This is a genomic window from Enterobacter cloacae complex sp. I2 (assembly GCF_014896205.1).
GTDB classification, from domain to species: domain Bacteria; phylum Pseudomonadota; class Gammaproteobacteria; order Enterobacterales; family Enterobacteriaceae; genus Enterobacter; species Enterobacter quasihormaechei.
In genome coordinates this window covers 57,055-114,725 of sequence record NZ_JADBRA010000004.1, presented here as the reverse complement: position 1 = coordinate 114,725, position 57,671 = coordinate 57,055, and the positions used below count along the sequence as shown (strand labels likewise).

Below are 57,671 nucleotides of genomic sequence, written 5' to 3'. Positions count from 1 at the left end.
GCGGCGATGAAGTGGGTTAAGCCGCAGTCGCTTTACCTGCAACTTTTGCTCTTTCTGGGGTTGCCGCTGCTGCTGTTATGGGGGCTGTCGGCCTTTAACAGCTACGTTAGCGCGCTACAGGCGGCAACGCAGGCCTATGACCGTACGCTGTTATCCTCGGCGCGCACGGTGTCAGAGCGGCTGGTGGTGCACAACGGCAAGCTCCAGGTAAACGTGCCCTGGGTGGTGCTCGACAGCTTTGAGCTGAACATGAACGATCGCCTCTATTACAAGGTTGTTGATCCTGATGGGCGGACGATCTCCGGCTATGACGATCTGCCGAAAATGCCACCCTCCACGTCGCGCACCACCCACTATCCTGCGCTGGCCTGGTTTTATCATACCGAGTATCGCGGGCAGGCGATCCGCGTGGCGAAGCTGCTCCAGCCGGTTAACGAAGACAGCGTGTTCGGCATGGCGGAGATATACGTTGCCGAAACCTTGCAGTCGCGGCGCTATCTCGCCACTCAGCTGCTGTTTTCCTCGCTTGTGTCGCAGGGGCTGCTGGTGCTGCTGACGCTGATTTTAACCGCCTGGCTGCTTCGCCGCGTGCTGCGCCCGATGCGCCAGCTCTCCTCGCTGATGGTGCGCCGCGAGCCAGGGCTGCTGGCCCCGCTGCCGGAGCTGTTGCCCTGGTCGGAAACGCGGCTGCTGATTGTGGCATTTAACCGCTATATCGACAGGTTGCGCGGCGTACTTTCGCGGCAGGCGCGCTTCAATGCCGATGCCTCACACCAGCTCAAAACGCCGCTGGCGGTGCTGAAAACCCAGGTGTCCGTTGCCCTGACGCGTAACGATCCGGCGCTGTGGCAGGAAAGTTTACGGGCAATGAACGTGACGCTGGATAACACCATCGTGCTGACCGAAAGGCTGCTACAGCTTTCAGCGGTGAAGCGAAAAGAGCAGGGTGAGCGACAGTTTGCCCCTGTCGATCTGGTTCAGGTGGTGCAAAACAGCTGCTTTTCCCGGCTGGCGCAGGCGCGCAGCAAGGCTATTGACCTCGGTTATGACGGCGTACAGCAGCCGGTAATGATTGAGGGAGATGACGTGCTGCTGGGCGAACTCTGTGCCAACCTGCTGGAGAACGCGATCAAATACACGCCGGAGCAGGGCATCGTCACGGTGTACCTGCGCATGGATAACGATGCCGTTGAGCTGAGCGTGGAGGACAGCGGACCGGGGATTGCCGAAGATCAGATCGCCCAGGCCATGCTGCCGTTTCATCGGCTGGACAACGTGGGCGATGCCGCCGGGTCCGGCATTGGTCTGGCGCTGGCCAACGATATTGCCCGCCTGCACCGCAGCCATCTCCAGCTGATGCCCAGTCAAAATCTGGGCGGGCTGTGCGTGAAAATGCGCTTTTTGTTGATGATGTAAATGTCGATATTATCAAATCGTTACAAACTAATTGCCCGACGCACGCAGAGTCCATTGATCCCCCTGAAAGTCAGGTTAAAATCTCGCGGTTTTTGGACATCTCTGAATAAATTGTGCGGGATCACGACAATGAAAAAAGTGGCATTAATGGGCTTAGGCCTGATGTGTGTATCGGCGGCGGCCAACGCTATTTCCTTCAACGGCTCGGCGGGCGAGGACTATACCCACCTGGGCTTCGGTCTTGGCACGGACAGCGCAGGTCTGGCAATGACCGGCGGCTGGACGCATAACGACGACGACGGCGATGCGGCAAGCCTGGGCCTCGGCTTCAACGTTCCTCTCGGCCCGTTCCTGGCGACCGTTGGCGGTAAAGGGATCTACACCAACCCGAACGACGGTGACGAAGGTTACGCGGCGGCAGTGGGCGGCGGCTTGCAGTGGAAAATTGGCGACAGCTTTGGCCTGTTCGGTGAGTACTACTACTCTCCGGATTCCCTCTCCAGCGGTATCGACAGCTATCAGGAAGCTAACGCCGGCGCGCGCTGGACCATCATGCGTCCGATCACCATCGAAGCGGGCTATCGCTATCTGAACCTGGCCGGTAAAGACGGCAACCGCGACAACGCCCTGGCAGACGGCCCGTACGTTGGCGTTAGCGCAGGTTTCTGATCCTCTCGGCGCGGCGTTTTGTCGCGCCAGTTTCTCTCTTCCCCCGGTCTTCGATTGCGCTATAGTGTTTTGACCATTGAAATGGGAGAACACAATGATAAACGTGGAAATGTTATCCACTGGCGACGAAGTGCTGCATGGGCAAATCATTGATACCAATGCCGCCTGGCTCGCCGATCTCTTCTTTGAGCAAGGATTACCGTTAACGCGCCGCAACACCGTGGGTGACAATCTTGAGTCGCTGGTCAACGTTCTGCGCGAGCGCAGCGAACGCTGCGACGTGCTGATTGTGAACGGCGGGCTGGGACCGACCAGCGACGATCTCAGCGCGCTGGCTGCCGCCACCGCCAAAGGCGAAGGCCTGGTTCTCCACGACGCGTGGCTGACGCAGATGGAGCGTTTCTTCTCCGATCGTGGCCGCGTGATGGCCCCCAGCAACCGCAAGCAGGCTGAGATCCCCGCCAGCGCGGAGCTGATTGATAACCCGGTCGGCACCGCCTGTGGGTTTGCCGTTCAGCTGAACCGCTGCCTGATGTTCTTCACCCCGGGCGTGCCGTCGGAATTCAAGGTGATGGTCGAGCAGCAGATCCTGCCGCGCCTGCGCGACCGTTTTACCCTGCCGGAACCGCCGCTGTGCCTGCGTCTGACCACGTTTGGCCGCTCGGAGAGCGATCTGGCCCAGAGCCTCGAACATCTGCAATTGCCTCCCGGCGTGTCGATGGGCTATCGCTCCTCCATGCCGATTATTGAACTGAAGCTGACCGGACCGGCGTCTGAGAAAGCCGCCATGCTGGCGCTGTGGCCCGAAGTGCAGCGCGTCGCCGGGGAAAGCCTGATTTTCGAAGGCACGGAAGGGCTGCCGGCGCAGATCGCCCGCCATTTGCAGTCTCGTCAGCTGAGCGTGACGCTAAGCGAGCAGTTTACCGGCGGGCTGCTGGCGCTCCAGCTGACCCGGGCGGGTGCACCGCTGCTGGCCAGCGAAGTGGTGCCGTTCCAGCAGGAGACGCTCGCGCAGACCGCGCGCTGGGCGTCCGAGCGCAGAGTGAAGCATTTCGCGGGGCTGGCGCTGTTTGTTGGCGGGCTGGATGAAGAGCATCTCAACTTCGCCCTGGCAACCCCGGAAGGAACGCACGCCCTGCGGGTGAAGATGAGTATTACCCGCCACAGTCTGGCCGTGCGTCAGGAGGTGTGCGCGATGATGGCCCTGAACATGCTGCGCCGCTGGCTGAACGGCAAAGAGGTCGCCAGCGAGCACGGCTGGATCAACGTCGTCGAGTCGCTGTTCGTGGAGTGAGAATCTGCCGGGGCGGTGGCCCCGGCAACGGTTACGCCAGCGCGTTTGCCAGCAGGGTAATAGGATGTTCGCAGCGTTTGCTGGTGGACATCTCAATCTGCCATTTACAGGTTTCACAGTCGGTCACGACGATATCCGCGCCGCTCTCTTCAATTTGCCGGAACAGCGGCGCGCCAATTGCCTGTGACGTTGGGTAGTTTTCGCGCTTGAAGCCGTAGGTGCCTGCGATGCCGCAGCAGCGTGAATCCAGCACCGTCAGCTCCAGCCCCGGGATCAGCCGCAGCAGCTCAAGCGTATAGAGCGACCAGCCCATCTTTTCCATATGACATGGCGTGTGATACACCACTTTCAGCGGCAATTTGCCCAGCGGTAACGTCTGCCCGCCGTCCAGTTTGCGCCAGAGAAAACGGGTCGCCAGCTCGATGTGCTCGCGCAGGCCGGTGTTATCCACATCCAGCAGATGCGGATATTCATCGCGCAACGTGAAGGTACAGGTTGACGAAGTTGCCAGTACCGGTATGCCTTTGTCGACGATCGCTTCACGTAAAGCGGTGACGTTGCTTTTCGCCTGCCTCCGCGCTTTGTCGGTAAAACCGTTGGCAATTAGCGGAACGCCGCAGCACTTCTCTTTGCTCAGCAGCTGAACGCCCGTTCCCATGGCGTTCAGCACTTTCAGCAGGTCTTTCCCCAGCTGCGGATGGTTGTAGTTCACGTAGCAGCCGTGGAAGAAGGCGACCTGCTCGGCGAACCGCGCCTGTTCTGCCGCCACGGATTTATACCAGCCGCGGAAGGTGCCGTGTGAATATTTCGGCAGGCTGCGGTGATGGTCGATTTTGAGCGTTGCATCCAGCAGCCTGCGCACCGGCTTCAGGACGGTGGCGGCATTGACGACCGGCGCGAAAGGCGTCGAGATGCTGCCCATCAGATCGGTATGGCTCAGTATCGCGTCACGTAGCGTCGGTTTCTGCGTGCTGTAGCGCGCGCGGGCGCGCTGGATGATATCGCCAATTTTCACGTCCGACGGGCAGGCAACTTCGCAGCGCTTGCAGTTGATACAGTATTTCAGCGCCTCGTCGTAAAGCGCTCCGTCCTTCAGGCGCAGACGTTCTCCGTCGGGACCGGCCTGCTTCGGGCCGGGATAGCGCGGATCGACGCCACTGACCGGGCAAACCGTGGTACAGACCGTGCATTTGATGCAGTTTTCAAACCGGGTGTCGTTCATTGTGCTGCCTCCCTGCGCTGAATAATCTGCTCCGCAACGTGCAGCGCGGTGACGGCGCAGACGCCGCCGCCGCAGCCCTGCGCCACGGGATCGTACCCGCCCAGAACCGAGCCGATGGCGTACAGGTTTTCAACCGGTTGCCCGTCCAGCCGCGGGCGCAGCTGGGCGTCGACAATCACCCCGAACTGCTGCCAGGGCTGCGGAGTGAAAAAATCGCTCTGATACCAGTCCGCGCGGGAGGCGCTTTGCCGGACGTCCAGCCCGAGGATCGCCTCGCGCACGCCCTCCCGACTGCTCAGCAGACCGTTACTGAAGAAGCTGCCGCTTGCCAGCACCGTATAGCGTGCGCGAAGCGGGATGTCGCCGTGGTTGCGGGTCCAGATTTCGCTTGCCGCGCCTTCTGCCAGGGTGATTTTTTTCACCTCGTCGCCCGCCATCCAGACGCCACCCTGGGCGACAAACTGACGCTGAAGCTGGGTATGCAGACGGATGCCGGGCACGGAAGGGGGGAGCGTCGGCAGTAAACCGAGCGTACAGGGCAGACGCGCCGAGAGCCAGCGCCAGAGCCGGTTATCCGTTAAGCCAAAGCAGGCGGGCATAAACAGGGCGTCGCAGGTCTCGCCGAGCGGTCGAAGCGCCGCATACAGCTGCGGCCAGTAACGTTCATTATCCAGCAGGCGGGCAATGTTCACCGCCCGAAACTCACTGGGGTTTTCGTGCAGCACGTCGAGTTCAGGGAGGTCAATCTCTGCGGTATCTGTCTGAACACCCTGCTGCCTGAGAGACGCGGCGGCCAGATGCGGCTGAAAGTCGAGGAATCCGCTGATCCCCACCACCAGCACGCGTTCCGCAGTGATGGGGGCGACAGGCACCTCTTCCGGGCTAAGCCAGGCGGCGCGCATGGTGCCGAGCGGTGTGACGCGCTGATGGTTAAGCTCCGCGTCACCCTGCATGCGTGCGCCGCAGGTGGTGAGCAGATATTCGGTTTCACAGGCAAAGCGGGCCATATTCTCTGCGCCCGTCAGCCGGTAGGGATGTTCAGGCGGCAGATCTTCGAACGACAGCGCGCCCAGTAAATCCAGCGATCCGGAGGAGAAGTGCAGGGCGCTCTGACCACGAGTCACAATGGCGCAGCGCAGACCGCGCTGCGTCAGCTTAAGGCCGCACAGCAGGCCCGCCAGCCCGCCGCCGACAATCACGGTATCAAATTTCATGGGGGTGCTCCTTCTCCAGACCGCAAAGCCCCAGATAGACCCAGCGGGTAAACTCGCTTTCGCGCAGGGCATCGCCCCAGGCGACGGGCTGAATGCCTTTCCAGCGCTCGTTTAAAAAATCGCTGAGCTGGGCAAGCGACTGGGTTGACGTGGTGGCGTGAAAACGTTGCAGCAGCCCGGCGGCACGGCAGGCGCACAGCTCCCCCTGACAGGTGCCCATCCCGACGCGCGTGCGGCGGCGTAAATCAAGCAGGCTGTTCACCGTCAGGTTTTCCACGGCATATTGCACCTCGCCTGCGGTCACGGCTTCGCATTCGCACACCAGGCTTCGGCTGAGTCGCCCTTCGCCAAGCCAGGTCGGAGTGCGGTCGCCGTGGCGGTAAATCGCCGAGCCGCGAAGCGGTGCGGGGAGCGAGATGATTTTATGCAGCGTTTTTTCTGTCGAGTGCTGCGAGCCGGGCAGGGCCCGCTCCGCCGTCACGCACGGCGTGCTATTGCCGAGCTTACGGCAGACGGCATCCGTGGCCCACTGCGCCATCAGCCGGTAGGTCATCAGCTTGCCGCCGGTAATGGTGATAAACCCGTCCATGCCGTCACGTTCGGCGTGATCGAGCAGCACGATGCCGCGGCTGACGTTACGCCCGCTCGGATCGTTATCGCTGGCGACGAGGGGACGCACGCCCGCGTAGGCACGCAGAATACGGGTCTGCGCCATCACCGGGGCCAGCTTTTCCCCTTCGCGCAGCAGAATATCCACCTCTTCGGCGGTAACCCGGTTGACGTCAATGTCGCTGTAGTCGACGTGCGTTGACGTCGTACCGATGAGCGAAATGGTGTCGCCCGGCACCAGAATGTCGGCATCGGACGGCTTGCGGCAGCGGTTGATGACGTGGTTATTGATGCGGTGATCGAGGATCAGCAGCGAACCTTTGGCCGGGAACATGCGGATGGATAAATCGGCGTATTCCGCGATGCGCTGGCCCCATATACCCGCCGCGTTAACCACCACGGCGGCATACAGCTCGCGGTGTTCGTTGTACTGCGCATCAAACACGCGCACGCCGCGCACGGTATTGCCTTCACGAATAAGCCCGGTAACGTGGTGCCCGGTCAGGATATGCGCCCCGTGTTCCCGCGCGTCGAGCATATTGGCGGCGGTCAGGCGGAAGGGATCAACGGTTCCGTCAGGCACCTTTACCGCGCCAAGTAACGCCGGGTTCACCGAGGGTTCAATACGGCGCGCCTGCGCCGGATCGATCGCCTCAGCCTGAATGCCTGCCGCCGTGCAGGCGGTAATAAAGGTTTGCTGAAAGTCGAGGTCGTCTTCGGGAAGGGTGATAAAAAGGCCGCTGGTGGGTTCAACGCAGTGGCGGGCGATGCGCCTGAGGATTTGGTTTTCAGCGATACATTCGCGCGCGGATTCAGCATCAGTGACCGCATAGCGGGCGCCGCTGTGCAGCAGGCCGTGGTTACGCCCCGTCGCGCCGGTGGCGATATCGTGGCGTTCCAGAAGCGTGACGCTCAACCCCCGCAGGGCGCAGTCGCGTGCGATGCCGGCACCCGTCGCGCCACCGCCAATGATAATCACATCGCTTAAGCGTGGATCGTGAATTGTCATTGCCTTTCCTCTATGTTCGTTTTTTAGCATTTAGCCACAGTGATCGTGTGGTTTGTTTGATTTCGAACATAAACGCGCGAAATTCGAAAGTGAAACGTGATTTCATGCGCTTTTTTGCGCATCCTGTCATATTTCTGTAACAATCTGTGCGTTGATTCACAGTAACATTCACCGTGATTTCTTAACATCGCCGCCTCTGTAGCCGGGCGCGAGATGCCCGGTCATTATTTGAAAGGCCACGGAGGCTGTTATGCTCAGTATCTTTAAACCTGCGCCACACCGGGCGCGACTGCCAGAGGCAGAGATCGATCCTCTCTACCGCCGTCTGCGTTGGCAAATCTTCCTCGGGATCTTCTTCGGGTATGCGGCGTACTATCTGGTACGTAAAAACTTTGCGCTTGCCATGCCGTATCTGGTGGAGCAGGGCTTCTCTCGCGGCGACCTGGGGTTCGCGCTGTCGGGGATCTCCATCGCGTACGGTTTTTCGAAATTCATTATGGGGTCAGTGTCGGATCGTTCGAATCCGCGCGTATTCCTGCCTGCCGGGCTGATCCTCGCGGCAGCGGTCATGCTGTTCATGGGCTTCGTGCCATGGGCGACCTCCAGCATTGCCATCATGTTCGTGCTGCTGTTCCTCTGCGGCTGGTTCCAGGGGATGGGGTGGCCGCCGTGCGGACGCACCATGGTTCACTGGTGGTCACAAAAGGAGCGTGGTGGCATTGTGTCGGTGTGGAACTGCGCGCATAACGTTGGGGGCGGGCTTCCGCCGCTGCTGTTCCTGTTGGGGATGGCCTGGTTCAACGACTGGCATGCCGCGCTCTATATGCCAGCCTTTGGGGCGATCCTGGTGGCGATTATCGCCTTTGCGCTGATGCGCGACACGCCGCAGTCCTGCGGCCTGCCGCCAATCGAAGAGTACAAAAACGACTACCCGGATGATTACAGCGAGAAGCACGAAGAAGAGCTGACGGCAAAGCAGATCTTCATGAAGTACGTGCTGCCAAACAAGCTGCTGTGGTACATCGCGGTGGCGAACGTCTTCGTTTACCTGCTGCGCTACGGCATCCTCGACTGGTCGCCAACCTACCTGAAAGAGGTGAAGCACTTCGCGCTGGATAAGTCCTCCTGGGCCTACTTCCTGTATGAATACGCGGGCATTCCCGGCACGCTGATCTGCGGCTGGATGTCGGATAAAGTGTTCAAAGGTAACCGTGGCGCGACGGGCGTGTTCTTTATGACCCTGGTGACCATCGCGACGGTTGTTTACTGGCTGAACCCGCCGGGTAATCCATCAGTAGACATGGCCTGTATGATCGTTATCGGCTTCCTGATTTACGGTCCGGTGATGCTGATTGGCCTGCACGCGCTGGAGCTGGCGCCGAAGAAAGCGGCAGGCACGGCGGCGGGCTTTACCGGTCTGTTTGGCTACCTCGGCGGTTCAGTGGCGGCAAGTGCCATCGTCGGTTACACCGTCGACTTCTTCGGCTGGGACGGTGGCTTTATGGTGATGATTGGCGGCAGCGTGCTGGCGGTTCTGCTGTTGATCGTCGTGATGATCGGTGAAAAACGTCACCACGCTGAAGTGCTGGCGCGTCGTCAATAAGGAGCCTTGTCATGAAATTCACTCAACTTGCAGCCGGCCTGCTGCTGGCCGGTTTGATGACCGGCTCCGCGCTGGCGGCGGATAAAATCGTGATTGCCCATCGCGGCGCCAGCGGTTATCTGCCGGAGCATACGCTGCCGGCGAAGGCGATGGCCTATGCGCAGGGCGCGGATTATCTGGAGCAGGATTTGGTGATGACGAAGGACGATCGGCTGGTCGTTCTGCATGACCACTATCTTGACCGCGTCACGGACGTGGCGGAACGCTTCCCGGATCGCGCCCGTAAAGACGGTCGCTATTACGCCATCGACTTCACGCTGGCGGAGATCCGCTCGCTGACGTTTACCGAGGGCTTCGAGATTGAAAACGGCAGGAAGGTGCAGGTCTATCCGGGACGTTTCCCGATGGGCAAATCTGACTTCCGTATTCACACCTTCGAAGAGGAGATCGAGTTTGTTCAGGGGCTGAACCACTCGACCGGGAAAAACATCGGTATCTATCCGGAAATCAAAGCGCCGTGGTTCCACCATCAGGAAGGAAAAGACATTGCCGCTACGACGCTGGAGGTGCTGAAAAAGTACGGCTACACCAGCAAGCAGGATAAGGTTTTCCTGCAATGTTTCGATGCCGCGGAGCTGAAGCGCATCAAAACCGAGCTGGAGCCGAAGATGGGGATGGATCTCAATCTGGTGCAGCTGATTGCCTATACCGACTGGAACGAAACCCAGGAAAAACAGCCGGACGGGAAGTGGGTGAACTACAACTACGACTGGATGTTTAAGCCGGGCGCGATGAAGCAGATTGCGCAGTACGCCGACGGCATTGGGCCGGATTACCACATGCTGGTGGCGGAAGGCTCAACGCCGGGTCACGTGAAGCTGACGGCGATGGTGAAAGAGGCGCACACGAGCAACATGCAGGTGCATCCGTATACCGTGCGTGCAGACCAGCTGCCGGACTATGCGACGGACGTGAATCAGCTTTACGGCGTGCTGTATAACCAGGCGGACGTGGACGGGCTGTTTACGGATTTTCCGGATAGAGCGGTGAGTTTTTTGAAGGATAAACGCTGAAATTGCCGGGTGGCGGCTTCGCCTTACCCGGCCTACGAACTGCGGTTTTGTAGGTCGGGTAAGCGTAGCGCCACCCGACACTGTTACATCTCGATCTCTATATCGCCTTTTGCCCGGCAGCAGCAGGGCAAAATTTCCCCTTCACTGATAAAGGCCAGCGGTTCGGTCAGCCAGTCCACCTGGCCTGCGACCAGACGGCAGCGGCAGGAACCGCAATAGCCTTCACGACACTGGTACTCTACCTCTACCTGATGCGCTTCCAGCGCCACCAGCAGGGAAGGGTGCTCTTCCTGGCACAGCACCTCTGTACCCGAAAGGCGTAGCGTTACGCGGGTCATCAGAGCTGGAAATCGCTCAGATCGTCGGTGTTGACTTCAGAGTCAATCTGACCGACCAAATACGAACTCACTTCCACTTCCTGCGGCGCCACCTGCACGTTATCGGACACCAGCCAGGTGTTGATCCACGGAATCGGGTTAGAACGCGTCTGGAATGGCAGATCGAGGCCAACCGCCTGCATGCGGATGTTGGTGATGTACTCAACGTACTGGCAGAGAATATCTTTGTTCAGGCCAATCATGGAGCCGTCGCGGAACAGGTAGTCTGCCCACTCTTTCTCCTGCTGGGCGGCCTGCACGAACAGGTCGTAGCACTCCTGTTTGCACTCTTCCGCAATTTCCGCCATCTCCGGATCGTCCGTTCCGCTGCGCAGCAGGTTCAGCATATGCTGGGTGCCGGTCAGGTGCAGGGCTTCATCGCGGGCGATCAGACGGATAATTTTGGCGTTGCCTTCCATCAGCTTGCGCTCGGCAAAGGCGAAGGAGCAGGCGAAGCTCACGTAGAAGCGGATTGCTTCCAGCGCGTTGACGCTCATCAGGCACAGATAGAGCTGTTTTTTCAGCGCCCGCAGGTTCACGGTGACGGTTTTGCCGTTCACGGTGTGCGTGCCTTCGCCCAGCAGATGCCAGTAGCTGGTCATCTCGATCAGCTCGTCGTAGTAGTGCGCAATGCCTTCGGCGCGCTTCTGGATCTGCTCGTTGGTAACGATATCGTCAAACACCACCGCCGGATCGTTCACGATGTTGCGGATGATGTGGGTATAAGAGCGGGAGTGGATCGTTTCAGAAAACGCCCAGGTTTCTACCCAGGTTTCCAGCTCAGGAATCGAGATCAGCGGCAGCAGCGCCACGTTCGGACTACGACCCTGAATGGAGTCCAGCAGCGTCTGGTACTTCAGGTTGCTGAGGAAGATGTGCTTTTCGTGTTCCGGCAGCGCCTGGAAATCGATACGGTCGCGGGAAACGTCCACTTCTTCCGGACGCCAGAAGAAGGAGAGTTGCTTTTCAATCAGCTTTTCGAAGATGTCATATTTTTGCTGATCGTAGCGTGCCACGTTGACCGGCTGGCCGAAGAACATCGGCTCTTTGAGCTGGTCGTTTTTCGTCTGTGAAAAGGTGGTATATGCCATGAGTGTGTCCTGTGAGAGATTTTGTCAATCGGGCAAACAAAATCGTAGGCCGGGTAAGCGGAGCGCCACCCGGCATTTACATTAGATCTTACATGCGCCGCTTTCGCAGCCGTCGTCCTGAATTGACGGGGCCAGGTCGTCCTGTGCGTCTTCCGCACCGTCACGGGTGTTGTGATAGTACAGGGTCTTCACGCCAAATTTGTAGGCGGTGAGCAGGTCTTTCAGCAGTTGCTGCATCGGAACCTTACCTGACGGGAAGCGCGTCGGGTCGTAGTTAGTATTGGCAGAGATCGACTGGTCGATAAACTTCTGCATGATACCCACCAGTTGCAGGTAGCCGTCGTTGTTTGGCATTTCCCACAGCAGTTCGTAGTTATTGCCCAGCGTTTCGTAGTCCGGCACTACCTGACGCAGCACGCCATCTTTCGACGCTTTGATGCTGACGTGGCCGCGCGGTGGCTCAATACCGTTGGTGGCGTTGGAGATCTGCGAAGAGGTCTCGGACGGCATCAGGGCAGAGAGCGTGGAGTTACGCAGACCGTGCGTTTTGATGGACTCGCGCAGGCCTTCCCAGTCGAGGTGCAGCGGCTCGCTGACGATCGCATCCAGGTCTTTTTTGTAGGTGTCGATCGGCAGAATGCCTTTCGCGTAGGTGGTTTCGTTGAACCACGGGCACGCGCCTTGCTCTTTCGCCAGCTCGTTGGAGGCTTTCATCAGGTAGTACTGAATCGCTTCGAACGTCTGGTGGGTCAGGTTGTTGGCGCTGCCGTCGGAGTAACGCTTGCCGTTTTTCGCCAGCCAGTAGGCGAAGTTGATCACGCCGATACCCAGGGTACGACGGCCCATTGCGCCGCGTTTTGCCGCCGGGATTGGGTAATCCTGGTAGTCCAGCAGGGCGTCGAGCGCGCGAACTGCCAGCACGGCCAGCTCTTCCAGCTCGTCCAGGCTCTTAATCGCACCCAGGTTGAACGCGGAGAGCGTACACAGGGCGATCTCGCCGTTTTCGTCGTTCACATCGTCCAGCGGTTTGGTCGGCAGGGCGATCTCCAGGCACAGGTTAGACTGGCGCACTGGCGCAACGACCGGGTCGAACGGGCTATGGGTGTTGCAGTGGTCAACGTTCTGGATGTAGATACGACCGGTAGAGGCACGTTCCTGCATCATCAGGGAGAACAGGTCTACCGCCTTCACGCGCTGCTTGCGAATGCTGTCGTCTTTTTCGTATTTGGTGTACAGACGCTCGAACTCGTCCTGATCGGCGAAGAACGCGTCGTACAGGCCCGGGACGTCGGACGGGCTGAACAGGGTGATGTCTTCACCTTTCAGCAGACGGGTGTACATCAGCTTGTTGATCTGCACGCCGTAGTCCATGTGACGCACGCGGTTGCCTTCCACGCCACGGTTGTTCTTCAGAACCAGCAGGCTTTCCACTTCCAGGTGCCACATTGGGTAGAACAGGGTTGCTGCACCCCCGCGTACGCCGCCCTGAGAGCAGGATTTTACTGCCGTCTGGAAGTGCTTGTAGAACGGAATACAGCCGGTGTGGAACGCTTCGCCGCCGCGGATCGGGCTGCCCAGCGCGCGGATACGGCCAGCGTTAATGCCGATACCGGCACGCTGGGAAACGTATTTTACGATGGCGCTGGAGGTGGCGTTGATGGAATCCAGGCTATCACCACACTCGATCAGAACGCAGGAGCTGAACTGACGGGTAGGGGTGCGCACGCCAGACATGATTGGCGTAGGCAGAGAAATTTTGAACGTTGATACCGCATCGTAGAAACGCTTCACGTAATCCAGACGGGTTTCACGCGGGTAATTCGAGAACAGGCAGGCGGCCACCAGAATATAGAGGAACTGGGCGCTTTCGTAGATCTCACCGGTCACACGGTTCTGAACCAGGTATTTACCTTCGAGCTGCTTCACCGCCGCGTAGGAGAAGTTCATGTCGCGCCAGTGATCGATAAACCCGTTCATCTGCTCGAACTCTTCTTCCGTATAGTCTTCCAGCAGATGCGTGTCGTATTTGCCCAGCTCGACCATTTTCACCACGTGATCGTAAAGCTTCGGCGGCTCGAACTGGCCGTAGGCTTTCTTGCGCAGGTGGAAAATCGCCAGACGCGCAGCGAGGTACTGATAATCCGGTGCGTCGCGGGAGATCAGATCCGCCGCTGCTTTGATAATGGTTTCGTGGATATCAGACGTTTTGATGCCGTCGTAGAACTGAATGTGAGAACGCAGTTCAACCTGGGAGATAGATACGTTGTTCAGTCCTTCTGCTGCCCAGTCGAGAACTCGATGGATTTTGTCCAGATTGATACGCTCGGTGGTACCGTCGCGCTTTGTCACCAGCAGACTCTGATTCATGTGGGTTTTTACCTGTCCGTGAAATAAAAAATATCCCCCGCTTATCCACAGATCCGTCTTGTGACTAACTCTGTGGATAAATACTACATATAGGGGTTTTGCGATAAGAATAACGCTATATGGTGAGTATTCTAGTAAGGATTCTTTTCAGTACAAGGGTTGATTTTGACGTTAAATTGAGGTTGTGAAAGGGTAAAAAAGGCTAAGTCCTCGTGCCATAAGGCCTGGAAGAGATGTCAATATTCCAGAAAAAAAATTCAAAATTTGATCGAGTGCTGATTTCTTCAACGGGAGGTCAGAATTGCGCAACATGATGTCGCGCAATCATTATAAGAATAACGGATGACGTTAGTCGTTTTTGGCGGTTGTGTGCAACATATAGTTAACATCCACGCCCGGGGCAAGTTTGAATTTATCCGTTAGCGGGTTGTAGTGCAGGCCGGTAATGTGCTGCTCCTTAAGCCATGTCTGGTCAACCCAGCCCAGCAGTTCGGCAGGCTTGATAAACTTCTTCACGTCATGCGTCCCTTTCGGCACCATGCGCAGCACATATTCCGCGCCCACCACGGCCATCAGCCAGGCTTTGCCGTTGCGGTTGATGGTCGAGAAGAAGACCTGGCCGCCCGGCTTCACCAGTTTTGCACAGGCGTTCACCACCGACTGCGGGTCGGGAACGTGCTCCAGCATCTCCATGCAGGTCACCACGTCGTACTGGTGCGCATGGTTTGCCGCGTGCTCTTCCACGGTTTCCTGAACGTATTCTACCTGTACGCCGGACTCCAGCGCGTGAAGACGGGCAACCTGTAGGGGTTCGAAGCCCATGTCCAGGCCGGTGACGGTGGCCCCTTCGCGCGCCATGCTTTCCGCCAGGATGCCGCCGCCGCAGCCGACGTCGAGCACTTTTTTACCGAACAGACCGCCGGAACGCTCCGCGATATAGCCCAGACGCAGCGGGTTAATACGATGCAGAGGTTTGAACTCACCTTCGAGATCCCACCAGCGGGACGCCACCGCTTCAAATTTGGCAATCTCTTCGTGGTCAACGTTGTGAGCCACCGGGGATTTTTCGGCATTCATGGGCGCTTTTACTCCTTATTTAGCAAGACAAATGAGTATATCAGGCAATCCCTGTGAATAAAGCGTATAGGTTTACCTGTATCACCGCGGCTGTGTTATAATTTGCGACCTTTGAATCCGGGATACAGTAGAGGGATAGCGGTTAGATGAGCGACCTTGCGAGAGAAATTACACCGGTTAACATCGAGGAAGAGCTGAAAAGCTCCTATCTGGACTATGCGATGTCGGTCATTGTTGGCCGTGCGCTGCCGGACGTCCGCGATGGCCTGAAGCCGGTACACCGTCGCGTACTATACGCCATGAACGTATTGGGCAATGACTGGAATAAAGCCTACAAAAAATCTGCCCGTGTCGTTGGTGACGTAATCGGTAAATACCATCCCCATGGTGATTCCGCGGTGTACGACACCATTGTCCGTATGGCGCAGCCGTTCTCGCTGCGTTACATGCTGGTAGATGGTCAGGGTAACTTTGGTTCTATCGACGGCGACTCCGCCGCGGCAATGCGTTATACGGAAATCCGTCTGGCGAAGATTGCCCATGAGCTGATGGCCGACCTGGAAAAAGAGACGGTTGATTTCGTTGATAACTACGACGGCACGGAAAAAATTCCTGACGTTATGCCAACGAAGATCCCAAACCTGCTGGTGAACGGTTCGTCCGGTATTGCCGTCGGTATGGCAACCAACATTCCGCCGCACAACATCACGGAAGTGATCAACGGCTGCCTGGCCTACATCGACGATGAAGACATCAGCATTGAAGGGCTGATGGAGCACATCCCGGGCCCGGACTTCCCGACGGCGGCGATCATCAACGGTCGTCGCGGTATTGAAGAAGCGTACCGCACCGGTCGCGGCAAGATTTACATCCGTGCCCGCGCCGAAGTGGAAGCGGACGCCAAAACCGGCCGTGAAACCATCATTGTTCACGAGATCCCGTATCAGGTGAACAAAGCGCGTCTGATTGAAAAAATCGCCGAGCTGGTAAAAGAAAAACGCGTTGAAGGCATCAGCGCGCTGCGTGACGAGTCTGACAAAGACGGTATGCGCATCGTGATTGAAATCAAGCGCGACGCGGTGGGTGAAGTTGTGCTGAACAACCTTTACTCCCAGACTCAGCTTCAGGTCTCCTTCGGTATCAACATGGTTGCGCTGCACCACGGTCAGCCGAAGATCATGAACCTGAAAGAGATCCTGAGCGCGTTCGTGCGTCACCGCCGTGAAGTGGTGACTCGCCGTACCATCTTTGAACTGCGCAAAGCGCGCGATCGTGCTCATATCCTTGAAGCACTGGCCGTTGCGCTGGCGAACATCGACCCGATCATCGAGCTGATCCGCCGTGCGCCAACCCCGGCAGAAGCGAAAGCCTCGCTGGTTGCGCGTCCGTGGGATCTGGGCAACGTGGCGGCGATGCTGGAACGTGCGGGCGATGACGCCGCGCGTCCTGAGTGGCTGGAACCGGAATTCGGCGTGCGTGACGGTCAGTACTACCTGACTGAACAGCAGGCCCAGGCGATTCTGGATCTGCGTTTGCAGAAACTGACCGGCCTTGAGCATGAAAAACTGCTCGACGAGTACAAAGAGCTGCTGGAGCAGATTGCCGAGCTGCTGCATATCCTGGGCAGCGCAGAGCGCCTGATGGAAGTGATCCGCGAAGAGCTGGAGCTGGTTCGCGATCAGTTCGGCGACGAGCGTCGTACCGAAATCACGGCCAACAGCTCTGATATCAACATTGAAGATCTGATCAACCGCGAAGACGTGGTAGTGACCCTGTCTCACCAGGGCTACGTGAAGTATCAGCCGTTGACCGACTACGAAGCACAGCGTCGTGGCGGTAAAGGCAAATCTGCGGCACGTATTAAAGAAGAAGACTTCATTGACCGTCTGCTGGTGGCTAACACCCACGACACGATCCTCTGCTTCTCCAGCCGGGGCCGTCTGTACTGGATGAAGGTCTATCAGCTGCCGGAAGCGAGCCGTGGCGCGCGTGGACGTCCAATCGTCAACCTGCTGCCGCTGGAAGCGAACGAACGTATCACCGCCATCCTGCCGGTACGCGAGTACGAAGAGGGCGTGAACGTCTTTATGGCGACCGCGAGCGGTACCGTGAAGAAAACCGCACTGACCGAGTTCAGCCGTCCACGTTCTGCCGGGATTATCGCGGTGAACCTGAACGAAGGCGACGAACTGATCGGCGTGGATCTGACGTCCGGTTCTGATGAAGTGATGCTCTTCTCTGCGGCCGGTAAAGTGGTGCGCTTTAAAGAGAACGCCGTTCGCGCCATGGGCCGTACGGCGACCGGCGTGCGTGGTATCAAGCTGGCGGGTGAAGACACCGTTGTTTCCCTGATCGTTCCTCGTGGCGAAGGCGCAATCCTGACCGTCACCCAGAACGGTTACGGTAAGCGTACGGCGGAAAGCGAATACCCGACCAAATCACGCGGCACGCAGGGCGTTATCTCCATCAAGGTCACCGAGCGCAATGGTTCCGTTGTGGGCGCGGTGCAGGTGGACGACGCGGACCAGATCATGATGATCACCGATGCCGGTACGCTGGTGCGTACGCGCGTGTCTGAGATTAGCGTGGTGGGACGTAACACCCAGGGCGTTATCCTCATCCGTACTGCGGAAGATGAAAACGTCGTCGGCCTGCAACGCGTTGCTGAGCCGGTGGATGACGAAGAGCTCGACTCTATCGACGGCAGCGTCGCGGAAGGGGATGACGAAATCGTCCCGGAAGCGGACACCGATGATGACGCAGCGGATGACGCTGACGAGTAACGTCTCCTGACGCATAAAGGGCCGGTTTCCGGCCCTTTTGTTTTGCGTAAGCAGACAAGTGAACGTTGCGACAAGCCGCGTTTACCGCTACCTTAACCACATTCTTTTTTCCCCGATGGCGGAGCCTCGCCCCTTTGAAATACCTCGTTTCCTTTCGTACCACGCTAAAAGTCTCTCGCTATCTGTTTCGGGCGCTTGCGCTGCTGCTCTGGTTGCTGGTGGCGCTGCTCTCGGTGTTTTACATCGTTAACGCGCTGCACCAGAAAGAAGCGGAGATCCGTCAGGAGTTTAACTTAAGTTCGGATCAGGCCCAGCGCTATATCCAGCGCACGTCTGATGTGATGAAAGAGCTTAAATATATTGCCGAAAATCGACTGACGGCGGAGAACGGCATTCTGGCCCTTCGTGGACGAGATGAAAAAACCGAAGTACCTGATTTCGAACCGCTCTTCCCGGACTCCGATTGTTCAGCCATGGGCAAAGCCTGGCGTGGCTCGCTGGAGTCGCTTTCATGGTTTATGCGCTACTGGCGCGATAACTTCTCCGCCGCCTACGATCTGAACCGCGTCTACCTGATTGGCAACGAAAACCTCTGCATGGCGGATTTCGGCCTGCGGGATATGCCCGTCGAACGCGAAGATGCGCTGAAAAGCCTGCATGAGCGCATCGTGAAATACCGTAATGCGCCTCAGGAAGAGCGTGGAAACAACATCTTCTGGATAAGCCAGGGGCCGCGCATGGGCGTCGGCTATTTCTATGCCCTGACTCCGGTTTATCTCGGCAACCGCCTGCAAGCGCTGCTGGGTATTGAACAAACCATCCGCATGGAAAACTTCTTCACGCCGGGCAGCCTGCCGATGGGCGTGACCATTCTGGATGAAAACGGCCACCCGCTCATCTCCCTTGCCGGGCCAGAAAACCGCCTGAAGGTGGAGCCCAGCTGGATGCAGGAGCGGTCATGGTTTGGCTATACCTCCGGTTTCCGCGAGCTGGTGCTGAAGAAAAGTTTGCCGCCGTCGTCGCTGAGCATCGTCTACTCGCTGCCGGTGGACAAGGTGCTGGAGCGCATTCGCATCCTGATCCTTAACGCCATTTTGTTGAACATCGCGGTAGGCGTGGCGCTGTTTATGCTGGCGAGAATGTATGAGCGGCGGATCTTTATTCCGGCGGAAGCGGATGCGCAGCGTCTGGAGGAGCACGAGCAGTTTAACCGTAAGATTGTCGCCTCGGCACCAGTGGGGATCTGTATCCTGCGTACTCAGGACGGGACGAATATCCTCAGTAACGAGCTTGCCCATAACTACCTGAACATGCTTACGCACGAAGACCGCCAGCGGTTAACGCAGATCATCTGCGGTCAGCAGGTTAACTTTGTGGACGTGCTGACCAGTACCCACACCAACCTGCAAATCAGCTTCGTCCATTCGCGCTACCGCAATGAAAACGTGGCGATTTGCGTGCTGGTGGATGTTTCTGCGCGCGTGAAGATGGAAGAGTCATTGCAGGATATGGCGCAGGCGGCGGAGCAGGCCAGTCAGTCCAAGTCGATGTTCCTTGCGACCGTTAGCCATGAATTGCGTACGCCGCTGTACGGCATTATCGGTAACCTCGATCTGCTCCAGACCAAGGAGCTGCCGAAAGGGGTCGACCGTCTGGTGACGGCTATGAACAACTCCTCCAGCCTGCTGCTGAAAATCATCAGCGATATTCTCGACTTCTCTAAAATTGAGTCTGAGCAGCTGAAAATAGAACCGCGTGAGTTCTCGCCGCGCGAGGTGATGAACCATATCAGCGCCAACTATCTGCCGCTGGTGGTGCGCAAGCAGCTGGGGCTGTACTGCTTTATCGAGCCGGATGTGCCGCTGACGCTGCATGGCGATCCGATGCGTCTGCAACAGGTCATCTCGAACCTGCTGAGCAACGCCATCAAATTCACCGATATCGGCTGTATTGTGCTGCATGTCTGTCGGGCAGGGGAGTACCTGACCATTCGCGTGCGCGACACGGGGGTCGGCATCCCGGCGAAAGAAGTTGTTCGCCTGTTCGATCCGTTCTTCCAGGTGGGAACGGGCGTACAGCGCAACTTCCAGGGGACCGGGCTGGGCCTGGCGATCTGTGAGAAGCTGATCAGCATGATGGACGGGGATATCTCCGTCGATACCGAGCCGGGTATGGGCAGCCAGTTCACCATCCGTATTCCGCTCTATTCGGCACACTATCCGGCGAAAGCCACGGTCGACGGGCTGAGCGATAAGCACTGCTGGCTGGCGGTGCACAACGCCTCCTTACACGATTTCCTGACCTCGATGCTGACCAGCAGCGGCGTGCGGGTCTCACGCTATGAAGGCCAGACGCCGGACGCGGATGACATGCTGATCACCGACGTTGAGCCAGACCAGGCGTGGGCGGGACGCGGGGTGGTGATGTTCTGCCGCCGCCATATCGGTATTCCGATTGAGCGTTCGCCTGGGCTGTGGGTGCACAGCGTGGCGACACCGCACGAGCTGTTGGGCCTGCTGGCGCGCATTTACAGCGTACAGCTTGAGGACAGCGATGGCGCGACCGCGCTGGCCTCTCCTGATGAGCTGGCGTCGGTGAACGACGATATGATGATTCTGGTTGTCGACGATCATCCGATTAACCGTCGTCTGCTCGCAGACCAGCTTGGCTCTCTGGGCTATCAGTGTAAAACGGCCAATGATGGCGTGGATGCCCTGAATGTCTTAAGTAAGAACCATATTGATATTGTGCTCAGCGATGTGAACATGCCTAACATGGACGGCTACCGTCTGACGCAGCGTATCCGACAGCTGGGGCTGACGCTGCCGGTGGTCGGGGTGACAGCCAACGCCCTGGCGGAGGAGAAACAGCGCTGTCTGGAGTCCGGGATGGACAGCTGTCTGTCGAAGCCGGTCACGCTGGATGTCCTGAAGCAGACCCTATCCGTGTATGCGGAGCGGGTACGAAAAGCGAGACAATAAAAAAGGCCCGAAAGGGCCTTTTTTATTTCTCCGGCGGCTGTACCGGGTAAGCGCGAGCGCCACCCGGCGTAAACAGCGAAGATCAATCTTTGTCCGTTGCGCTCAGCGTCACGGAAGAGAGATAGTTCAGCAGGGCGATATCGTTATCCACACCCAGCTTCATCATCGCGGATTTTTTCTGGCTACTGATGGTTTTAATACTGCGGTTCAGTTTCTTGGCAATTTCAGTGACCAGGAAACCTTCAGCGAACAGACGCAGAACCTCACTCTCTTTTGGCGAAAGACGCTTGTCGCCATAGCCACCCGCGCTGATTTTTTCGAGCAGGCGTGAGACGCTTTCAGGGGTGAATTTCTTCCCTTTCTGTAGCGCCGCCAGCGCTTTTGGCAGATCGGTAGGTGCGCCTTGTTTCAGTACAATCCCTTCAATATCGAGATCCAGAACGGCGCTCAGGATCGCCGGGTTATTGTTCATGGTCAGAACAATGATCGAAATGTCCGGGAAGTGGCGTTTAATGTATTTGATGAGCGTAATGCCGTCACCGTATTTATCTCCAGGCATGGAGAGATCGGTAATGAGCACGTGCGCATCAAGTTTAGGCAGGTTGTTAATGAGAGCTGTGGAATCTTCAAATTCACCGACTACATTCACCCACTCGATTTGTTCAAGTGATTTGCGAATACCGAACAGTACAATCGGATGGTCATCGGCAATAATTACGTTCATATTGTTCATGTATAAGGCTACCTTGCTACAGCAAGCTCTTGACGTAAGCGTCAATGTCGCTGATGTATTTTTCAATGCCAGAGGCATCTTTCTCACGAATTAGATGTTCCAGCGTTTCACATAACTGCTTGCCGGGAACCAGATTAAGCATGGCAAACACCCCTTTAAGCCGGTGTGCTGTCTGTGCCAGCGCTGCAAAATCCTGCGCAGCGGACTCAGTATACAACCGCTTAACATCATCTGGTACTGTATCAACGAAGAGCGAATAATATCCGCTGGCATGGAGTTCTGCATTTTCATCGCCGCCTAACGGTGACTCCAGGATCTCTTCCTGCGCCAGATTCTCTTCAATCAGTTGTAATACAGCTTCCTGCATTGCATTGCTCATATTAAAGTTGACGCGCAGCTGCCCAGGGCCAATTTTCCGCACGCCTGGCTCATCATCGCTTAAAAGCAAGCCTGAGGCAGTAAGATTAGACGGATTATCAGTTAAAAATAGATCAAATTCTTGACTCGCGAGCCTTTCGTCCGGGGTGATGCAGGACGCGCCCCAGTTTTCTAACTGACGAACGACGATATTACGGATCTCGCTGGAGGTCACGTCCACCATCACGACCACATCATCCAGCAGACGCTCTTCATCCTCTTCCTGTGGATTCGCCGCCATTTTGACGTGTAAGGAGTAGCGGGTACCGAGGGATTCGCGGGCCTTGATGTTCAGATGGCCGCCCAGCTTGCGCGCCAGCTGATCGCAGAGCCAGAAGGTGAGGGCATTCGCCTTACCGTAGTGGTCACGCTGCGTATCGTTCAGGAACGGGAAGTGCAGGTTATCGATTTCGCTGACGGTCACGCCTTCGCCCGTATCCAGAATGCGGAACGTCAGGCGATCGTCGGTGGATTCATCGGTGCTGACTTCAAGGGTGATCTTGCCGATCTGCGTCGTGGTGACGGCATACTGGATCAGCATCATCAGAATGCGGCGCAGGGCATCACGATCGCCGTGACGCTCGTCGTTGGCCGGCAAATGGTTGTTGATCAACAGCTGGAGTCCCTTGCGCTTGATCACCGGCAGCACTTCCGGTACCACCTCATCAATCAGATCCTGGATGGAGAAGAGCGTCGGGGTGCCCTTCCAGATGTCGTTCTCCAGCATATTCGCCAGCTGGATTTCGTCCACCAGACGAACCAGCGAGTCGGCCTGGCTACTCAGCTGTCGGCTTTCCGGCGTGCTTAAATCAGCAATCTGCGTGGCGAGTGACTTCAGCGGTTGCTTAAAAGCATCGCCGATATTTTGCATAAACGCGGCGCGACCGTGCTGGTTCTTCTCGTACAGCCTTTGCGCCTGCTTGAGCTTTTTATTTACCAGCACTTCGCGATCCTGATCGCGAATAATGAAGATTTGCGTACGCGAGGCGACCTGGCTGCGGAACTGACGGATCTCATACAGTTCATTATTAATGGTGGCCTGGATAACGCCCTGATGCTGGTCCGCCATGGCCGTAATATTTTGCAGGTTAAGGTGCGGCAGAAGGTGGTCGGCAATTTTATTGCTCATGACCGTGCGGTTTGCTTCCTGATCGTGAACGAGCACCCCCAGCGGCAGCACGGAAATAATCTCTTCGTTTAAGGCACGCAGGACGCGCAGTTCGTTGCTGGTTCCTGAGGATACCGATGTCGAGTCGCTCTGGCGGCCCGACTGGAAACGGAAGGTGCTGTAGCCAAACAGCGCCAGCGCCAGCAGGCCGATATTCAGGAGTAGCGGCAGGAGAATGTTTTGCAGGGTATCAAGCATCAGGGTGCCAAAAGGCACCTGCCACACCAGCCGCATACCGGTTGAATTGAGCGATGAGGCAATCTCAATTTTTGAGCCATTAAAGGAGATCGCGACGCTGTCCGCGCCTTCTTTGTCCGACGGCGTGCGCATATTCTGGGTGCTGTTGTCTGGCTCCAGACGGAAACTGTCTAGCGGCATATCCGGCGGGATGAGATCGTTAATCGGCAGATCGAAGGCAACCACGGTCGCGAGATGGCCCGGCTGGTTAAAGGTGGTGCGCAGCGTAAAGTAATGGCCGTTCTGCCAGGCCAGGCGGCGTAGCGAAGAAAAACTTTCGCGCTCGTCCAGCGCGTTGGCCTGTTGCAACATTTCTGCCCGGCGGGAATCCACAATACTGCCAACGGTGGTCTCTTTAAAGCCGGACGAGAGGTCCTTAAGCGGCAGGGTAGAGACCAGGATCATGCTGTTGTCCTGGCCGTTCAGGTAATACATGGACCACGGAACGGTCTCGGCGCCCCACAGGGTGTCCAGATAGGAGGAGATCCGCTGCGTCATCTCCAGCGTTGCGCTGTCGTGCGAACCGAAAATCAGGGCTTCAGTTTTGCGCTGCGGTTTTTCAAGGTAATAAACATCCTGCTTAAGGCGCGTTTCCTGCAACCCTTCGCCTGACGAGGTGGCAGGCGCGGCGGCGATATTGTCGTAGATTTGCCAGGTCGCATAGCGCCACGTATCAATACGCTTATGCACCGCGTGGGTGATATCGACGATTTGATAGCTTTTATCTTTAAGCCAGGTGTTCACGGCGCTCTGGACCATCACCCCCATTGTGACTAACAGCACAACGATCAACAGAAGAAAGAAGCGGGTGATGCTGCCCGGTAGAAGGGAGAATTTGCTCGGGGCGGTAGTTTCTGTCTGACTCATTGATGTGTTTAACCCGTAATGGCCGCGCGGTAATGGGATAGGGCAGTATAAAGGGTAATAACCGAATTTCCAGCGTCGTTATCGGCATGACCTTGACTTTTTATCTGTCGCAACCCGCTTCAACGACATCCGGGTAAAAGATGTACAAAACCCAGTCAAATGTACAAATACGCCGTCACAACGGCTGAAAAATAGCACGAATTAACAAGAAATTAATTGCGGCTACAAAAAAAGAATTCTGTAAACGCCAACGCTGAATTTAGTTAATAGTCGTTATCATTACAGGCGGGTAGCACATTAAATGTCTGCTGACGTAAAGAAAGGTAAAAAAAAACCGAATGCGAAGCATCCGGTTGAATTAGGGATAAACAGACATTCAGAACTGAATGACGGTAATAAATAAAGTTAATGATGATAGCGAGAGTTATTTTAGTGGTGTTGAAGGGAATTTTTTTGTCATTCAGTGCGGTACTGTTTTTTAAGTTAATTTATTGAAATTTTTACGATATATTTTTGTTTTGATTATCCGTGCTATATTTTTAAACTTTTGATGCTCTGTGAAAGTTCCTTGATATTTACAAATTGAAACATCTTGATGGTAAAGTGAAACATCTTCAAAGTTTTCGTATCATATTCCTGTTGGATTATTCTGCATTTTTGAGGAGAATGAACTTGCCGACTGGTTAAGAGGGTTGACCAGTAAGCAGTGGTAAATAATAAGGCATATAACAGAGGGTTAATAAAATGAAAGTTAAAGTACTGTCCCTCCTGGTACCAGCTCTGCTGGTGGCAGGCGCAGCAAATGCGGCTGAAATTTATAACAAAGACGGCAACAAATTAGATCTGTACGGTAAAGTGGATGGCCTGCACTATTTCTCCGATGACGACGGTGCAGACGGCGACCAGACCTACATGCGTCTGGGCTTCAAAGGCGAAACTCAGGTTAACGATCAGCTGACCGGTTACGGACAGTGGGAATACCAGATCCAGGGCAACTCTGGCGAGAACGAAAACAACTCATGGACGCGTGTAGCGTTCGCTGGTCTGAAATTCGCTGATGCGGGTTCATTCGACTACGGTCGTAACTACGGCGTTGTTTACGATGTCACTTCCTGGACCGACGTTCTGCCGGAATTCGGCGGCGACACCTACGGTTCTGACAACTTCATGCAGCAGCGCGGTAACGGTTTCGCGACCTACCGTAACCAGGACTTCTTCGGTCTGGTTGATGGTCTGAACTTTGCGTTACAGTACCAGGGTAAAAACGGCAGCCCAAGCGGTGAAGGCCAGACCAATAACGGTCGTGACGCGCTGCGTCAGAACGGTGACGGCTACGGCGGCTCTCTGACCTACGATCTGGGCGAAGGCTTCGCACTCGGTACGGCTGTCACCAGTTCTAAACGTACTGATGACCAGAACGCGCCAAACTACTTCGGTAACGGCGATCGTGCTGAGACCTACACCGGCGGTCTGAAATACGACGCGAACAACATCTACCTGGCTGCACAGTATTCTCAGACCTACAACGCGACCCGCGTTGGCGATCAGGGCTGGGCTAACAAAGCACAGAACTTCGAAGTGGTTGCTCAGTATCAGTTCGACTTCGGTCTGCGTCCATCCGTGGCTTACCTGCAATCTAAAGGTAAGGACATCGAAGGCTATGGCGATCAGGATATCCTGAAGTATGTTGACGTGGGCGCGACTTACTACTTCAACAAAAACATGTCCACCTACGTTGATTACAAAATCAACCTGCTGGATGAAAACGACTTCACTCGCCGCACCAGCATCAGCACCGACGATATCGTAGCGCTGGGTCTGGTTTACCAGTTCTAATTGCTCATACTGCAACAAAGGGGCCATCAGGCCCCTTTTTTCATGCTTTTTTAGGGTCTTACAAATACGCTGTTTTAGTGTACTCTTGCCGCCCTGGCATGAGGATAATAACCAATGGAAATGACTTTTTTGCGCGCCAGCTTTCTGGCGACTGTTTTACTCCTGACCGCGTGTGACTCTTCTACGCAGCCCGCAAAAATCGAGGCGCCAGCCGCGACGGTGCTGGAAGGGAAAACCATGGGGACCTTCTGGCGCGTCAGCGTGATGGATATTGATAAATCCCGCGCTGAAGAATTACGCGGAAAAATTCAGGCGCAGCTGGATGCCGACGATCAGCTGCTCTCGACGTATAAAAATGACTCAGCGCTGATGCGTTTCAATCGCTCCAGCAGCACCTCGCTGTGGCCGGTGAGCGAAGCGATGGCCGATATCGTCACGGAATCTATGCGCGTGGGCTACAAAACCAACGGCGCAATGGATGTGACCGTGGGGCCGCTGGTCAATCTGTGGGGATTTGGCCCTGACAAACAGCCGGTGGCTACTCCCGATCAGGCCGCCATCGACGACGCCCGCGCCCGTACAGGGTTACAGCATCTTTCGGTGATCGGCCAGTACGGTCAGCAATACCTGCAAAAGGATATTCCCGATCTGTTTGTGGATCTCTCTACGGTAGGCGAGGGGTATGCGGCGGACCATCTTGCGGCCCTGATGGCGCAGGAAGGCATTCCCCGTTACCTGGTTTCCGTAGGTGGCGCGCTCGTCAGCCGGGGCATGAACGCCAGCGGCAGGCCCTGGCGGGTGGCTATCCAGAAACCAACCGACCAGCAGAACGCGGTGCAGGCGATTGTCGACATCAACGGGCACGGTATCAGCACCTCCGGCAGCTACCGCAACTATTACGAACTGGACGGCAAACGTATTTCGCACGTTATCGATCCGCAAACCGGACGCCCCATTACCCACAATCTGGTATCCGTTACGGTGATAGCCCCAACTGCGCTGGAAGCGGACGCCTGGGATACCGGACTGATGGTGCTCGGCACGGAGAAAGCCAAAGAGGTGGTGCGCCAGGAAGGGCTGGCCGTCTATATGATCACCAAAGAGGCTGACGGGTTTAAAACCTGGAGTTCACCGCAGTTCAACAGCTTCCTGGTAAGCGAGAAAAATTAAAAAGCAAGGTTGCGGGTTTTTGTTCGGTGGCGTTCAGGCAGGCTAAGCGTATGCTTGTAAGAGGAGCCGATGATGAAAAACACAACCTATCTCACCGATGAGGATCGCTGGCAGGCCGTTCTGGCCCGCGATCCTCATGCGGATAACCAGTTTGTTTTTGCCGTGCAGACGACCGGCATTTATTGCCGCCCGTCCTGCCGCGCCCGCCACGCGCTGCGTAAAAATGTCTGCTTCTATCCTGATGCTCACCAGGCAGGGCTGGCGGGCTTCCGTCCCTGTAAGCGCTGTTTGCCGGACCAGGACGATCCTATGGCGCAGAAAAAGGCCCGTATTGCGCTGGCCTGCCGGCTGCTTGAGCAGGATGCCGCGCTGAACCTTGACGCGCTGGCGCAGCAGGTTGCCATGAGCCCGTTCCATTTCCACCGCTTGTTTAAATCCGTTACCGGCATGACGCCGAAAGCCTGGCAGCAGGCCGCGCGCGAACAACGCCTGCGCAGCACGCTGGCGCAGGGCGGTAAAATCACCGATGCCGTTCTGGCCGCCGGGTTCCCGGACAGCAGCAGCTATTACCGTAAAGCCGATGGCGCGCTGGGCATGACGGCCAGACAATACCGCAACGGGGATGCCGCGGTTCGCTATGCCATCAGCGACTGCTCGCTGGGCCGCTGTCTGGTGGGGGAAAGCGAGCGCGGGATCTGCGCGATACTGCTGGGGGATGACGACGCCGCGCTGACGGCCGAGCTGCTTTCACTGTTTCCGCTTGCCGTCCGTGAACCGATGGAAGGTGCGTTTGCCGGGCGGATCCGTCAGGTGATTGCCTCTGTCGACAGCCGCGCAATGCCCCTGACGCTGCCGCTGGATATCCGCGGTACCGCCTTCCAGCAGCAGGTCTGGCAGGCGCTACGGGCTATCCCCTGCGGTGAAACGGTAAGCTATCAGCAGGTGGCAAAGGCCATTGGCAAACCCAACGCCGTGCGCGCCGTGGCGGGGGCCTGCGGCGCCAATAAACTGGCGATCGTGATCCCCTGTCACCGCGTGGTGCGTAACGACGGTGCGCTCTCGGGCTATCGCTGGGGGGCAGCGCGTAAGGTACTATTATTAAAACGTGAGGCGAATAAACAGGAGGGATAATGCTCGATCTTTTTGCGGAGGCTGAACCCTGGCAGGAGCCGCTCGCGCCGGGGGCGACGATCCTGAGACGCTTCGCGCTTTCCCGCGCGGCGGCGCTGTTCGACGGTATTGATGCCGTCACCGCCCGTTCGCCGTTTCGCCATATGGTCACGCCGGGCGGGTATACCATGTCCGTGGCGATGACCAACTGCGGCGAACTGGGATGGGCGACGAATGCGCGGGGCTATTTATATGCGCCGAACGATCCGCTGACGGGGCAGCCGTGGCCACCAATGCCGGAGGCGTTTCAGGCGCTGTGCCATGATGCCGCCGTCGCGGCAGGCTATCCTGATTTTCGACCCGACGCCTGTCTCATCAACCGCTACGCCGTCGGGGCAAAACTCTCCCTGCATCAGGATAAGGACGAGCCGGATCTGCGCGCGCCGATTGTCTCGGTATCCCTTGGGCTGCCCGCTGTCTTTCAGTTTGGCGGGCTGCGGCGCAACGACCCGCTAAAACGGCTGATGCTGGAGCATGGCGATGTGGTGGTCTGGGGCGGTGAGTCACGGCTTTTTTACCATGGTATTCAGCCGCTTAAAAATGGCGAACACCCGGTGGCGGGGGCGTTTCGCTACAACCTTACGTTCCGGCAGGCAGCGTACAGAGAATAAAAATAAGAATTATTCTTGATGTGTGTGAAAGGCAGTTTACACTGCTGGCTGATTTTTCTTGTCCGGATTGCTCTGCATGCAACTACTTCTTCTTGTCTGGCGGCAGTACCGCTGGCCTTTCATCGCGGTAATGGCGCTAAGCCTTGCCAGCGCGGCGCTGGGGATTGGCCTGATTGCCTTCATTAACGTGCGTTTGATCGAAATGGTCGATACGTCACTCTCCGTCCTGCCGGAATTTCTGGGATTACTGCTGCTGCTGATGGCGGTCACGCTCGGATCGCAGCTGGCGCTGACCGCGCTCGGCCACCATTTCGTTTTCCGTCTGCGCAGTGAGTTCATCAAACGTATTCTCGACACCCAGGTTGAGCGCATCGAACAGCTGGGAAGCGCCTCTCTGCTGGCGGGGCTGACCAGCGACGTGCGCGCCATTACCATCGCGTTTGTACGTCTGCCGGAGCTGGTGCAGGGGATCATCCTGACCTTTGGCTCGGCGGCCTATCTCGCCTGGCTCTCCAGCAAAATGCTGGCCGTGACGGCGTTGTGGATTGCGATCACCATCTGGGGCGGGTTCCTGCTGGTCTCCCGTGTCTATAAGCACATGGCGGTGCTGCGCGAAACGGAAGACAAGCTCTATAACGACTACCAGACGGTGCTGGAAGGGCGCAAAGAGCTGACGCTGAACCGCGAGCGCGCCGAGCACATCTTCAATAACCTCTATATTCCTGACGCGCACGAATATCGTCATCATATTATTCGCGCCGATACGTTCCACCTGAGCGCCGTGAACTGGTCCAACATTATGATGCTGGGCGCCATTGGCCTGGTGTTCTGGATGGCGAATAGCCTGGGGTGGGCGGATACCAACGTGGCGGCCACGTACTCCCTGACGCTGCTGTTTTTACGCACGCCGCTGCTGTCGGCCGTTGGCGCACTGCCGACGCTGCTGAGCGCTCAGGTCGCCTTTAACAAGCTGAAGAAGTTTGACCTTGCGCCGTTTAAGGCCGAGTTCCCGCGTCCGCAGGCTTTCCCGAACTGGCAAACGCTTGAGCTGCGTAACGTTACCTTCCGCTATCAGGAGAGCGCGTTCTCCGTGGGGCCGATAAACCTGACCCTTCACCGTGGCGAGCTGCTGTTCCTTATCGGCGGCAACGGCAGCGGCAAATCCACCCTGGCGATGCTGTTGACGGGGCTCTATCAGCCGCAGTCGGGTGAAATTTTGCTGGATGGCAACGCGCTGAGCGCGGAGAAACCGGAGGACTACCGCAAACTCTTCTCGGCGGTATTTACCGACGTCTGGCTGTTCGATCAGCTGCTGGGTCCGGAAGGGCAGCAGGCGGATCCCGCGCTGGTGGAGAAGTGGCTTGCGCACCTGCAAATGTCACACAAGCTGGAGCTCCAGGATGGCAAAATCCTCAATCTCAGGCTGTCGAAAGGGCAGAAGAAACGCGTGGCGCTGCTGCTGGCGCTGGCCGAGGAGCGCGACATCATCCTGCTGGACGAGTGGGCAGCCGATCAGGACCCGCACTTCCGCCGCGAGTTTTATCAGGTGCTGCTGCCGCTGATGCAGGCGATGGGGAAAACCATTTTTGCCATCAGCCATGACGATCACTACTTCATTCACGCCGACCGTCTGCTGGAGATGCGCGACGGCAAGCTGAGCGAGCTGACCGGTGACGAGCGCGATGCTGCGTCACGGGATGCGGTGGCGCGAACGGCCTGAGTGCGATTGTGCCGGGTGCGCCCGGCACGTTAATTTTTCATATATGACGATTTTTTCTCCATCCCGACACGCCGTTTATTCTTATTTACATATCCCCGCGCTATGCTTAAAGCCAACCTATTTCATGGATTTATGATTAATGTCGTTATTAAAGAAAAACAGCGCAAGGCAGCGTGACCAAGAGCGTGCGCGCCTCATCTGGCTCCTGACGACCGATAAAGCGGTGACGTCAACGTTATTGGGTAAGCTGACCCTGGCTGAGCAATATGATGTCGGCACGCTGGCCGACGATATTGCTGAGGTAGGTGCGCTGGTAGCACATTTACCGCCCCCGGATCTGGCGGATACGCTGGAGGCGCTGCCTTCCGAGGAGCGCCACGCGCTGTGGCGGCTGGTGCAGGATCACGAGCGCGGTCAGGTGCTGCTTGAAGCGTCGGAAAACGTCTGGGATGACCTTATCGATGAGATGAGCGACCGGGACATTCTCGACGCCCTGCAAACGCTGGATATCGACGAGCAGATCTACCTTGTACAGCACCTTCCGCGAAACCTGACCGGTCGCCTGCTGGCTTCCCTGCCAGCCGAGGAACGGGCGCGCGTGCGTCAGGTGATGCACTACGAGAAAAACAGCGTCGGCGCAATCATGGAGTTTGGCGTTATCACCGTGCGTCCGGACGTCACCCTGGGCACGGTGCAGCGCTACCTTCGTCGGCTCGGCAGCATGCCGGACAACACCGACAAACTGTTTGTCACCTCGCGGGACAAAACCCTGCTCGGCGAGCTGGAGCTTAAAACGATCCTGCTGAACAGCACCCAGCAGCGGGTGAGTGAGGTGATGGAAACCGAGCCGATGGTGTTTTCGCCGGAAGACGATGCCGAAAAAGCGGCGCGTACTTTTGAACGTGATGACCTGGTGAGCGCCGCGGTGGTGGATTCCGTGGGCAAACTGATGGGGCGTCTGACCATCGATGAGATCGTTGATGTGGTCTATGAAGAGACCGATAACGACCTGCGAGCCCTTGGTGGGATCAGCGCCGAAGATGACGTTCATGCCTCCGTCGGCAAGGCCGTCAAAACGCGCTGGGCGTGGCTCGCCATCAATTTATGCACCGCGTTTGTGGCCTCCCGCGTCATCGACGGCTTCGAACATACTATTTCTCAGCTGGTAGCCCTGGCTTCTCTGATGCCTATTGTGGCGGGGATCGGGGGGAATACCGGTAACCAGACTATCACCATGATCGTTCGCGCCCTGGCGCTGGAAAATATTCAACCGGGTAATTTTTCGTGGCTGATCTTCAGGGAGATGGGCGTTGCGCTGATTAACGGCCTGGTCTGGGGCGGCATCATGGGCGGCATCACCTGGTGGCTGTACGATGATATGGCGCTCGGTGGGGTCATGATGCTGGCGATGGTGCTGAACCTGCTGGTGGCGGCGATTATGGGCGTGATTATCCCGCTGACGATGACCCGTCTGGGGCGCGACCCCGCAGTGGGGTCGAGCGTGATGATCACCGCTATTACCGATACCGGCGGTTTCTTTATTTTTCTTGGACTGGCGACGATTTTTCTTCTGTAGCCAGCGCCTTTTGCTTCAGTCGGGCAGGGAGGATGAACATCATCACAATCCCGCCCAGCACGCCAATCGCCAGGTTACCGGTGGAAACCGTTGCCACAACCGTCACCAGCATCACGACGGTTTCCGCCACCGGCGCGTTTTTCAGCGTTCCGGGCTGAACGCTATGCCAGCTAAAGGTCTTGACGGCCACAATTGCCATAATACCCGCCAGTACCGCCATCGGGATTTTAGCCATTACCTCGCTGAGCGCCGTGACCAGTACCAGCAGCACAACGCCTGCCGCAAGGGTGGAGATACGGCTTCTGCCTTTGCCCATCTCCACGTTAACGATGGTTTGCCCAATCATCGCGCAGCCCGCAATGCCGCCGTAGAACCCGGCCATGATATTTCCTACGCCCAACCCAATGCTCTCGCGGCGCTTGCTTGAAGGGGTCACGGTCAGTTCATCCACCAGCTTAGCCGTCAGTAGCGATTCCAGCAGGCCAACGAAGGCGATACTCAACGCGCACGGCCAGATGATGCTCAGCGTCTCCAGGTTAAGCGGCACCAGCAGTTGCGTAAAGCCAGGCAAACCGCCGCTCATGGAGCCTTCATCACCCACCGTTGGCAGAATTTGTCCGCTGGTGACGGTAAACAGCGTCAGCACCACAATGGCAATCAGCGGGGAGGGGACGCTTTTGATATAGCGTGGCACCCACAGCACAATCAGCAGCGTCAGCACGAACAGGCCCACAATCAGCGGGCTTCGGCTCCAGAAATGGGGAACCTGGGCAAAGAAAATCAAAATGCCAAGGGCGTTAACAAACCCGGTCATCACCGACTGGGGAATAAAGCGCATCAGCCGCGCCATACCCAGCGCGCCGAACAGGATCTGAATCACGCCCGCCATCACTACCGCAGGCAGAATGTACTGTACGCCGTGTTGATGAACCATCGGACCAATAACCAGCGCGACGGAGCCCGCCGCCGCGGTCACCATGGCCGGACGCCCGCCGAGCAGGGAAAGGGCAAAGCAGAGCACCACGGAGGCGATAAGGCTCACTTTCGGGTCCACGCCCGCAACCACGGAAAACGAAATCACTTCCGGGATCAGCGCCAGCGCGGTAATCACGCCGGCCAGGGTTTCGCGCATCAGACGTTGAGGCGAACGTAAAACGGTGGCGACGTGGCCTTCATGGGGTACAGACGAATGGGGTAATGACATAAGAATTCGCTAGTTTGGGCAGGCTTCCGTGCGCGCGATCACAAAGTGCAGCATAATAGCCAGGAAAATCGCCTGGTGCCAGCCTGCCTGTCAAAACCCCAAAAACAATCCATCATTAAATTTCACAATTACAATAATTTCGTAACCTTTAAACAATATTTAAAAGTTGTTACCGTGCCCCCGCAGCGTGTTTCACCTGTAATTTCTACGCATCAAGCACTATTCAACTAAGGCATAAATGATGAAAAAAATGACTGCCGTGCTCTTTTCACTGGCCGTGGGGCTGAACGCCGTCTCGCTGGCGGCGAAAGCTGACGCACCAAAAGAGCAGGAAACGGATGTCCTTTTAATTGGTGGCGGCATCATGAGCGCTACGCTGGGCACGTATCTTCAGGAATTAGAGCCGAACTGGTCCATGACCATGGTCGAGCGCCTTGATGGCGTGGCGCAGGAAAGCTCTAACGGCTGGAATAACGCCGGGACGGGGCACTCGGCACTTATGGAACTGAACTATACGCCGCAGAAAAAGGACGGTTCCATTAGTATCGAGAAGGCGGTAGAGATCAACGAAGCGTTCCAGATCTCACGCCAGTTCTGGTCTCACCAGGTGAACAGCGGCGTGTTGCACAATCCGCACTCCTTCATCAACACCGTACCGCACATGAGCTTTGTGTGGGGCGATCAAAACGTCAATTTCCTGCGCGCGCGTTACGCTGCCCTGCAACAGAGCACGCTGTTCCGCGGGATGAAATACTCTGAAGATCACGCTCAAATCAAAGAGTGGGCACCGCTGGTCATGGAAGGACGCGATCCAAACCAGAAAGTGGCGGCGACCCGCACTGAAATTGGTACTGACGTTAACTACGGTGAAATCACCCGTCAGCTGGTGGCCTCTCTGAAGAAAAAAGTGAACTTCAACCTGCAACTCAGCTCCGAAGTGCGTGGTTTCAAGCGCAACGCGGATAACAGCTGGAGCGTGACCGTTGCCGATCTGAAAAACAACGAAGCCGAGCATGTCATTAAGGCGAAGTTCGTGTTTATCGGTGCGGGCGGTGCAGCGCTGAAACTGTTGCAGGAGTCCGGTATTCCGGAAGCTGACGACTACGCGGGCTTCCCGGTCGGCGGCCAGTTCCTGGTGTCGGAAAACCCGGAAGTGGTTAACCGTCATCTGGCTAAAGTGTACGGTCAGGCCTCCGTTGGCGCGCCACCGATGTCCGTTCCCCATATCGACACCCGTATGCTGGACGGTAAGCGCGTGGTGCTGTTCGGGCCGTTCGCTACCTTCTCTACCAAGTTCCTGAAAAACGGTTCCCTGTGGGATCTGCTGAGCGCGACCACGACGTCGAACGTCAAACCTATGATGGACGTTGGGCTGGATAACTTTGATCTGGTGAAATACCTGATTAGCCAGGTGATGCTTTCTGATGACGAACGCTTCGAGGCGCTGAAAGAGTACTATCCGCAGGCGAAGAAAGAAGACTGGCGTCTTTGGCAGGCGGGTCAGCGTGTACAGATCATCAAGCGCGATCCGAAAGAGGGCGGCGTACTGCGTCTGGGTACCGAAGTGGTGAGCGATAAGGATGGCACCATTGCCGCGCTGCTGGGGGCATCCCCGGGTGCGTCTACCGCTGCGCCAATCATGCTGCACCTGATGGAAAAAGTGTTTAAGGATAAAGTGTCCAGCCCGGAATGGCAGGCGAAGCTGAAAACCATTATTCCATCTTACGGTACGAAGCTGAACGGTAACGTTGACGCCACGGAGCAAGAGCTGGAATACACCAGCCGCGTTCTGCAACTGCAATACGTCAAGCCGCAGGCTGCGGATGCGGCGCCAAAGGCGGAGCTGAAGCCACAGGCAGAAAACAAGCCGGTTGCGGATATCGCGCTGTAGCGTAAAAAAGCCGGGTAAGCGTGAGCGCCACCCGGCTTTTTTTTAACGAACTACCGCCTGCCCGACAGTCTCATCTGCCTTCCACACGCGATATTTCACATCTACGTTTTCCGGCGTATAGACGACAATTGGCAGCTTGCTGTTATAGCGCAGCAGACTGTTATCACCCAGATACGCGGTAATAAATTTCTTCTCTTTCTTGCCGTCCGGACACGCCATCATGGTAGAGACCGGTGACGTTACTTTGTCGAAGACATAGTAGTCATAACCCCAGCCTTCCAGCGTTTTGCTTTCCAGCTTGCCGCCCAGACGATGCTGGTTGCAGTCCACTTCCAGCGTCTGGCCGATTAACAGCTCAACTTTGAAATTTGCTTCATCCTGCTGGGCCGGGAGCTGAATAACCTGGCGCTTCATCCCTTTGTCCGCTTGCGGATACGGGGCAACTTTTTCCAGCGGCTGCTCTTTCTGGGTTTCGCTGGCAAAAGCGCTGGTGCTGGCGCACGCAGCGGCGAGGAGGGCGATGGCAAATTTAGGTGCGTTTTTCACTGTCATTCCTTTTTTGTCAAAACGATCCGGGAAAGACTAACATAATGTACGTGAATGGTTGGCGCAATTTACTCATTTTTTCAATTTAAATGGAGTAATACACTGCTTTAGTGTTCTTTTTGTGGTGTTTAATGCTGCGTTGGAGTCGGGGCGGCGATCGTGTTATTTTACGCGTTAATTATTGTTATTTATCTGTAAAGGGAGGAGAGATGGTAGGGGAAAAACTGAAGACACCTGAAGGCCGCAAGTTCCTGCTGGCGTTACTGGTTGTATTTATGATTGCTGCCGCATGCGTGGGGCGCGCAACCATTGTCGGTGTGATCGAGCAGTACAACATTCCGCTCTCTGCGTGGACAACCAGCATGTTTGTCCTGCAATCGGCGATGATCTTTGTTTACAGTCTGGTGTTCACCGTCCTGCTTGCGATTCCGCTGGGGATTTTCTTTCTCGGTGGGCGTGAGAAGCACTGACCTTACTGCATGTGGGTACAGGCAATAAAAAACCAGCCATAAGCGGCTGGTTTTTTTGTGTATTTTTGGTCGGCACGAGAGGATTTGAACCTCCGACCCCCGACACCCCATGACGGTGCGCTACCAGGCTGCGCTACGTGCCGACGCATAAAAGGAATACTACTCGATTCCTTTTTGATTGCAAGGGGAAAGCAGCGCTAACTGATTCATAAATAATCAGTTAGCGATAAAGCGCTTCTCGTCTGTCAGCACCTGCAACAGCAAACTGAGCTGCGGTTTCTGATCTTTGAGCTTCTCACCTTCGAGATTATACGTCTGGTAATTCCCGTTGCTGTTGAGCACCAGGGACAGCGTCGGCGTGGTCACCACCAGCGTATTTCCGCCGGCAGCCGTGACCCAGTTATGACGGCGCGTGGCGCTAAAGAGGTCCTGTCCCTGCGAGTACTCATTCGCCGGCGTGCTGACGTGCAGCAGTCGTTGCATTAGCGTGGTCATGACGTCTTTATGGTCGGTCAGCATGTTGATGCGCTGCGCGGGCGTGCCCGGCCAGTGGATCACCAGGGGAACATGCAGGTTGGGACGCGACCATTCCATGCCCTTCGCCTCGTCGCCGAGCGGCACGCCGTGTCCCGCCGTAATAATGACGACCGTATTGTCCAGCTTGCCCGCGTCGCGCAGGGCGGTCAGCACGCGGCCAATCTGCGCATCGACGTCACCCGCCGCACGGCTATAGCGGCGCGAGAAGCCTTTCTGATTGCTGTCATCAAGCGTTGTGCCGTTAAACGCAACCCAGGAGAACCAGCGGTTATCTTCCTGCGCATAGCGCTTCAGCCAGTCTATCCACTGGTCAGCGGTCCGATCGTCAGACTGGCTCTGCGCGGCAGGCAGTGAGAAATCAGACAGCAGCGCCTGGCGGTACAGCGAGCTGTTGAAGCCATCGGAGGCGAACAGCCCCAGCTGGTAGCCCTGCTGATTAAGCCCGGTAATCAGCGCGGCCGGAATACGGGCAGACAGCACGCCGTCCATATAGCTCGGTGAAATGCCGTAGAACAGGCCGAAAATACCCGCGTCGGTCGAATTACCGGAGCTCATATGCTGAGTAAATGCGATGTTGTTCTGCGCGAATTCAGCCAGGGCAGGCATCTGTTTCTCATAGCGAGAATAGTTCAGGCCATCAACGGTAATCAGCAGCACGTTCTGACCGCGGCCCATGTCGCGATATTTCAGATCGCTCAAAGGATACTGCACGCTAACCGCTTCCGGATTACCCTGTTCCACCAGACGACGCTGGTACTCCTGCGCATCCAGCAGGCCGTGTTTTTCCAGGAAACGACGCGCCGTCATCGGATAGGAGAGCGGCAGATTCGCGCGCTGCATGGTAATCGGGCGGTAGAAGTTCGCATCTGCCCAGATATACATCAGGTGCGAACCGATAAATGAGGCGAAAAAGAGCGCCGCGACGGGCTTCGCGTAATGGCGGCGTCGGGTCAGACTGCGGAGCTTTTGCCAGCTCCACGTGGCGAACAGCATTTCAATCAGCAGGATTATTGGCACGCTGATAAACATCAGCTGCCAGTCGCGCGCGGTCTCGTTCTGATCCGGGTTAATCACCAGCTCCCAGACGATAGGGTTCAGGTGCAGGTGGAACCGGGTGAAGACTTCGCTGTCGATAAGCAACAGGGTCATGCCCGCCGTCGCAAGGATAGCGGACAGGAAGCGCATCAGCCGCTGCGACATGACGATAAACGTCAGAGGGAACAGGATCAGCAGATAGGTGGCGAAAACCAGAAAGCTAAAGTGACCAACAAGGCTCATCCACGAGTAGACTCGCCCGGTTAACGTGGTTGGCCAGTCCGCCACAAACAGATAACGGCAGCCGAGCACCATCGCCAACAGAATGTTGAACAGGGCAAACCAGTGCCCCCAGCTGACCATCTGGGAGACTTTTTCACGGTAGCGCTGACGATTCGTCACCATAAACTGTTGTTCGTTTCCCTTAGTGTGCCTGGTCGTCGCTAACGGAGGACTGCAATGCCTGGGCGAAAGATTTGGCGATCGCCTGACGCTGAGCCGGAGCAACGCTGGTATTAATCAGATTGGTAACCATATTTCCCAAAACCATCAGGGAGAGATCGGTTGGCGTTTTATGTTTTTCCAGTACGTTGACCAGCTCACCGAGCAGTTGTTCAACGTGTTCGTCACTGTAGCGGGAATGTTGTGGCATAAATCAAAATCAGTTTGTTGAGAGAAGGGCGACATATTACCGTAGCAACAGCTTTTTTTCCCCTTTTTTATCTTCTGTTGCACACATGCGTTGGTGGTGGTTGAATACCGCCCGGTCTAAAAGGAGAGTTTATCATGAGTCTGGAAATCAACCAGATTGCCTTGCACCAGCTTATCAAGCGTGATGAGCAAACCCTTGAAGTGGTGCTGCGCGATTCGTTACTGGAACCAACGCCTACCGTTGTCGAGATGATGGCGGAGCTGCATCGCGTCTACAGCGCGAAAAATAAAGCCTATGGCTTGTTCAGCGAAGAGAGCGAGCTGGCGGATAGCCTGCGCCTGCAACGTCAGGGCGAAGAGGATTTCCTGGCGTTCAGCCGCGCTGCCACGGGCCGTCTGCGTGACGAACTGGCGAAATATCCCTTCGCCGATGGCGGTATCGTCCTGTTCTGCCACTACCGTTATCTGGCGGTAGAGTATCTGCTGGTAACCGTGCTGAATAACTTAAGCAGCATGCGCGTGAACGAGCAGCTGGATATAAGCTCAACGCACTATCTGGATATTAACCATGCGGATATTGTGGCGCGTATCGATTTAACCGAATGGGAAACCAACCCGGAATCAACGCGCTACCTGACCTTCCTCAAAGGCCGCGTGGGCCGCAAAGTGGCGGATTTCTTTATGGACTTTCTCGGCGCCAGCGAAGGGCTGAACGCCAAAGCGCAGAATAAAGGTCTGCTCCAGGCGGTGGATGACTTTACGGCTGAGGCGCAGCTTGATAAGTCTGAGCGTCAGAACGTGCGTCAGCAGGTTTACAGCTACTGCAACGAGCAGTTACAGGCCGGGGAAGAGATTGAGCTGGAGTCGCTGTCCAAAGAGCTGGCGGGCGTCAGCGAAGTCAGCTTCCAGGAATTTACTGCGGACAAAGGCTATGAGCTGGAAGAGAGCTTCCCGGCGGATCGCAGCACCCTGCGTCAGCTGACGAAATTTGCCGGCAGCGGCGGTGGGTTAACCATTAACTTTGATGCCATGCTGCTCGGGGAACGTATCTTCTGGGATCCGGCCACCGATACGCTGACCATTAAAGGTACGCCGCCGAACCTGCGCGATCAGCTCCAGCGTCGCACCTCAGGCGGTAAATAACGGCCATAAAAAAACCCCGCAGAAGCGGGGTTTTTCTCGACAGGTTTGCGATTACGCGCGAACGAAGTCGATGTGAGACAGTTTTGGCTTGAACGGGTGACGCTGAACAGCCTGAACTTTCACTTTTTCTTCTTTACCGCCAACAACGATGGTCAGAACTTCGCTGTAGAATTCAGCTTTAGTCTGCATGTTCCATACTTTGTCGTGATCCAGTTCGATAGCAACTGGAGCAGCTTCGCCACCGTAAACGATAGCCGGGAACTTGTTAGCGGTACGCAGGCGGCGGCTCGCACCCTTACCCTGCACGTTACGTACTTCTGCTTCGATAGTGAACATTGATTTCTCTCTGTATTTAAAACCCTGCTACAGGCGACCCAGCAGCAGGTGAGTGTTCTGCCTCACGGATGTGAAGCGGGCGGCATTTTATACTCAAATGGCGCGCGCATCAACGAAAAGTCCCGCTAACCGCGTAATTCGTTCGCCCGCCGGAAGCGCCCTTCATAGTCAAAGACCTTCTCACGCACCTGCCAGAACTGGCCTTTTTTGCGGGCGACAACGAAATCGGGATGGCGCAGCAGCACCTGCTGGTGCACGATATCCGCCACGGTTATCCAGCGCAGCGGCACGCCGGGCGTGCGGGTATGCGGGCGGATAAAAAGTTGTTCGAACGCGGTTCGCTGGGCGGGCGTCTGAACCCTGAACCGCTCGCTGACGTCTGCGCCGTCCTCGTCGTAATAGGTGATTTTTAGCCACTCGCCTTTTTCATCCGCGCCGGGCTGTAGCGCCATGCCGGAACAGCGCAGCACCAGCGCATCCTTCAGCTTCAGCGCCGCTTTCAGCATGTCGTCCGGGTCGACCAGCACCGTGTCGCACTCCCGACAGCGGCGGGCAGCGATGTCGTTCTCGGCGTTGCACTGCGGGCAGTTTTTGAAGCGGAAGCGGAAGTCGCACTGCTCGCGATGACCGTCGTCGTCTTCAAACCAGCCCTGACAGCGGCGGCCAAAGTGCTCAATCAGCGTGCCGTCGGCGGTGGTTTTGCCCCAGAAAGTGTTGGCAAACCCGCAGGCCGGGCAAAATACCTGTACCGGCACGTTGTCGCTTTTGCCTTTTGGCGTGCCCACTTCCGGGGAGTAGAGATCGTGCGGGTTACCGGCGTAATCAAGGATCAGGCAGTCGGTTTTGCCCGGCGCCAGGCGCAGCCCGCGCCCGACAATCTGCTGATACAGGCTGACGGATTCGGTCGGGCGCAGGATCGCAATCAGGTCGACGTGCGGGGCGTCAAACCCGGTGGTTAATACGGAGACATTCACCAGGTAGCGGAACTGCTGGGCTTTGAAGGCCTCAATCAGGCTGTCGCGCTCCGGCCCGGGGGTTTCACCGGTAATTAACGCCGCGTCGTCGGCGGGCAGCAGCCCCGTGATTTCGCGCGCGTGTTCGACGGTGGCAGCAAAAATCATCACCCCTTTACGCGTTTGCGCGAACTCTTCAATCTGGCTGATGATATGCGGCGTGATCCGCTTCTGTTTTTTCAGCTCATGGTTAAGATCCGCCTCGCTGAACAGCCCGTTGCTCTGCGCCTGTAAGCGGCTGAAATCATACTGCACGACCGGCATATCCAGCCGTTCCGGCGGCGTCAGGTAGCCGTGCTTGATCATGTAGCGCAGCGGAAGCTCATAGATACAGTCGCGGAACAGGGCTTTTTCGTCGCCACGCACCATGCCGTGATAATGGAACTGATAAATCCAGCCCTTGCCCAGACGAAACGGCGTGGCGGTCAGGCCAAGCAGACGTATCTGAGGATTCACCGCTTTCAGGTGAGTGAGGATTTGCTGATACTGGCTGTCGTCGTCATCGCTGATGCGGTGACATTCGTCGACAATCAGCAGGGAAAACTCGCTGCGAAACAGGTCCAGGTTGCGGGCCACCGACTGTACGCTGCCAAACACCACTTTTCCGTGACTCTCTTTGCGCTTCAGCCCGGCAGCAAAAATGTCGGCCTCCAGGCCGAGCGCACAGTATTTGGCGTGGTTTTGCGCCACCAGCTCTTTGACGTGCGCCAGCACCAGCACGCGCCCGCGGGCCAGGCGCGCCAGTTCGGCAATCACCAGGCTTTTACCGGCTCCGGTCGGGAGCACGATGGCGGCGGGTTCCCGGTGCTTGCGAAACCAGGCGAGGGTGGCATCAACGGCTTCCTGCTGATAGGGGCGTAGTGTGAAAGTCATGGCTTCTCTATTCAGTTAACTCGCATATAGTATGCCACGAAACTTTTTCCCTTGAGTGGCGCAACCAGACCATTATACTGAACTGTTTCTGACTGCTTCTTTTTCGGACGCGTAGTCCGACTTCCAGCACCATTAAGGCAAAAAAGATTTCATGCGACTTGATAAGTTTATCGCTCAGCAACTCGGCGTAAGCCGCGCTATTGCCGGGCGTGAAATTCGCGCCAGCCGCGTAACCGTGGACGGCGACATTGTGAAAGACAGCGCTTTTAAACTCCAGCCCGACCACGAGGTGGAGTATGACGGCAACCCGCTGACCCAGCAGAATGGCCCGCGCTACTTCATGCTCAACAAACCGGAAGGGTACGTCTGTTCAACGGACGATCCGGATCACCCGACGGTGCTCTACTTCCTGGATGAGCCTGTGGCGCACAAGCTGCATGCGGCAGGGCGTCTGGATATTGATACCACCGGCCTGGTGCTGATGACCGATGACGGGCAGTGGTCGCACCGCATCACCTCCCCGCGCCATCACTGTGAGAAAACCTATCGGGTGACGCTGGAATCGCCGGTCTCGGATGACACGGCAGAGCAATTCGCGAAAGGCGTTCAGCTGCATAATGAAAAAGATCTGACCAAACCGGCGGTGCTGGAAGTCATCACCCCAACGGACGTCCGTCTGACCATCAGTGAAGGCCGCTACCACCAGGTGAAACGTATGTTTGCCGCCGTGGGCAACCACGTGGTGGGGCTGCATCGTGAGCGTATCGGCGCGATTGAGCTCGATCCCGACCTTGAGCCAGGGGAATATCGCCCGCTGACGGAAGAAGAGATCGCCAGCGTCGGGCTGCCTTCACGCTAAATTCAGGAGAACCCTGTGACCACCAGGCCACACTCGTCGTTTAAAATTGTGTTTATCCTTGGCCTGCTGGCCATGCTGATGCCGCTGTCTATCGATATGTATCTGCCCGCGCTGCCGGTGATTTCCGCGCAGTTTGGCGTACCGGCGGGCAGCGCGCAGATGACGCTCAGCACCTACATCCTTGGGTTCGCGCTCGGCCAGCTCTTTTATGGCCCAATGGCTGACAGCCTGGGGCGTAAACCGGTTATTCTGGGCGGAACGTTGATATTTGCCGCGGCGGCGGTGGCCTGCGCGCTGGCGCAGAGTATCGATCAGCTGATCGTGATGCGTTTCTTCCATGGCCTGGCGGCGGCTGCGGCAAGCGTGGTCATCAACGCGCTGATGCGTGACGTTTACCCGAAGGAAGAGTTCTCGCGCATGATGTCGTTTGTCATGCTGGTCACGACCATTGCGCCGCTGGTCGCTCCCATGGTGGGCGGGGCGGTGCTGGTGTGGTTCAGCTGGCATGCGATTTTCTGGATCCTGGCGATTGCCGCGCTGCTGGCCTCGGTGATGATCTTCGTCTTTATCGATGAAACGCTGCCGGTCGAGCGACGCCAGAAGTTTCACGTTCGCACTACGCTTGGCAACTTTGCCTCGCTGTTTCGCCACAAGCGTGTGCTCAGCTATATGCTGGCGAGCGGCTTTAGCTTTGCCGGGATGTTCTCGTTTCTGAGCGCGGGGCCGTTTGTGTACATCGAACTGAACCACGTATCACCCCAGCACTTTGGCTACTATTTCGCGCTGAATATCGTGTTCCTGTTTGTCATGACCATTATCAACAGCCGCTTTGTCCGGCGGGTCGGGGCGCTGAATATGTTCCGCGCCGGGCTGTGGATCCAGTTCGTGATGGCTATCTGGCTGGTGGTGAGCGCGCTGTTAGGCGTCGGCTTCTGGGCGCTGGTGGTGGGCGTGGCGGCGTTTGTCGGATGCGTGTCGATGGTCTCGTCCAACGCAATGGCGGTGATCCTCGACGAATTCCCGCATATGGCGGGCACCGCCTCGTCGCTGGCAGGGACGTTCCGCTTCGGGATTGGCGCGATAGTCGGAGCGCTGCTCTCAATGGCGACGTTTAATACCGCCTGGCCGATGCTGTGGGCGATCGCCCTCTGCGCGACCAGCTCCATCCTCTTCTATCTGTATGCCAGCCGGCCGCGTAAGACGGCGCATAAATGAACGCTTAAGGCCCGATACGGGCCTTTTTGTTGACCCATATCAACCAACCCTTCGTTCGTTTACCCTGTGTTTGTTTCTTTTATGTAAAATCTATTTATGTAAAAAGTCACATCATTGTATTTAAAAAGGTTGAGTTAGATCGCAGAAACGGGTACATATAGCGCCGACGCGAGCCTGTGACGCCTATAAAATCCGCTAAACAGTGCAGGTTGGCGATGATGTGTTACTATAAATGTAAATAAATTGTGAAGTAAATTTGCTTCCGGGGAACTGAACGTGAATACATTACAACTCTCCATTGTCCATCGCTTGCCCCAGAGCTATCGCTGGTCGACGGGTTTTGCAGGTTCGAAAGTTGAACCGATTCCGCAAAGCGTTGCAGGGGAGGATAATTGCCTGGTGGCGCTCAAGCTGCTCAGCCCGAGCGATGAAAACGCGTGGCCGGTTATGGAACGTCTCAGCCAGGCGCTGACGGATATCGAAGTAGACAGCTCCGTGCTGGAATGCGAAGGTGAGCCGTGCCTGTTTGTTAACAGCCAGGATGAGTTTGCCGCGACCTGCCGCCTGAAAAACTTCGGCGTGGCGATTGCCGAACCGTTCTCCGGTCAATATCCCTTCTGAGTGCTAGTCAGCGGACAATAGCTGGCGCGTGTAATCCTGCGTCGGCGCGGTAAATACGCGCTGGCACTCTCCTTGCTCAACAACCTCTCCCTGCCGCAATACCACCACCTGATGGCAAAGCGCACGCACCACCTGTAAATCGTGGCTGATAAAGATATAGGCCAGCCGATGCTTTTCCTGTAGCCCCTTCAGCAGCGTCAGGATCTGCGCCTGCACGGTGCGGTCCAGCGAGGACGTCGGCTCGTCCAGCACGATCAGCTCCGGTTTCAGGATCAGCGCGCGGGCAATCGCGATACGCTGGCGCTGGCCGCCAGAAAACTCTGCCGGGTAGCGGTGGCGGGTTTCGGGATCTAACCCGACTTCCGCCAGCACCCGCTTCACCTCACTTTCGCGCTGATGTGCCGTCAGCGCGGGCTGGTGAACGCGCAGGCCCTCCTCGACAATCTGCAACACGCTTAGCCGCGGGTTCAGCGAAGAGTTCGGATCCTGAAATACCACCTGCATGCGCGGGCGGACGGGCAGCATTTGGCGGCGGCTCAGGTTTTGCAGCGGCATGCCGTCAAAGAGAATGTCTCCCTGCGAGGCAATCAGGCGCAGCAGCGCCAGGCCGGTGGTGCTTTTGCCCGAGCCGGATTCGCCCACAAGCCCAAGCGACTCACCCGCACGCAGAGAGAAGCTCATGTTTTTCAGGACATGATTATGATCAACCACGCGGCGCAAAATGCCCTTGCGGATCGGGAATGACACCGACAGCCCCTCAACCTTCAGCAACGGCGCGCTGTCGGCGTTAAGCGGAACCGGGTCGCCAGAAGGTTCGCTGTCCAGCAGGCGCCGGGTATACGGGTGCTGAGGCGCGCTCAGCAGGGCGGATGCCCTGTTCTGTTCCACGCAGCGGCCGTTTTGCATCACGGCCACCGCGTCAGCGAGCTTTTTCACGATGCTCAGGTTATGCGTAATAAAAAGCAGGCTCATGTTCAGCTCGTCGCGAAGCTCGCGCAGCAGTTGCAGAATTTGCGCCTGCACCGTGACGTCCAGCGCGGTGGTGGGTTCATCCGCAATCAACAGCTCGGGGCGCGTCAGCAGGGCCATCGCGATCATCACGCGCTGGCGCTCGCCGCCGGAAAGCTGGTGCGGGAAATCGTTCAGTCGTTTCGCCGCATGACGAATGCCGGTGCGCTCCAGGCAGTCCAGAATTTCACCCCGCGCCGCCTCTTTACGCATCCCCCGATGAAGTGACAGCACTTCATAGAGCTGTTTTTCCAGCGTATGCAGTGGGTTAAGCGACACCATCGGCTCCTGGAAAATCATGGCAATTTTATTGCCGCGAATGCCGCGCAGGGTTTGCTCATTCGCATTCAGCAGCGATTGCCCATGGAACAGAATGTCTCCCTGCGGATAGCTGACCGGCGGGGAAGGGAGCAGGCGCAGCACCGAAAGTGCCGAGACGCTTTTACCGGAACCGGATTCCCCGACCAGCGCCAGCGTCTCTCCGCGCTGGATCTGCAACGATAAATCCGTCACTACCGTGCGTGATTCGCCCTGCTTTGAAAACGCAATCGACAGGTTTTCTATGCTCAGAAGAGGCCGGGTCATGTCATACCGCCTTGTTGGGATCGAAGGCATCGCGCACGGCTTCGCCAATAAAAATCAGCAGGGAAAGCAGCACCGCCACGGAAAGGAATGCGGCGATGCCCAGCCAGGGGGCCTGAAGATTATTTTTGCCCTGTAACAGCAGTTCGCCAAGGGACGGTGAGCCCAGCGGCAAACCGAAGCCCAGAAAATCGAGTGACGTCAGGGTGGTGATGGAGCTACACAAAATAAATGGCAGGAAGGTGAGGGTCGCCACCACCGCATTGGGAAGCATATGGCGGAAGATGATTGCGCGATCGCTCACGCCTAACGCCTGCGCAGCGCGAATATAGTCGTAATTTCGCGTGCGCAGAAACTCCGCGCGCACCACGCCGACCAGCGCCATCCAGCCGAACAGGACGGTGATCCCGAGCAGCCACCAGAAGCCAGGCTGAACCACGCTGGAAAGCAGGATTATCAGAAACAGCGTCGGCATACCGGACCAGACTTCAATCACGCGCTGCCCCCACAAATCGATTTTCCCACCGTAATAGCCCTGCACGGCGCCCGCCACGACGCCCATGATGCTGGAAAAGAGCGTCAGCATCAGTCCAAACAGGAGCGAGATGCGGGTGCCGTAAAGAATGCGCGCCAGCACATCGCCGCCGTTCGCGTCCGTTCCCAGCCAGTTCTGCGAGGAAGGCGGGGAAGGGAAGGGGGTGGAGGTGGCATAGTTGATGCTGTTCGCGCCAAAGCGAATCGGTGCCCAGATCGCCCAGCCGTGCTGCGCGATCTGTTCACGCAGCCAGGGATCCTGATACTCGGCTGGCGTCGCAAACGGACCGCCAAAATCGCTTTCGCTATAGGTAGTAAGTACCGGCACGTACCAGCGGTCTTTGAAATGCACCAGCAGGGGTTTATCGTTGGCAATCAGTTCCGAACACAGACTTAAGGCGAACAGGACGGCGAAGATCCACAGGGACCAGTAGCCGCGACGGTTGTGGCGAAAGCGAGCCCAGCGGGCCTGATTGACGGGGCTTAAACGCGACATCAGCGGCCCTCAAAATCGATACGGGGATCGACCAGCGTGTAGCTGATATCGCTGATGATATTCAGCAGCAGGCCGATCAGGGTGAAAATGTACAGTGTGCCAAACATCACCGGATAATCACGGGAGACGGTGGCCTCATAGCCCAGCAGCCCTAATCCGTTGAGAGAGAACATCACTTCTATCAGCAGCGAGCCGGTAAAAAACATACTGATGAACGTGGCGGGAAAACCGGCAATCACCAGCAGCATGGCGTTGCGAAAAACGTGCTTCCACATAATCTGCTTTTCACCGACGCCTTTGGCGCAGGCGGTGACCACGTACTGTTTGCGGATCTCATCGAGAAAGGCGTTTTTGGTGAGCATCGTAAGCGCCGCAAAGCCGCCAATAACCGTTGCCAGCACCGGAAGCGTGATGTGCCAGAAGTAGTCGGTGATTTTCTGATACCACGGCAGCGTGCTGAAATCCGCGGAAACCAGCCCGCGCAGCGGGAAGAGGTCGAAATAACTGCCGCCGGCAAAAAAGACAATCAGCAGCACGGCGAACAGAAACGCCGGGATCGCGTAGCCAATAATAATGAACGTGCTGCTCCAGATATCGAAACGGCTACCGTTGTGGACCGCTTTGCGGATCCCCAGCGGAATGGAGACCAGATAGATGATCAGCGTTCCCCACAGCCCGAGCGTGATGGACACCGGCAGGCTTTGTTTGATCAGGGTTAACACCGAGGCGCTGCGAAACAGGCTGTCGCCAAAATCGAAACGGACGTAATCCCAGAGCATGTTGAAATAACGCTCGTGCAGCGGCTTGTCGAAACCATAGCGGTGGGTGATCTCGGCGATCACCTCCGGATCCAGCCCACGGCCGCCCCGGTAGTGGCTTTCGCTGATATTGCCCACGCCCGTCCGGGCATGGCTGGCGCCCATCCCTTCGCCGCCGCCGCCCGGCATGCCGCCAGCGTGACCAAATTCTATTGCCGCAATCGCCTGGTCCACCGGGCCGCCGGGAGCAATCTGCACGATAAAAAAGTTAATGGTGATGATGGCCCACAGCGTCGGGATCACCAGCAGCAGCCGGCGGATAAGATAAGCGCCCATCGTCACTCCTTAACGCCGCGCTGCGGGCAGTTTTGCGGCTTTATTCACGTCATACCACCACGTATCAAAACCAAGCGTATAAACCGGGCGAACGGCTGGCAGGGAGAATTTGTCCCAGCGGGCCACGCGATCTTCACCCATGTACCACATCGGCAGCATGTAATAGTTCCAGGTTAACACCCGGTCAAGCGCGCGCCCGAGCGGCAGAAGTTTCTCTTTATCGCCCTGAGCGGCCACGATTTTCGCAATCAGCGCATCAATCACCGGGCTCTTGACGCCCGGTGCGTTGTAAGAGGAGTTGATATAGCCCGATGCCCAGGAGATTTGCAGATCTGAGCTCGGCCACGGCTGCGCGGCCCACAGGCTCTGCATCATGTCGTAATCGCGGCTGCGCTTGCGGTTGGTAAGCTGCGCGATATCCACCTGGCGAATATTCATGATCACCCCAAGCCGGGCAAGGTTCTTTTTAAAGGGCAGCACCCACTGGTCGTTCGCGCCGGAGGCAATCAGCAGTTCGAAGCTCAGGGGTTTACCGGTTTTGGCATTCACCCGCTGCTGGTTTTTCAGCACCCACCCGGCGTCATCCAGCAGCTTGCTGGCTTTCAGCAGATTTTCACGGTCGAACCCGTTTCCGTCGGATTTGGGCGGTTCAAATACGCGGGTGAACACCTCCGGCGGCAGCTGCGCTTTCATCGGAGCCAGCAGAACCAGTTCATCCGCGTTGGGATAATCACGGGCGGCGTAGTCGGTATTCTGAAAATAGCTGTTCGCCCGGCTGTAGGCTCCGTAGAACAGCGCTTTGTTCATCCATTCAAAATCAAACGCCAGGGTAATGGCTTCACGCACCCGACGATCGGAAAACACCGGACGCTGGATGTTAAATGCCAGCCAGCGCGTATCTTGCGCAGATTCATTTTTGTGTTCGTCTTTAACGATATAGCCTTTCGCGAAGTTTTTTCCGATATACCGGGTAGCCCAGTTTTTGGCGCTGTTCTCGACACGTAAATCAAACGCGCCTGCCTTAAACGCCTCGAAGGCCACGTTGTCATCGAGGTAGTAGTCGTAGCGGAGGGTATCGAAGTTCCAGCGGCCACGGTTTACCGGCAGCGCGGCAGCCCAGTAATCTTTTACGCGGGAATAGATCACATACTGGCCCATGCGCCAGTCGGTAATGCGATAGGGTCCCCCGGCCAGCGGCGGGGTAGAGAGGGGATCGCTCAGCTTATGGTTTTTCCAGAACGATTCAGGCATGACGGGCAGGGAGAACAGGCTCAGCATGTTCTCTTTGTTCGGCTCACTCAGTTCGATTCGCACGGTCAGCGGGGCGATGGCTTTCACCGTGGTGCCCTTGTACACCAGACGAAACTGCGGTACGCCCTCGGTCATAAATTTATGAAAGGTGAACGCCACGTCGCGGGCGCTAACCGGGGAGCCGTCATGAAAACGCGCCTGCGGATTGATCGCGATTTCTGCCCAGCTAAAATCATCAGCGTAACGCACGTTCTCGGCAACCAGGGGATAATAGCTGCCGGGCTCGTCGTCGGAGGTGACAAACAGCGTGTCATAGAGGGATTCGGTTCGGGCTGCCGCCACGCCGCGGAGGGCAAAGCGGTTAAAGTTATCAAACGTTCCCGTGGCGGAAAGCGTCACGTTCCCGCCTTTGGGTGCGGCGGGGTTCACGTAATCGTAGTGGGTAAAGTTGACCGCGTATTTCGGCTCGCCTATGACGGCAAAGGCCGTGCTTTCTTTGATGGACTGCGCCTGGCTCGACAGGCTCACCAGCGCCAACAGCATCACTACAACGCGCATAATCATCGTGCGGCGGATCCCTTTGTTCACAGGCAGGCTCGGTTGAGGAGAATAATAAGTGACTGCGCCGCGATTGTGAAATTATTCCCCGAGCGTGACGTCGGGTTGCCACGTCTTAAACTCCTCCAGCGGCATCGGGCGGCCGATCCAGTAGCCCTGAAGATAGTTCACGCCATGCTCGCGCAGCCACGCCGCCTGCTCAGGTGTTTCAACGCCCTCGGCGACGGTTAACATATTCAGGCGTCCCGCCAGCGTCAGCACCGCGTCAAGCACCGGCGAGGTGACGGTCTCCGTCCCGATGGCGTTGACAAAACCGCGATCTATTTTCAGGTAATCCATGGTGAAGCGTTCAAGATAGATCAGCGCGCTGTGGCCGGTGCCAAAATCATCGATGGCGATTTCAAAACCTTCATCGTGCAGCCATTCGAACAGTTGATTAGCCTCGCGGTGGTTAATCATGTCGCGCTCGGTTATTTCCAGCACTATCTGGAAATGATCGGGTGGCAGGGCGGCGGCAAAGGCGAGCATATCCTCTTTAAAGCTTTCCGCATGCAGATGACCGGGCGCGATGTTTATCCCGAACTTGGCGCCGGGTGGAAGCCGCGTTTGCAGAACCGGGGCATCGCGAACGATCAGGTCAAAAAGGTGCAGCGTCAGCGGAACGATCAGCTTCTGCGCTTCGGCGAAAGTGATAAAGGCGTCCGGTGGGATTTCACCCATTACCGGATGCTTCCAGCGCATCAGGACTTCCAGCCCGGTCATTTTGAGCGACTGCGCATCCACGACGGGTTGATAGACCACGTAAAACTGGTCGCGCTTGATGGCCGTGAGGATCTCTTTCCCGGGATTCAGACGGATAGTGAGAATATAGAAGTTCAGCAGACCCGCCGCGATGCCGCAGACCAGGCCGAAAAAGACGGCGTACAGCACCTCATCGGTCGTCCAGGCCTGCGCATAGACGTTTACGGTCAAAGGAATATTTTTCAGCGTGGCGGTGCGCGCAGGGACGTCAGGCAAATCACTTGCCTGAACCAGCATTTCGGACCGGGTGGACAACGCAGAATCGCCTATGACGATGGCAATGCCGGCAAACTCATCCTGACGCGAGGTGTAGAGAAGATATGGCGACAGGTTGAGGTTGACGGAGGTAAACACGCCGCCGTCTTTCACCAGCGGATTGCGATACCAGATGGCAATCGCGGGCTTATCCGGCAGCATGGGCGTGCCCGGCAGGAGCGCGATATCAACAGGTTTGCTGATATGTAATTGAGGAATAAGCGTTTCCATCGGAGTATTCATCGGGCCTGTTGCTGAAGAGCAGAAGGCCTGTTTATCCCTGACCAGCAAAAAGGCGCGCACGTTAATGCTGAAGGCCGCGCGTGAGGTCAGCGCCGCGCTGACTTCGTCACAGCTGTTCAGCGTGAGCGGCTGGAGCTTATCAATGGACGTTTTGAGCTCGTCAAAATAGCCCTCCATATAGACGCTTAAATCCGTAATGAGGGTGTCGAACCTGACTTCTCGCTTGTGATAACTCCAGTAAAACTGTAACGCACCCAGAAGCAGGGCGGTGAATAACCCCGTAAGAAAACTGAGAAACAGTATCTTGCGATTGCTGGAGAAGTAGCGGGTAAACATAGATGTCGTGATTCCTGAAATGCCGCTGGATGTCTATCAGTGTAACGGGCAAAAAAAAACACTGCCGGAGCAGTGCTTTTTTTTATCGTATCGCCAGCCAAGGGATAACCAACGATACGACAGCAAGATTAACTACGGCTCAGAACGCGGCGAGCTTCGTTGTAGCGCTTTTTCCAGTAAGGTTCGTTCATGCTGGAAATCGTCACGCCGCTGCTGGTAGAAGCATGGACAAACTGATCGTTACCGATATAGATGCCAACGTGCCGACCGGTTGAACCCGCTCTGAACAGGACTAAATCTCCGGTGCGCAGTTTAGTACGCGAAATGGACTTGCCCATTTCCTGCTGTTCATAGGTAGAACGCGGAAGGTCTAACCCAAACTGCTCGCGGAACGTACGCTGTACGAACGCAGAACAATCGATGCCTTTCTTGGTGCTGCCGCCCAGACGATAACGCACGCCTTTCCAGTCAGCATACTGATCCATAATGCGCGACTTAACGTCGAGATTACGTACCATATTTTCAAATTCATCCTGAGAGGCTTGCAGTGAAGAGGAATCTTCCATTCCCACAACACGCGTCTCAGGATGCATATTCTTCGCGGTATTCGTTGTGCTACATGCCGAAAGCAGAACCGCCACTGCAATCGCCGGGATCCCCCGCAAGATATATCTCAAGATTGGTTGAGATTTGACCATTTTGTTTGTTTTCCCTTGAAGTCCTTAACGAAAATATCGTTATAAAAATGCCAACCGTGACGAGACTAATTATCTGTTCACAATGAGACAATTCTTTATGGTGAAAACTGTGGCGCAACGCACAAAATTATTCACCACGATAATAATTGTCTCAGTGGGGCAAAACGAGTTCGAGGTTAACCGATTGCTCAGGGTATTGCGAGCAAAAAAGTCCCTTTTTTTATAAGAAATTGTGATACACAACGTTACAGCGTGGAAATGCTCAAAACGCCGCCATTCCTGACGCTAATCCCTGCAATTGCTTCATTTTTATCACGAATAGTATGACGGGAAGATGACAGGGGTGAATGACGCCGGTAAGAAGGGAGTCAGGGATCGAAAACAATCCCTGATGAATGGTGTTAATTTGCGTTATTTATTTGTTTCCGACTTGTTTAAATTTGCCGGGAAGATAGCGATCAAAAATACCTATTAAGCGATCGCTCAACGGGGTCATCAGTACCCAGGGTAAGCCAATCAACACCGCCGTGAATGAGCCCACGGCGATATCGGTCAGCCAGTGCGCACCAATCATTACCCGCGGGAATGCGAATACCACAACAATAACCAGGGCGATGGCGAAGGCTTTTTTACCGAAATAGCGCAGCATAAAGCCAGCAAAAATCAGCAGCATCATACCGTGGTCGCCCGGGAAACTGTCCTTCGAGGCATCTTTGGTTGGAATATGCAGCAGCTCGCTGACGCGGTTAATGTTCGGGAAAGAGAGCGACGGACTGGCGCGTTTAACCGGCATCAGATGCTGCGCCAGCTGGTTGATAATCACGGCGGTCAGCAGCATCACCAGGCCGATAATCAGAATACGGCGACGACCCGTTTTGTCTTCTTTCAGCCAGAAGGAGAGCATCAGGCAGCCCATTGCCAGCAGCGAACAGCCGTCAAAGGCGCGGTTGTTGGTGATCGCAACCAGCCACAGGAAGGCCTCGCTCTTCGCCAGCGCCTGGTTAAAGAAGTGGAAAAGTCCGGAATCCAGCGGGAACCAGAAACCGTGATCCACCGGAAGATACCAGGAGAAAAAGATCGCCAGGCCGGCAGCATTAAGCAATAAAATAGCAGGAAGTCGAGTCGTCATAGTCTTCAGCACTGAATAAAACCAGCGGCAACGTTAGCCGCCCAAACTTAAACGAAGCTTCAACAGGCTTGACTGGAGGGCATTCCAGTCGGTATTAACCGCACTAATTAACTCTATCCGGCTGTCCGGCGGTGCGACGTTCTGGGTTTCTATGAAGAAATCCTCGCCCTGACGATTAATGCGAACCAGACCATCCGGGGTGCGCATGATCCCTTTTACCCGCTCAACCGGAGCCAGTCTCGCCCACTCCAGTATACCAATGGTGTCGAAAACCGTATCGGCATCGAAGATCCATCCGCACGCCTGGTGCCCCTGGCCGCTGTTCAGATTTCGGCGCCAGCGTTGATGTTCCGGCAGGCTCAGTGCGGCCAAGCCTTGCTTCACGCCGTGGCTGTGGGAATGCTCTGCGCTGGCGGGCAGTTGCGTCTGGTTGAGGCGGGGAAGGTCGAGCAGGACGCCGTCAATGTTGCCCTGGGTTGTCTGAACATACCGACGTCCACCGCCAGCCTGCTGCCACCAGGACTCAAACGCGGCCTCGCTCTCGGCCGTCGCGCGATCGGATTTATTCGCCACGATAATGTCTGCCGATGCGAGCTGATCGCGGAAATTGTCGTTACCGATCGCTTTTTCATCCAGAAGCTGGCGGGGATCAAGCAGGCAAAGCGTCGCGCGCAGCTCAAGCCATGGCTCGTATACCGGGGCGGTGAGTAAATCAAGGATTTGCTTCGGATGACCCAGGCCGGTGGGCTCAATCAGCAGGCGGTCCGGCTTACCCTGGCGCAGCAGCGTATTCAGGCCGACCTGCATCGGCAGACCATTCACGCAGCACATGCACCCGCCCGGGATCTCTTTCACCATTGCGCCGCTGTCGGCGAGCAACGCGCCGTCGATCCCCACTTCGCCAAATTCGTTGACCAGCACGGCCCACTTTTCCGCCGGATCTTTATTGGCCAGCAAATGCAGAATGGACGTAGTTTTACCGCTGCCGAGAAAACCGGTGATCAGGTTGGTTTTGGTCACGTGCGCTCCGATAGATAATTGTGATGTCGTAACAATTCTCTATCATCCTGACGAAAAAAACGGGCATTGAGAAGAGGGAGGGCGAACGGAGCGCATAACCGTTCGCCTTAAACGCAATAATCGCTAAATTTTTAACGTTTCGATAACGGCCTGACGCGCGCCGAGCCGGACGAGGCGCTGGTACGCTCCGGTTATCGCCTCGACAAACACCGGGTTTTGCGGCAGGTCATCGCCAAAGATTTCTTTAAGCGCCAGCAGGGCATTAACGCGTTCCGCGTCGCTGCTGGCTTCAGCAAGCGCCTGAAACTTTTCGCTCAGAGGGTCGCGCACGTCGATGGCGTTGCCCTGTTCATCCGTACCGCTGACGTAGCGCATCCAGCCCGTCACCCCCAGCGCCAGAAGTGGCCAGGCGGTCTTACGTTCAAGATGGACGCGGATCCCATCCAGCATGCGTTGAGGCAGCTTCTGGCTGCCGTCCATGGCGATTTGCCATGTACGGTGCTGTAGCGCCGGGTTGGCGAAGCGGTCAAGCAGGCTGTCGGCATACGCCGTCAGATCGACGTTGGTGATGCGCAGCGTAGGGGCCTGCTCATTCAGCATCAGTCTGCGGGCTGCCTCGCGGAAACTGTCGTCCTGCATGCATTCATTAATGTGCGCGTAACCGGCAAGGTAGCCCAGATAAGCGAGGAAGGAGTGGCTGCCGTTCAGCATCCGCAGCTTCATCTGCTCCCAGGGCAGGACGTCGTCAACCATCTGTACGCCTGCAACCTCCCACTCCGGGCGCCCGGCGACAAAATTATCTTCCACCACCCACTGAATGAACGGTTCACAGCTGATGGCGCAGGGATCGTCAACCCCCAGCTCCCGGGTGATTTCCGCGAGCGAGGCGTCGGTGGCGGCGGGCACGATTCGGTCGACCATGGTGCCGGGGAAGCTCACGTGCGTCTCTATCCATCCGGCCAGCTCTGCGGAACGCTTTGCGGCCATGCCAAGTACGGCGTTTTTCACCACGTGACCGTTGTCGGGGATATTGTCGCAGGAGAGCACGGTAAACGCCGGCAGGCCCCGTTCGCGGCGGCGATGAAGCGCTTCGACCAGAATGCCCGGCGCGGAATGCGGCTCAGACGGGTGCTCCAGATCGTGAAGGATGCGGCTGTTTTGCATATCCAGCTTTCCCGTCGCCGGATCGATGCAGTAGCCTTTTTCGGTTATGGTGAGGGAGACAATTGCTACCTGCGGTTCGCAGAACTTTTCAATAATGGCCGCCAGCGAGTCAATTTTTGCGTTCAGGCACTCTTTTACCGCACCAATAATAATCGGCTGGTTGCCTTCGGCACCTTTCTCCAGCACGGTAAAAAGATGATCCTGCGCCCGGAGCTGGCTCATGAGGACATCGCCGCTAAAGAGGCTAATCTCACATATTCCCCAGTCGCCTCCTTTGGCGTTCAGCACCCGGTTTGTTAACAACGCCTGATGCGCCCGGTGGAACGCGCCAAAGCCGAAATGGACGATGCGGGAGCGTAACTGCTGGCGATCGTAGCGGGGCTGCTGGACATGAGCAGGAAGCGCGGTGGAGGCAATAGTCTTCATGTAGTACACACCTGATTAACCATTAATTAACAACGCCAGTGTAAAGTTATATGACAACAAATTAAATTGGTAAGCCGTAAATATCCCTGTTATGTGAGTTTGATCAATCAATGTCGCGCGCTGTGTTGACCACTCCGATTAAACATGTATGGTAGTCGTCATTGAGCTAACATATATTGGTATAACAACTTGAGAGGGTGGGGCAATGGAACAAACCTGGCGTTGGTACGGGCCGAACGATCCGGTTTCTCTTGATGATGTGCGTCAGGCTGGCGCAACGGGTGTGGTCACGGCGCTGCATCATATTCCGAACGGTCAGGTGTGGCCGGTTGAGGAAATTCAAAAGCGTCAGGCACAGCTGGCTGAGAAGGGGTTAACCTGGTCTGTCGTGGAAAGTATTCCGGTTCACGAAGACATTAAAACCCACTCCGGCGAGTGTGAAACCTGGATTGCGAATTATCAGCAGAGCATTCGTAACCTCGCGGCCTGCGGTATTGATACCGTTTGCTATAACTTTATGCCGATTCTGGACTGGACGCGTACCGACCTGGAATATGAAATGGCCGATGGTTCGAAAGCGCTGCGCTTCGATCAAATCGCGTTTGCGGCTTTCGAGCTGCACATTCTGAAGCGTCCAGGCGCGGAAGCCGACTATACCGCCGAAGAGCAGCAGCAGGCGCTGGCGTGGTTTAAAGCCGCCAGTGAAGCGGACGTAGACAAACTGGTCCGCAATATCATCGCGGGCCTGCCGGGGGCGGAAGAAGGATACACCCTCGACCAGTTCCGCGCGCGCCTGGCGGAATACGGCGATATCGATAAAAACCAGCTGCGTGAAAACATGGCGCATTTCCTGCGCGCTATCGTGCCGGTGGCCGAAGAAGCGGGCGTGCGCCTGGCGGTCCATCCGGACGATCCTCCGCGTCCTATCCTTGGCCTGCCGCGTATCGTGTCGACAATCGACGATATGCAGTGGCTGAAGGAGACGGTGGATAGCATCTACAACGGCTTTACCATGTGTACGGGCTCCTATGGCGTGCGTGCGGATAACGATCTGGTGCGGATGATCGAAACCTTCGGCGATCGCATTCACTTTACCCACCTGCGCGCAACCTGCCGGGAAGAGAACCCGAAAACCTTCCACGAAGCCGCGCATCTTGGCGGTGACGTGAATATGGTTGCGGTGGTAGATGCCATTCTGGCTGAAGAAGTACGGCGTAAACAGGCGGGCGATATGCGTCCTATCCCGTTCCGTCCGGATCACGGGCACCAGATGCTGGACGATCTGCGCAAGAAAACGAATCCGGGCTATTCGGCGATTGGTCGTCTGAAGGGCATGGCGGAAGTGCGCGGTATTGAGCTGGCGCTGAAAATGACCAAATATCCTGAGCTTCT

45 protein-coding genes and 1 tRNA gene (2 of these 46 only partly in view) are annotated in these 57,671 nt (G+C 56.6%); 21 read left to right on the top strand and 25 right to left on the bottom strand.

Features of this window, described 5'->3' with window-relative positions; translation table 11 throughout:
• From tctD to IM300_RS04820, 4 genes are all read left to right on the top strand, one after another.
• A protein-coding gene (gene tctD / locus IM300_RS04835) for a transcriptional regulator TctD (protein ID WP_017693014.1) crosses the window boundary here: on the top strand, positions 1-20 show its final stretch. The gene continues 655 nt to the left of window position 1, outside the view; the window shows 20 of its 675 coding nt (coding positions 656-675); the start codon falls outside the window, past its left edge; it ends in the stop codon at positions 18-20.
• Positions 7-1,416, top strand: a complete 1,410-nt coding sequence (locus tag IM300_RS04830) for a sensor histidine kinase (RefSeq protein ID WP_193035537.1) — start codon at positions 7-9, stop codon at positions 1,414-1,416. The genes tctD and IM300_RS04830 overlap by 14 nt, the downstream gene beginning before the upstream one ends.
• A 129-nt stretch (positions 1,417-1,545) precedes the next feature.
• Positions 1,546-2,085: a YfaZ family outer membrane protein gene (locus IM300_RS04825; protein ID WP_063450369.1), complete on the top strand. Its 540-nt coding sequence runs from the start codon at positions 1,546-1,548 to the stop codon at positions 2,083-2,085.
• Positions 2,086-2,179: 94 nt separating this feature from the next.
• Positions 2,180-3,379 (top strand): nicotinamide mononucleotide deamidase-related protein YfaY, encoded by a 1,200-nt coding sequence (locus tag IM300_RS04820; RefSeq protein WP_193035535.1) that lies wholly within the window; start codon positions 2,180-2,182, stop codon positions 3,377-3,379.
• Positions 3,380-3,410: 31 nt separating this feature from the next.
• On the opposite strand, the gene glpC is transcribed toward IM300_RS04820, so the two are convergent.
• Genes glpC through glpA form a run of 3 tightly spaced genes read right to left on the bottom strand, consistent with a single transcriptional unit; the run spans position 3,411 to position 7,433 of the window.
• Positions 3,411-4,601 (bottom strand): anaerobic glycerol-3-phosphate dehydrogenase subunit GlpC, encoded by a 1,191-nt coding sequence (gene glpC / locus IM300_RS04815; RefSeq protein WP_193035533.1) that lies wholly within the window; start codon positions 4,599-4,601, stop codon positions 3,411-3,413.
• Positions 4,598-5,815, bottom strand: a complete 1,218-nt coding sequence (gene glpB, locus IM300_RS04810; protein WP_193035532.1) for a glycerol-3-phosphate dehydrogenase subunit GlpB — start codon at positions 5,813-5,815, stop codon at positions 4,598-4,600. Before glpB ends, glpC begins: the two co-directional genes overlap by 4 nt.
• Positions 5,805-7,433: an anaerobic glycerol-3-phosphate dehydrogenase subunit A gene (glpA, locus tag IM300_RS04805; RefSeq protein WP_193035530.1), complete on the bottom strand. Its 1,629-nt coding sequence runs from the start codon at positions 7,431-7,433 to the stop codon at positions 5,805-5,807. Before glpA ends, glpB begins: the two co-directional genes overlap by 11 nt.
• 250 nt (positions 7,434-7,683) lie before the next feature.
• On the opposite strand from glpA, the gene glpT reads away from it, so the two are divergent.
• Together glpT and glpQ are read left to right on the top strand one after the other, a co-directional pair.
• Positions 7,684-9,036 (top strand): glycerol-3-phosphate transporter, encoded by a 1,353-nt coding sequence (glpT, locus tag IM300_RS04800; protein WP_063868234.1) that lies wholly within the window; start codon positions 7,684-7,686, stop codon positions 9,034-9,036.
• Between the two features lie 11 nt (positions 9,037-9,047).
• Positions 9,048-10,109, top strand: a complete 1,062-nt coding sequence (gene glpQ, locus IM300_RS04795) for a glycerophosphodiester phosphodiesterase (RefSeq protein ID WP_193035528.1) — start codon at positions 9,048-9,050, stop codon at positions 10,107-10,109.
• An 83-nt stretch (positions 10,110-10,192) separates the two neighbouring features.
• On the opposite strand, the gene yfaE is transcribed toward glpQ, so the two are convergent.
• From yfaE to ubiG, 4 genes are all read right to left on the bottom strand, one after another.
• Positions 10,193-10,447, bottom strand: a complete 255-nt coding sequence (gene yfaE / locus IM300_RS04790) for a class I ribonucleotide reductase maintenance protein YfaE (protein ID WP_063868240.1) — start codon at positions 10,445-10,447, stop codon at positions 10,193-10,195.
• Positions 10,447-11,577, bottom strand: a complete 1,131-nt coding sequence (gene nrdB, locus IM300_RS04785; RefSeq protein WP_063868242.1) for a class Ia ribonucleoside-diphosphate reductase subunit beta — start codon at positions 11,575-11,577, stop codon at positions 10,447-10,449. Before nrdB ends, yfaE begins: the two co-directional genes overlap by 1 nt.
• Before the next feature lie 81 nt (positions 11,578-11,658).
• Positions 11,659-13,944, bottom strand: a complete 2,286-nt coding sequence (gene nrdA, locus IM300_RS04780; RefSeq protein WP_023300610.1) for a class 1a ribonucleoside-diphosphate reductase subunit alpha — start codon at positions 13,942-13,944, stop codon at positions 11,659-11,661.
• 348 nt (positions 13,945-14,292) lie between these two features.
• Complete coding sequence (ubiG, locus tag IM300_RS04775; protein WP_063868243.1) at positions 14,293-15,021, bottom strand: bifunctional 2-polyprenyl-6-hydroxyphenol methylase/3-demethylubiquinol 3-O-methyltransferase UbiG; 729 nt, start codon at positions 15,019-15,021, stop codon at positions 14,293-14,295.
• 146 nt (positions 15,022-15,167) lie between these two features.
• Between ubiG and gyrA the strand changes: the two genes are divergently transcribed.
• Together gyrA and rcsC are read left to right on the top strand one after the other, a co-directional pair.
• A complete protein-coding gene (gyrA, locus tag IM300_RS04770) occupies positions 15,168-17,804 on the top strand; it encodes a DNA topoisomerase (ATP-hydrolyzing) subunit A (protein WP_112791567.1) in 2,637 nt (878 codons plus the stop codon).
• Between the two features lie 134 nt (positions 17,805-17,938).
• On the top strand, positions 17,939-20,785 hold the full coding sequence (gene rcsC, locus IM300_RS04765; protein ID WP_102750732.1) for a two-component system sensor histidine kinase RcsC: 2,847 nt from the start codon (positions 17,939-17,941) through the stop codon (positions 20,783-20,785).
• An 82-nt stretch (positions 20,786-20,867) separates the two neighbouring features.
• Here rcsC and rcsB read toward each other — a convergent pair whose 3' ends face one another.
• Positions 20,868-21,518: a response regulator transcription factor RcsB gene (rcsB, locus tag IM300_RS04760; protein WP_003859405.1), complete on the bottom strand. Its 651-nt coding sequence runs from the start codon at positions 21,516-21,518 to the stop codon at positions 20,868-20,870.
• Between the two features lie 16 nt (positions 21,519-21,534).
• A complete protein-coding gene (gene rcsD / locus IM300_RS04755; protein WP_063450357.1) occupies positions 21,535-24,207 on the bottom strand; it encodes a phosphotransferase RcsD in 2,673 nt (890 codons plus the stop codon).
• 744 nt (positions 24,208-24,951) lie between these two features.
• Between rcsD and IM300_RS04750 the strand changes: the two genes are divergently transcribed.
• The 6 genes from IM300_RS04750 to mgtE all read left to right on the top strand — a co-directional run bounded on the left by IM300_RS04750 (position 24,952) and on the right by mgtE (position 32,290).
• Positions 24,952-26,043: a porin OmpC gene (locus tag IM300_RS04750; protein WP_063450356.1), complete on the top strand. Its 1,092-nt coding sequence runs from the start codon at positions 24,952-24,954 to the stop codon at positions 26,041-26,043.
• Positions 26,044-26,157: 114 nt separating this feature from the next.
• Positions 26,158-27,213, top strand: a complete 1,056-nt coding sequence (apbE, locus tag IM300_RS04745) for an FAD:protein FMN transferase ApbE (RefSeq protein WP_131636560.1) — start codon at positions 26,158-26,160, stop codon at positions 27,211-27,213.
• A gap of 72 nt (positions 27,214-27,285) precedes the next feature.
• Entirely contained in the window at positions 27,286-28,344 is a 1,059-nt protein-coding gene (gene ada, locus IM300_RS04740; protein WP_193035605.1) for a bifunctional DNA-binding transcriptional regulator/O6-methylguanine-DNA methyltransferase Ada, read from the top strand.
• Positions 28,344-28,994: a DNA oxidative demethylase AlkB gene (gene alkB, locus IM300_RS04735; protein ID WP_193035526.1), complete on the top strand. Its 651-nt coding sequence runs from the start codon at positions 28,344-28,346 to the stop codon at positions 28,992-28,994. Before ada ends, alkB begins: the two co-directional genes overlap by 1 nt.
• A 76-nt stretch (positions 28,995-29,070) precedes the next feature.
• Positions 29,071-30,714, top strand: coding sequence for a multidrug ABC transporter permease/ATP-binding protein (locus tag IM300_RS04730; RefSeq protein WP_063450352.1), 1,644 nt, complete (start codon positions 29,071-29,073; stop codon positions 30,712-30,714).
• 139 nt (positions 30,715-30,853) lie between these two features.
• On the top strand, positions 30,854-32,290 hold the full coding sequence (gene mgtE / locus IM300_RS04725) for a magnesium transporter (RefSeq protein ID WP_193035524.1): 1,437 nt from the start codon (positions 30,854-30,856) through the stop codon (positions 32,288-32,290).
• Here the strand turns inward: mgtE and IM300_RS04720 are convergent.
• Complete coding sequence (locus IM300_RS04720; protein WP_131636564.1) at positions 32,253-33,494, bottom strand: SulP family inorganic anion transporter; 1,242 nt, start codon at positions 33,492-33,494, stop codon at positions 32,253-32,255. The genes mgtE and IM300_RS04720 overlap by 38 nt on opposite strands.
• Positions 33,495-33,735: 241 nt before the next feature.
• Here IM300_RS04720 and mqo point away from each other — a divergent pair, with 241 nt between their 5' ends.
• Positions 33,736-35,385: a malate dehydrogenase (quinone) gene (mqo, locus tag IM300_RS04715; RefSeq protein ID WP_193035603.1), complete on the top strand. Its 1,650-nt coding sequence runs from the start codon at positions 33,736-33,738 to the stop codon at positions 35,383-35,385.
• 42 nt (positions 35,386-35,427) lie between these two features.
• Here the strand turns inward: mqo and eco are convergent, their stop codons facing one another.
• Positions 35,428-35,937, bottom strand: coding sequence for a serine protease inhibitor ecotin (gene eco, locus IM300_RS04710; protein WP_063450349.1), 510 nt, complete (start codon positions 35,935-35,937; stop codon positions 35,428-35,430).
• A gap of 203 nt (positions 35,938-36,140) precedes the next feature.
• Between eco and IM300_RS04705 the strand changes: the two genes are divergently transcribed.
• Complete coding sequence (locus IM300_RS04705) at positions 36,141-36,401, top strand: DUF2534 family protein (RefSeq protein WP_045343803.1); 261 nt, start codon at positions 36,141-36,143, stop codon at positions 36,399-36,401.
• Between the two features lie 66 nt (positions 36,402-36,467).
• Here the strand turns inward: IM300_RS04705 and IM300_RS04700 are convergent.
• From IM300_RS04700 to IM300_RS04690, 3 genes are all read right to left on the bottom strand, one after another.
• A tRNA-Pro gene (locus IM300_RS04700) sits at positions 36,468-36,544 on the bottom strand.
• Between the two features lie 73 nt (positions 36,545-36,617).
• Positions 36,618-38,378, bottom strand: a complete 1,761-nt coding sequence (yejM, locus tag IM300_RS04695) for an LPS biosynthesis-modulating metalloenzyme YejM (RefSeq protein WP_193035522.1) — start codon at positions 38,376-38,378, stop codon at positions 36,618-36,620.
• Between the two features lie 19 nt (positions 38,379-38,397).
• Positions 38,398-38,625, bottom strand: a complete 228-nt coding sequence (locus tag IM300_RS04690) for a YejL family protein (protein ID WP_063450346.1) — start codon at positions 38,623-38,625, stop codon at positions 38,398-38,400.
• A 134-nt stretch (positions 38,626-38,759) separates the two neighbouring features.
• Here IM300_RS04690 and yejK point away from each other — a divergent pair, with 134 nt between their 5' ends.
• Positions 38,760-39,767 carry a nucleoid-associated protein YejK gene (yejK, locus tag IM300_RS04685; protein ID WP_028016284.1) on the top strand — a complete coding sequence of 336 codons (1,008 nt, stop codon included), beginning with the start codon at positions 38,760-38,762 and terminating at the stop codon, positions 39,765-39,767.
• A gap of 51 nt (positions 39,768-39,818) precedes the next feature.
• Here the strand turns inward: yejK and rplY are convergent, their stop codons facing one another.
• Positions 39,819-40,103, bottom strand: coding sequence for a 50S ribosomal protein L25 (rplY, locus tag IM300_RS04680; RefSeq protein WP_063450345.1), 285 nt, complete (start codon positions 40,101-40,103; stop codon positions 39,819-39,821).
• Between the two features lie 125 nt (positions 40,104-40,228).
• Positions 40,229-41,989 (bottom strand): DEAD/DEAH box helicase, encoded by a 1,761-nt coding sequence (locus IM300_RS04675; RefSeq protein ID WP_063868271.1) that lies wholly within the window; start codon positions 41,987-41,989, stop codon positions 40,229-40,231.
• Positions 41,990-42,140: 151 nt separating this feature from the next.
• Between IM300_RS04675 and rsuA the strand changes: the two genes are divergently transcribed.
• The 3 genes from rsuA (at position 42,141) to IM300_RS04660 (ending at position 44,684) form a co-directional block, all read left to right on the top strand.
• Complete coding sequence (gene rsuA, locus IM300_RS04670; protein ID WP_102750723.1) at positions 42,141-42,848, top strand: 16S rRNA pseudouridine(516) synthase RsuA; 708 nt, start codon at positions 42,141-42,143, stop codon at positions 42,846-42,848.
• 15 nt (positions 42,849-42,863) lie between these two features.
• Positions 42,864-44,063 (top strand): Bcr/CflA family multidrug efflux MFS transporter, encoded by a 1,200-nt coding sequence (locus IM300_RS04665; protein ID WP_063868273.1) that lies wholly within the window; start codon positions 42,864-42,866, stop codon positions 44,061-44,063.
• A gap of 276 nt (positions 44,064-44,339) precedes the next feature.
• Positions 44,340-44,684, top strand: a complete 345-nt coding sequence (locus IM300_RS04660; RefSeq protein WP_003859372.1) for a YejG family protein — start codon at positions 44,340-44,342, stop codon at positions 44,682-44,684.
• Between the two features lie 3 nt (positions 44,685-44,687).
• Here IM300_RS04660 and yejF read toward each other — a convergent pair whose 3' ends face one another.
• From yejF to IM300_RS04615, 9 genes are all read right to left on the bottom strand, one after another.
• Positions 44,688-46,277, bottom strand: coding sequence for a microcin C ABC transporter ATP-binding protein YejF (yejF, locus tag IM300_RS04655; protein ID WP_193035520.1), 1,590 nt, complete (start codon positions 46,275-46,277; stop codon positions 44,688-44,690).
• A gap of 1 nt (position 46,278) precedes the next feature.
• Positions 46,279-47,304: a microcin C ABC transporter permease gene (locus IM300_RS04650; protein ID WP_107533400.1), complete on the bottom strand. Its 1,026-nt coding sequence runs from the start codon at positions 47,302-47,304 to the stop codon at positions 46,279-46,281.
• A complete protein-coding gene (locus IM300_RS04645) occupies positions 47,304-48,398 on the bottom strand; it encodes a microcin C ABC transporter permease YejB (protein WP_193035519.1) in 1,095 nt (364 codons plus the stop codon). Before IM300_RS04645 ends, IM300_RS04650 begins: the two co-directional genes overlap by 1 nt.
• Before the next feature lie 9 nt (positions 48,399-48,407).
• On the bottom strand, positions 48,408-50,213 hold the full coding sequence (locus tag IM300_RS04640; protein WP_193035601.1) for an extracellular solute-binding protein: 1,806 nt from the start codon (positions 50,211-50,213) through the stop codon (positions 48,408-48,410).
• Positions 50,214-50,288: 75 nt separating this feature from the next.
• Positions 50,289-51,842 carry a cyclic di-GMP phosphodiesterase gene (locus IM300_RS04635; protein WP_193035517.1) on the bottom strand — a complete coding sequence of 518 codons (1,554 nt, stop codon included), beginning with the start codon at positions 51,840-51,842 and terminating at the stop codon, positions 50,289-50,291.
• A gap of 128 nt (positions 51,843-51,970) precedes the next feature.
• Entirely contained in the window at positions 51,971-52,540 is a 570-nt protein-coding gene (mepS, locus tag IM300_RS04630) for a bifunctional murein DD-endopeptidase/murein LD-carboxypeptidase (protein WP_003859364.1), read from the bottom strand.
• A 415-nt stretch (positions 52,541-52,955) separates the two neighbouring features.
• A complete protein-coding gene (locus tag IM300_RS04625; RefSeq protein WP_063450336.1) occupies positions 52,956-53,669 on the bottom strand; it encodes a phosphatase PAP2 family protein in 714 nt (237 codons plus the stop codon).
• Positions 53,670-53,702: 33 nt separating this feature from the next.
• Positions 53,703-54,689 (bottom strand): GTP-binding protein, encoded by a 987-nt coding sequence (locus tag IM300_RS04620; protein ID WP_193035515.1) that lies wholly within the window; start codon positions 54,687-54,689, stop codon positions 53,703-53,705.
• 123 nt (positions 54,690-54,812) lie between these two features.
• Positions 54,813-56,279 carry a mannitol dehydrogenase family protein gene (locus tag IM300_RS04615; RefSeq protein WP_193035513.1) on the bottom strand — a complete coding sequence of 489 codons (1,467 nt, stop codon included), beginning with the start codon at positions 56,277-56,279 and terminating at the stop codon, positions 54,813-54,815.
• A 205-nt stretch (positions 56,280-56,484) separates the two neighbouring features.
• Here IM300_RS04615 and uxuA point away from each other — a divergent pair, with 205 nt between their 5' ends.
• A protein-coding gene (uxuA, locus tag IM300_RS04610; protein WP_193035511.1) for a mannonate dehydratase crosses the window boundary here: on the top strand, positions 56,485-57,671 show its 5' portion. 4 nt of this gene lie beyond the right edge of the window; only the first 1,187 of its 1,191 coding nucleotides appear in the window; its start codon is at positions 56,485-56,487; its stop codon lies beyond the right edge, outside the window.

Coding starts and splice junctions, on each gene's coding strand:
- IM300_RS04830 (WP_193035537.1), top strand. CDS start 7: ATGAAGTGGGTTAAGCCGCAGTCGCTTTACCTGCAACTTTTGCTCTTT.
- IM300_RS04825 (WP_063450369.1), top strand. CDS start 1,546: ATGAAAAAAGTGGCATTAATGGGCTTAGGCCTGATGTGTGTATCGGCG.
- IM300_RS04820 (WP_193035535.1), top strand. CDS start 2,180: ATGATAAACGTGGAAATGTTATCCACTGGCGACGAAGTGCTGCATGGG.
- glpC (WP_193035533.1), bottom strand. CDS start 4,601: ATGAACGACACCCGGTTTGAAAACTGCATCAAATGCACGGTCTGTACC.
- glpB (WP_193035532.1), bottom strand. CDS start 5,815: ATGAAATTTGATACCGTGATTGTCGGCGGCGGGCTGGCGGGCCTGCTG.
- glpA (WP_193035530.1), bottom strand. CDS start 7,433: ATGACAATTCACGATCCACGCTTAAGCGATGTGATTATCATTGGCGGT.
- glpT (WP_063868234.1), top strand. CDS start 7,684: ATGCTCAGTATCTTTAAACCTGCGCCACACCGGGCGCGACTGCCAGAG.
- glpQ (WP_193035528.1), top strand. CDS start 9,048: ATGAAATTCACTCAACTTGCAGCCGGCCTGCTGCTGGCCGGTTTGATG.
- yfaE (WP_063868240.1), bottom strand. CDS start 10,447: ATGACCCGCGTAACGCTACGCCTTTCGGGTACAGAGGTGCTGTGCCAG.
- nrdB (WP_063868242.1), bottom strand. CDS start 11,577: ATGGCATATACCACCTTTTCACAGACGAAAAACGACCAGCTCAAAGAG.
- nrdA (WP_023300610.1), bottom strand. CDS start 13,944: ATGAATCAGAGTCTGCTGGTGACAAAGCGCGACGGTACCACCGAGCGT.
- ubiG (WP_063868243.1), bottom strand. CDS start 15,021: ATGAATGCCGAAAAATCCCCGGTGGCTCACAACGTTGACCACGAAGAG.
- gyrA (WP_112791567.1), top strand. CDS start 15,168: ATGAGCGACCTTGCGAGAGAAATTACACCGGTTAACATCGAGGAAGAG.
- rcsB (WP_003859405.1), bottom strand. CDS start 21,518: ATGAACAATATGAACGTAATTATTGCCGATGACCATCCGATTGTACTG.
- rcsD (WP_063450357.1), bottom strand. CDS start 24,207: ATGAGTCAGACAGAAACTACCGCCCCGAGCAAATTCTCCCTTCTACCG.
- IM300_RS04750 (WP_063450356.1), top strand. CDS start 24,952: ATGAAAGTTAAAGTACTGTCCCTCCTGGTACCAGCTCTGCTGGTGGCA.
- apbE (WP_131636560.1), top strand. CDS start 26,158: ATGGAAATGACTTTTTTGCGCGCCAGCTTTCTGGCGACTGTTTTACTC.
- ada (WP_193035605.1), top strand. CDS start 27,286: ATGAAAAACACAACCTATCTCACCGATGAGGATCGCTGGCAGGCCGTT.
- alkB (WP_193035526.1), top strand. CDS start 28,344: ATGCTCGATCTTTTTGCGGAGGCTGAACCCTGGCAGGAGCCGCTCGCG.
- IM300_RS04730 (WP_063450352.1), top strand. CDS start 29,071: ATGCAACTACTTCTTCTTGTCTGGCGGCAGTACCGCTGGCCTTTCATC.
- mgtE (WP_193035524.1), top strand. CDS start 30,854: ATGTCGTTATTAAAGAAAAACAGCGCAAGGCAGCGTGACCAAGAGCGT.
- IM300_RS04720 (WP_131636564.1), bottom strand. CDS start 33,494: ATGTCATTACCCCATTCGTCTGTACCCCATGAAGGCCACGTCGCCACC.
- mqo (WP_193035603.1), top strand. CDS start 33,736: ATGAAAAAAATGACTGCCGTGCTCTTTTCACTGGCCGTGGGGCTGAAC.
- eco (WP_063450349.1), bottom strand. CDS start 35,937: ATGACAGTGAAAAACGCACCTAAATTTGCCATCGCCCTCCTCGCCGCT.
- IM300_RS04705 (WP_045343803.1), top strand. CDS start 36,141: ATGGTAGGGGAAAAACTGAAGACACCTGAAGGCCGCAAGTTCCTGCTG.
- yejM (WP_193035522.1), bottom strand. CDS start 38,378: ATGGTGACGAATCGTCAGCGCTACCGTGAAAAAGTCTCCCAGATGGTC.
- IM300_RS04690 (WP_063450346.1), bottom strand. CDS start 38,625: ATGCCACAACATTCCCGCTACAGTGACGAACACGTTGAACAACTGCTC.
- yejK (WP_028016284.1), top strand. CDS start 38,760: ATGAGTCTGGAAATCAACCAGATTGCCTTGCACCAGCTTATCAAGCGT.
- rplY (WP_063450345.1), bottom strand. CDS start 40,103: ATGTTCACTATCGAAGCAGAAGTACGTAACGTGCAGGGTAAGGGTGCG.
- IM300_RS04675 (WP_063868271.1), bottom strand. CDS start 41,989: ATGACTTTCACACTACGCCCCTATCAGCAGGAAGCCGTTGATGCCACC.
- rsuA (WP_102750723.1), top strand. CDS start 42,141: ATGCGACTTGATAAGTTTATCGCTCAGCAACTCGGCGTAAGCCGCGCT.
- yejF (WP_193035520.1), bottom strand. CDS start 46,277: ATGACCCGGCCTCTTCTGAGCATAGAAAACCTGTCGATTGCGTTTTCA.
- IM300_RS04650 (WP_107533400.1), bottom strand. CDS start 47,304: ATGTCGCGTTTAAGCCCCGTCAATCAGGCCCGCTGGGCTCGCTTTCGC.
- IM300_RS04645 (WP_193035519.1), bottom strand. CDS start 48,398: ATGGGCGCTTATCTTATCCGCCGGCTGCTGCTGGTGATCCCGACGCTG.
- IM300_RS04640 (WP_193035601.1), bottom strand. CDS start 50,213: ATGATTATGCGCGTTGTAGTGATGCTGTTGGCGCTGGTGAGCCTGTCG.
- IM300_RS04635 (WP_193035517.1), bottom strand. CDS start 51,842: ATGTTTACCCGCTACTTCTCCAGCAATCGCAAGATACTGTTTCTCAGT.
- mepS (WP_003859364.1), bottom strand. CDS start 52,540: ATGGTCAAATCTCAACCAATCTTGAGATATATCTTGCGGGGGATCCCG.
- IM300_RS04625 (WP_063450336.1), bottom strand. CDS start 53,669: ATGACGACTCGACTTCCTGCTATTTTATTGCTTAATGCTGCCGGCCTG.
- IM300_RS04615 (WP_193035513.1), bottom strand. CDS start 56,279: ATGAAGACTATTGCCTCCACCGCGCTTCCTGCTCATGTCCAGCAGCCC.